Below are 57,671 nucleotides of genomic sequence, written 5' to 3' on the forward strand. Positions count from 1 at the left end.
TTCTTAACTAACTATATTTATACTTATTTTTCTCAACTGATAACAAAAATTTGATGTATAAATTTAAGTTATAGATTGCATCCCTATATAGGGTTCCAAGTTGACTTTTAAAATTATCCATTTCAAAACTTGGATACCTAAAATAGTGAGCCATGCTCCGAAACACTACATTTTGTATAAAAATACTTTAAAGCTATTGTATGTTACTTTATGCAAACACATTCATTGGATTCACAACAAGTACAAGTGAAAGAATAGGCATAATTTTTTTGATTTCATTTTATATCTCATCCATAATTATTATAGATATATTAACATAGTCTATTACAAGTTTAGTCATTTATATATGCTCTTAAATAAAGCTACTTAAAACATAACAAATGTATTAATATAGAATTTCAAACTCAATTTTTGGGTTGTTCACTTACCTAAGATATTTTTTAATGGTAAATAGAACTTTAAGTTAGTTATGATTTTTAGTTGTGACTTAGAAACTCTTATGAGTTTTTTTTAATTTTTAGGACCGAAACCCAAGGACGGGTTTCGCGACTGCCTAGCCATGGACGGCGATTCAGCAGTTCAGTCTTAAGAATCGGACTAAAATATATTAGAGTTTCTTTGGCATTCTCCTGAATAACGTTTTAAATTATTTCTTGGCATCAATCTCGCTATAAAATCTTAAAATAGTCAAAAGTAATTTTAGTATTTAAATATATTATAAGCTTTCAATTGCGTACATAAAGTTAACCCTATCTTTCATTAAAATATATATAAAGTTTTAAATTCTATGTATACTTCCACAACAAAAGGGACAGGCACGGGAAGTTCATTTACTTCGATTAAATATGTTGCTCTCCCAAATTATTGATTAATAAATTTATAAATCAAAGCCAGTCCCCTAAACTAGTATTCTAATTATCTTTACAATAAATTAACCTAATTTTATATACTATAGTTGTTTTTTATATAATTTTACATATAAAAAGACCGTATCAAATTTGATACGGTCTGTATTTTATCTTCTTTTATTATTCAACTGTTACTGATTTTGCTAAGTTTCTTGGCTTATCTACGTCACAGCCTTTTGCTATTGACATGTAGTAAGAGAATAATTGTAGTGGTATTACTGTTACTACTGGTGCTAGTAAGTCCATTACTCTTGGAACGTAGATTGCACTGTTAGCAGTTTTCTCTACTTCTTTGTGTCCTTCCTTAGCTATAGCGTAAACTTTTGCTCCTCTTGAAACAACTTCTTGAACGTTACTTACTGTTTTATCAAATAACTCTTCTTGTGTTCCTAAAGCTACTACAACTGTTCCTTCTTCTATTAATGCTATTGGACCATGTTTTAACTCTCCAGCAGCATATGCTTCTGAGTGAATATAAGATATTTCTTTTAATTTTAAAGAACCTTCTAGTGCTACAGCGTAGTCTAGTCCTCTTCCTAGGAAGAACATATCTTTTTCATTTACAGTTTCAGCAGTCATTTTTTCAATAGCCTCTTTACACTCAAATGCTTTTTCTACTTTTTCTGGTAGAGCTAACATCTCTTCTTTTATCTCTTCTAATTTTTCATTAGATACAGTTTCTTTATTTTGTGCAAAGAATAATGCGATTATATACATTGCTATTAATTGAGTTACATAAGCTTTAGTTGATGCAACTGCTATTTCTGGTCCTGCCCAAGTGTATAATACATCATCAGCTTCTCTTGATGCTGTACTTCCAACTACATTTGTTACAGCTATTACTCTTGCACCTTTTTCTTTTGCAAGTCTTAATGCTGACATTGTATCTGCAGTTTCTCCAGATTGGCTTATTATTATCATTAATGAATTTTCATCAATGATTGGATCTCTATATTTAAATTCTGAAGCTATATCAACTTCAACTGGTATTCTAGCTAATTTTTCTATAACGTATTTTCCAACTACTCCAGCATGATAAGCTGTTCCACAAGCTACGATATAAACTTTATTTAACTTCTTGATTTCTTCTTTAGTTATAGTTATATCATCTAATTTTATTGGCTGACCTTTAACTATTCTAGATGTCATAGTATCTTTTATAGCCTTTGGTTGCTCGTGAATTTCTTTTAACATGAAGTGCTCATATCCACCTTTTTCAGCTGCATCAGCATCCCAAGTTACTTTATAAACTTCTTTTTCTATTGCATTTTCATTAGAATCTACTATTTTAACGCCTTCTTTTGTTAAAATAACAAATTCTCTATCTTCTAATAGATATACATCTCTTGTTTGAGCAAGTACTGCTGGTATATCTGATGCTATAAAGCTTTCTTCTTTTCCAATACCTACTATAAGTGGGCTGTCTTTTCTTACTGCTACTAATTTGTCTGGTTCGTTTTTAGCTATAACTCCTATAGCATAACTTCCTTCCATTTTTTCAGTAGCTTTTATAACAGCTTTTAATAAATCTCCTTCATAGAAATAATCTACTAAGTTTGGTATTACCTCTGTATCAGTTTGAGATTTAAACTCATAACCTTCTGAAGTTAACCATTCTCTTAATTCTAGATAGTTTTCTATTATTCCATTATGAACAACACTTATAGTTTGTTCTTTATTAGAATGTGGATGTGAGTTAACATCTGATGGCTGTCCATGAGTAGCCCATCTAGTATGACCTATTCCTACCATTCCATGTATAGGAGACTCTTCTAATTTATTTTCAAGATTTTTTAATCTTCCTTTACATTTAGTAACTTCAATTTCTCCATTTTCGATTATTGCAACACCTGCTGAGTCATATCCTCTATACTCAAGCTTGCTTAATCCTTCAATTAGTAATGGTGCTGCTTCTCTGTTTCCAAAATAACCTACTATTCCGCACATATAAATCTTCCTCCGATATTTAAATATTTTTATTATAGGGCTTATTATAGGGTTTACAAAAAATACAAACCTACATTCCCTACATTTGAAAGGTTTTAACACCTGATTGATATTGTGACAAAAATCGCTTTTTGCTTTTATCAATCTTTAACGGTAGTGCGATACCGTGGGGCACCCGCCGAAGATTCGATACTCCCCATCCTCGTCAACTTGAAAATTTAAAAATTTCTCATAAATGAATGTTGCTATTTTAACTCTAATGTAAACACAGCCTAGCATATCCACCTATTAACAAAATTAATTTTTCCAAGTCCTGGCGCTTTTGAATTTATAGTTTAATATTAATTAAACCTCAATTTATTATATTCAACGGTATATCAATGGTCAATGGATTTTTTTTCCATGAAAATTTTCAAAAATGTTTTTTTAAATATTAGAATAATAATAATTTTAAAATATTTTTATTTATGATATACAATTTATTTTTATTCTTCTCTTTGTTCTATATTATTAAACATTTATTATGTATTATTATTCTTTTAACAGAATTAAGATTACATTATATGATTTTATAAATATATCACTGAAATTTTAAACTAAGTTTTAAAATAAAAGAAATTCCCTTTAAATATTTATAAAAAAACTACTTTTAAAACAAATTCACATCCATTTTAAAGGTAGTTTTATACTGTCTTTATATAATTTAGTTTGCTTTTTCTTCTATTAACTTAGCTAAAGCATGTGCCATTTCATCTAATTCTTGTTGGTTTTTACCTTCAAGCATTACTCTTACTAATGGTTCTGTTCCAGAAGGTCTTATTAATACTCTTCCTTCACCTTCTAGTTTTTTCTCCATTTTAGCTATTTCATTTTTTATTTCTTCATCTTCATTGTGGATATTTTTCTTATCATTTGGAATTCTAGCATTTACTAAAACTTGTGGAAGTTCTGTCATCACTGATGCAAGATTACTTAAAGTTTTTCCACTTTCTTTAACTGTAGCTGCTAATTGTATTCCTGAAACTAGACCATCTCCAGTTGTATTATAATCTAAGAATATAACATGACCAGATTGTTCTCCACCTATACTATATCCACCTTTTTTCATTTCTTCTAAAACATATCTATCTCCAACTTTAGTTTTGATAGTTTTTATATTTTCTTCTTTTAAGGCTATATCTAAGCCTAAGTTACTCATAACAGTTACAACAACTGTATCTTTATTTAGTTTTCCTTGTGATTTTAAGTGTTTAGCTGCTATAACCATCATGAAGTCACCATTTATCAATTTACCATTTTCATCTATAGCTAAGCATCTATCAGCATCCCCATCAAATGCTAATCCTAAATCACATTTATTTTCAACTACATGTTTCATTAATTGCTCTGGATGTGTTGAACCACAATCTTTATTAATATTACATCCATCAGGAGTATTATTAATAGCAAAAACCTCTGCTCCTAATTTTTTAAGAGCTAATTCTGAAGTTTTATAAGATGCACCATTAGCACAATCTATAGCAATTTTCATTCCTTTTAAATCGCCATTAACTGTAGATACTGCAAATTTAACATAATCATCTACTGCGCTATCTACAACTATTTTCTTTCCTACATTTTCACCAGTTACAACAGGTACTCCTGCAAATTTATCTTCTATTAATTTTTGTATTTCATCTTCTAATTCATCACTTAGTTTGAATCCTTCTTTGTTAAAGAATTTTATGCCATTGTATTCAACAGGATTATGAGATGCAGATATAACAACACCTGCGTCTGCACCATATTTTTTAGTTAAATATGCAATAGCAGGAGTAGGAATTACACCAACACATATAGCTTCTGCTCCTACTGAAAGTATTCCAGAAACTAATGCACTCTCTAACATATCTTTTGATATTCTAGTATCCATTCCAACTAATATTTTAGGTTTGTGCATTGTATCAGTTAAAACACACGCTCCAGCTTTTCCTAAATTATATGCAAGTTCAACTGTTAATTCACTATTAGCTATTCCTCTAACTCCATCAGTACCAAACATTCTACTCATTTGACAACCTCTTTCCTCTTATATAGTATAACAATACTAATTTAACCTAATATGCTAATATTTTAATGACAAATAAATTACATTCTCATAAATTCTATACATTATTCTTATTATTAGACACTTTTTATCAATTATTTATGTAAGAAATAAAAACAATGCATTAGATATGTTAATATACTTCACCCTTACCTTAAAATATATTATATAAAAAATGCCACATAAAAATATTAAATTTATTTTATCCCTAATGTTATAAAAAGCCACCTAAAGAGCATTCATTCTTTAAAGATGACTAAATAAACCTTATGCATATATTGTAAATTTCCTATTTAAAATATACATAAATACACAAACTACATTATAATATAAATTTTTTCTATACACAATAAGACATATTTAAATAAAACTGATGTGTACTACATCAGTTTTATTTAAAATTAATTATATTTTTATGTTGTTCACTACTTTTCCATTTTGAATAACTTTAAATTCTTCCTCATATTCAACCTTTTTAATATTGCACCCTTCACCTATAACCACAACTTTTCCTCTAACTAAATCAGCTTTAGTATTTTCCAAATATATTTTCTTACCTTCAATTTTCTTACATTCAATAGAAACTTCATTTTTCACTAACTTTTTAAGTAATCGTGAAAGTAGTTTAGAAGTATTTTCTGGCTTTTTTATATTTATTTTTTCACACTTAATATTGTTCATCTTCGATTTACTTCCTAGTGTTATACTCACATCTTGCGCATTTAACACTCCTTGGTGTACTATTCCTCCACTTAAAACAAATATATCTGTATTTATATCTTTTTTCACATGACTAGCACCTGCAATATAAACACACTCAGAATTTATGTTGCCTTCTATACTACCTACTCCAGGAAGATTGAAAATTTTACAGTTTAAATCCTTTTCTATAGAAACCTTTCCCCCTATAATTAAATCTTCTACATCTACATTCCCCTTAGTAGCTATAATACCTTGCAATTTTGCAGTTTTGCCTTTTATATTACCATCTATAGAAGCCTTTCCACTTATAACTATGTTTTTTCCTTCTATATTGCCCTTAGCATTGCAGCTACCTTTAGATAAAAAATTTTTGCATGAAATATCCCCTTCAAAACATGCATTTCCAGTTATTGTAACTTTATTAAAATTTCCGCCTTTAATATTAGTTGTGTTTTGTATTTTTAAATTTTCCAATTTTTTAAAATCTAGCGCCATAACATACCTACCCCTTAATCATTTGATTTTCTATAAAACTCCTTGTCTTATTATTGATAAATCATTATAAAATCATACAGAAACCACCTACTAAATCATCTTTAGCAATTAATTCTTTCTACTTTATTAACAACACTTTCTTCATCGCATTTATACTCATTCTTATATTCTATTAAATCTATTTTACAATTTTTACCTATTATTACATTTTCGCCTCTAACAACTTTGGCTTTTGTATTTTCTAGATAGATATAATCAGCTTCTATAGTTTCAACTTCTAATTCCATATCTAAATTCTTTGAAAAAATGCTAATAAAATCTCTTATTATAGATTTACCAAAACTTTTATTAACTTCTATTTTACTACAACCTATTTCCTTAACTCTACAAAAACCACCAAGTTTAATGAAAACCTCATCTGCATTTAACATTTGTCCTATTTCAAAGGATCCTGAAGCTTTAAAAATTTCACTTTCTACATTCTTTGAAACTTTAATCCCTCCATTTACTACCATTTCTTTACTAGTAACACTTTCATGAAAATTACATCCACCTGAAGCTCTCAAATTTTCAATTGATGCATCTTTTAAAATAGTACATCCCCCACTTATTTCAAAAATATTTGCCTTTATTTCACCTTCAATATTACAACTTCCACTAACAGCCCCTTCATTACAACTTAGATTACCAATAAATTTAGAACTGCCACTAGTCTTTAAAGTATCACACTTAGCATTGCCTTTTATTTTTCCACTACCACTCATTTTTAATTGTCCATTACTTTCAACAGAGCCATTAACCACAGTAGAACCACTGATTTTAAATTCATCACAATATATATCTCCATTTATCTTTCCTGAACCATTTGAAATAACTTTATTATACCTTCCTCCACTAGCAGTACAACTTCCAGATATAATTAAATCGCTTATTATATTTTTATTATCCACAATTTATTCCCACCTTTTCAACAAAGTTATCAACAGTTTTTGTTAATAACTTTTCTTCTATTTATCACTACCCTTATTATACACTAATTAGCGTAACATTGTTACGCTAATCTTCTTTTTTTATTGTTAAATAAATAACTATATCTATAAATAAGGATTTTTGCTTATTTCATTATAAAAAACTTAACTTTGGTTAAAAATTATAATAAATTCTACTATTTTTAGTTATAGCCATTTTCCTCTTTTAATAAAATATATAGATGGCTATACACAAAAGACATCTGAAATAGTTTATTTTCTCTAATAAATTATTTATAAATATATATATAAGGAGTTTTTATATGACTTTATTTGTTAAATATATCTTACCAATATTATTCTCTTTAACATGTTTTTTATTTATTGGTATAGCTATAAAAGTAATACTTAAGAAGTTTTTCTTTATTTGCCCTAATTGTGGTCACATCACTGCATACAATTTTAAATCCTTTACTCTATCAACAAAACGTTTTAAATATAAAATAATTTCTTGTCCTAAATGTAATTTTAAAGACTACGTGAAGGAAACCAACAATAAGGCTTCCTCTTTTTAACTACTTAAAACAAAAGACTATCTAAACATAGAATTTTAATTCTATGTTTAGATAGTCCCTTTTATTTATATACTTATTAACTTCAACTATTTCGCTTAATTATTTAACATAATTTGCGCCTAGTTCTAAGGCCTTTTTATTAACCTCAAAGAACTTCTCTTTTCCGTGAGATTTTAATGCAGCTAACAGTTCATCCATTGTAACTATTTTAGTTTTTGCAACTAATGCACCTAAAAGTATCATGTTTGCTATTTTACTACTTCCTAATTTAGTTGCTTCTGTTTGTGCTGGTATTCTTAATATTTCAATATCGCTTCTTTCTGGCTCTCTATCTACTAAATCACTATCTATTATTAATAGTCCACCTTTTACTAAATCATTCTCAAATTTGTCTAAAGAAGGTCTATTCATTACTACTACTGTAGACGGATTAGTAACTACTGGTGATCCTACTTCATCATCAGTAACTATTACTGAACAGTTTGCAGTTCCCCCTCTCATTTCTGGTCCATATGATGGCAACCATGAAACATTTTTATCTGCATCCATACCTGCATAAGCTAAAAACTTACCCATTGAAAGTATTCCTTGTCCACCAAAACCTGCAAAAATTATATCTTGTGATGCCATATTATTTCACCTCCTCTGTATTATCTTTTTTTACTCCTAAAGTATAGTGTGGCATCATATTGTTTCTTAACCACTCCATAGATTCATTAGGAGATAAACCCCAGTTAGTTGGGCAAATTGATAATACTTCTACTAGTGAAAATCCTTTTCCTGCTATAGCATTTTCAAATGCTTTTTTTATAGCTTTTTTAGCTTTATTAACATTTGGAACACTATCAACAGAAACTCTTTCTACATAACAAGCTCCATCTAAAGTTGCTATCATCTCTGATACTCTTATAGGATGTCCTTGAATGTTTACATCTCTTCCATAAGGAGATGTTTCTGTAACTTGTCCTGGTAATGTAGTTGGTGCCATTTGGCCACCAGTCATACCATATATACAGTTATTTACAAATATAGTTACTATATTTTCGCCTCTTGTTGCAGCATGAACTATCTCAGCTGTACCTATAGCTGCTAAGTCTCCATCACCTTGATATGTGAATACTACAGCATCTGGATTAGATCTTTTTATTCCTGTTGCTACAGCAGGTGCTCTACCGTGAGCTGCCTCAAACATATCACATGCAAAATAATCATAAGCTAAAACAGAACATCCAACAGGAGCAACTCCTATTGTTTTATCTATAACATTTAATTCATCTAAAACTTCTCCTACTAATCTATGAATAACTCCATGAGTACATCCTGGACAATAGTGAGTAGGAACATCTAATAATGCTTTTGTTGGTTCAAATACTATAGCCATTATTTAGCACCTCCTACTAGTTCTTTAACTTTTGAAAGTATTTCTTCTGGTGTTGGAACCATTCCACCACTTCTGCCAAAGAAATTTACTGGTTTCTTGCCTTCAACTGCTAATCTAACATCTTCAACCATTTGTCCACAACTTAACTCAACTGATAAATATCCATGTTTTGTTGAATTTACAGTTTTATCAAAGGCTTCTGTTGGGAATGGCCATAATGTTATAGGTCTAATTAAACCTAATTTTATACCTTCTTTTTCAGCCATTTTAACAACATTTTTACAAATTCTTGATGTTGTTCCATAAGCAACTAACACTAAATCATTTTCTCTATCACAGTTAAATAATTCATATTTAACTTCATTTTCTTTTATAGTTTTATATTTTTCTTGTAAATGCTTATTATGTTCTTCTAATACTTCTGCTTTTAAGTACAGAGAATTTATTACATTGTGTTTTTTTCTTCCATACAATCCATTAGCAGCCCAAGTTTTTTCAGGTAATTGTTTTTCTTCTCTTTCTTTAAATTGAACTGGCTCCATCATTTGACCAATCATTCCATCTCCCATTATCATTACAGGAGTTCTATACATTTCTGCAACATCAAATGCTTCTTGTACCATATCGACCATTTCTTGTATAGAAGCTGGTGCAAATACTGGCATGTTAAAATCTCCATGTCCGCCACCTTTGGTAGCTTGGAAATAATCTGATTGTGCTGGTTGTATACTACCAAGTCCAGGGCCTCCTCTTACTATGTTTATAATTACACATGGTAATTCAGCTCCTGCTATATATGAAATTCCTTCTGCTTTTAAGCTTATTCCTGGAGAACTTGAAGATGTCATACATCTAACTCCAGTTCCTGCTGCTCCATAAACCATGTTAACAGCTGCAATTTCACTCTCAGCTTGAAGGAATACTCTTCCTATTTTTGGCATCTTTCTTGAAAGATATGCTGATATTTCAGTTTGTGGTGTTATTGGGTATCCAAAGAAGCACTTACAACCTGCTTTTATAGCAGCTTCGCCAATAGCTTCATTACCCTTCATTAAAATTTTATCTGCCATGAAATAACCCTCCTTATTTTTCAACTGTAATTACAAGATCTGGACACATTTTTGCACATGATGCACACCCTATGCATTCAGCTTGTTTTTCTTCTATTACTGTTGCTGGATGATATCCTTTTACATTTAACCCTTGAGAAAAACTTATTATATTTTTAGGACATACCACGATGCAATTTCCACAACCTTTGCATCTTTCTTCTCTGAAGCTAACCTTTGCCATAACTTTCCCTCCTTATAATGTTGCAACTTCAATATAAAATATATATACAAAGATAATTTTATATATCTAAGCTACCCATATTTTTAAATCTTCAAATAACACTTAATTCCAAATCATGCTTGTACTTTTATTGTAACTCTATTTTGAATACGTTGTCAATTCAGTTTATTAATAATATTCTAACAATTCATTAAATTCTATTTTATAATTTTTTTGTATTTAGAACTTTCATTGTATTTTTATTGTAAACCACGTAAAAATACTATAGAACTTTTAGTTGACTAGGTCTATATTAACTTTATGCAAATCAGCTTTATATAATTACTTATATAAAAAATTAATCATATTTCCTATAATATTTAACTTATTATAGGAAATATGATTTTACTTTTCTGTTATTTTCTCCAAGGTGGTAGCATGTATATTTTTATAGGAAATACTTCAGCGCTAACGCTATCTTTCACTTCATCAACCATATCAGTTGTGCAAACTGTAAATTGATGAGGTATGTTAATTTCCTTTGATAAATTCGCAACATACTTATCACCTTTTAAAATATGCTCTTTAGTTGTTTCATAAGATAAGTTTGTATTAGACACTAAATGTGTAACTTGTAACCTTGATGCCTTTTGTATAGCATCTATATATTCTTTAACACCTTTATCATCACATGTAAGTGGTCTGTTATTATTTATGACAAAGTACATATCATACGGTTCTTCTTTAAAAAACTTATTATATTGGCCAAGTCCTACAGCTCCTGCATCATCTCCACCAACATCAAAAACAACCTCATAACTTTTATCATTAAAAACAGCCATAACTTCAGCTGGAACAACCATTAGCTCAGCATTCACATACTCAGGATTAGATGATATTACTCTTATGTTATAATTTTCTTCTAAATCCTTTTTTAAGTCTCTTACACAGAAATAAGGATTTACAATATCTAAATCAACTATAGCAACTTTTTCACCTTTTTTCGCCAAATCAATTGCATAATTTATTGCTATTTCAGTTTTTCCACTACCAAAATGACCTGTAAAAACCCTAATTCTACTCATATTATCACCTTTTCTCTTTAGATACTAACTATCTAAAAATTATTTAGCTTATTTATATTCCTTAGCTGTTTCTTCACCATTTAATACTCTTAATCCACCTTCTGCTAATGCTAATAATTCATCTTCTCCTGGGTAAACAACTACTTGAGAAATAAATTCTACTCTCTCTTTAATATAACTTACCATAGCTTTTGAATAAGCTATACCACCTGTAAGTATAATAGCATCAACTTTTCCTTTTAATACTGCAGCACATACGCCTATTTCTTTAGCTGTTTGATATCCCATAGCATCAAATATTAATTTAGATTTTTCATCTCCAGCAGCAGCATCATCATCTACTTTTTTAGCATCATTAGTATTTAAATATGCTACTATTCCACCTTTACCTGTTATTTTCTTATTTATTTCATCTTTAGTGTATTTACCACTAAAACACATGTTTACTAAATCTCCTATTGGCACTCCACCACTTCTTTCTGGTGAAAATGGTCCATCTCCATGTAATGCATTATTTACATCGATAACTCTTCCATGGTTGTGTGCTCCAACAGAAACTCCACCACCCATATGTGCAATTATTAAATTTAGATCTTCATAATTTTTGCCAGTTTCTTTAGCAAATCTTCTTGCTACTGCCTTTTGATTTAGTGCATGAAATATACTTTTTCTTTCTATTTCTGGAATTCCTGATATTCTTGCAACATCAGATAATTCATCAACAACAACTGGATCAATTATGAATGATCTTATGTTTAAGTCATTTGCAATTTCACGCGCAATAATTCCACCTAAGTTAGATGCGTGTTGTCCTTGAACTCCAACTTTTAAATCTTCTATCATGGAATCATTTATTTCATAAGTTCCACCTTCTATTGGTTTTAAAAGTCCACCTCTACCAACTACTGCGTTTAATTCTTTAATATCAAATTTTTTATCTTTTAATACATCTAGAATAACTTCTTTTCTAAAATTAAACTGATCATATATATTTTTATATTTTCCTATTTCCTCTGAAGTGTGTCTTAATGTCTCTACTAATACAGGTTTTGTATCTTCATAAACCCCTATTTTTGTTGAAGTTGAACCTGGATTAATTATAAGTAACTTAAATGCCATAACTTTTTTCCCTCCTAAAATTGTAACGTGATTAAACCCTATTTATTGTGAGCAACTAACGCTGCTAGTGCTATTGAATTCATTTTTGTCTCTGGTGAATCTGCTCTTGAAGTAACTATAACCGGTGCAGCTGCCCCTGCTAATAATCCTCCATTTTTAGATTCAGTTGTGTATGTTAAACATTTATACATTGCATTACCTGCTTCTATATTTGCCATTAAAAGTATATCTGCATGACCTGCAACTGGTCCTGAAACACCTTTATGTTTTGCTGCTTCTTCTGATAAAGCATTATCTAATGCTAATGGTCCATCAACTATACAACCTTTAATTTGTCCCCTATTGTTCATAGCTGTTAAAGCTGCTGCATCTAAAGTTGCTGGCATTGCCTCATTTACAACTTCTACTGCACATATTGGTGCTACTTTTGGTGTTTCTATACCAGTTGCTTTTGCAACCTTAACTGCATTATTTATAATGTCTACTTTTTCTTTTAGTTCAGGATACATATTAAATGCTGCATCTGTTAAGAATATCATCCTGTCATATCCAGGTATTTCAAAAACAGCTATATGAGACATTTGTTTTCCTGCTCTTAATCCCACTTCCTTGTTTAATACAGCTCTTAAAAATGATGCTGTATCAATTAATCCTTTCATCATCATGTCAGCTTTTCCACTTGAAACTAGTTCAACTGCTTTTAATGCTGCTTTTTTTGCATTTTTTTCATCTACTATTTCAAATTCATTCATATCCATTCCAATTTTTTCACCAATTGAAATTATTTTTTCTTTGTCTCCCACCAAAACTGCGTCTGCTATTTTATTATTTTTAGCATCCCTTATAGCCTCTAAAACTGGCTCATCTTGAGCCACAGCTACTGCTACCTTTTTCATCGGTTGTGCTTTAACTTTTTCAATAATTTGTTTAAATGAATTTGCCATTTATTTATCCTCCCCATGATTTTATATATATAAAGATAAATAAAACTATAAAAATTTTAAATTTGTGATTTATACTATTTTATTTATCAATATTACAAACTTATATTATTTTAAAGTCAAAATCTCTTGTTCATATATTTTGCTCTTTTCTTCACCATTTAAAATTCTTAATGCTCCTTGTGCAAGTGCAAGCATTTCATCTTCCCCTGGTACTAAAACTATGTCTGCTATAAATTCAACTTGTTCTTTAATCCAATCCATAAGTCTTTTATTATGAGCTAGTCCACCTGTAATTATTATATTATCCACTTTTCCTTTAATCACAGTTGACATTGCACCTATTTCCTTTGCTATTTGATATGCCATAGCTTTTAAAATAAGTTCCGCTTTTTTATCCCCTTTGTCTATCATTGAATCTACAATTCTTCCATCATTAGTTCCAAGATACGCAACAAGCCCACCTTGTCCACTTATTAATTTTGCTAATTCTTTATGAGTGTATTTACCACTAAAGGCCATTTCTACAGTGTCACGTACTGGTAATGATCCACTTCTTTCTGGTGAAAATGGACCTTCATGATTAGCATTATTACAATCAAGTAACTTTCCATCTTTAAATGGTGAAATAGATATTCCTCCACCTAAATGAGCAATAACAAAGTTTGACTTATAAAAATCTAAACCTTTATCGGCACAAACTCTTCTCGCAACTGCTTTCATGTTTAAAGCATGTACTAAAGAGCGTCTTGGTATTTCTGGCATGCCTGATATTCTAGCCTCATCACATATTTCATCTACTGCAACTGGATCTACTATATAAGCTTTTATATTTACTTTTTTTGCTATTTCATTTGATATTATTCCACCTAAATTAGATGCATGTTGTCCCTGTATTCCTATTTTTAAATCTTCAATCATTTTTGCCGAAACTTCATATGTTCCACCTGGCATTGATCTTAGAAGGCCACCCCTTCCAACAACAGCTGCTAATTCGTTTAACTTTACCCCTTTTTCATCTAACCATTGAAGTATAACCTTTACTCTCATGTCCTTTTGGGCATATATTGTTTCAAATTTGTTAATTTCCTTAATATCATGACTTAAACTCGTTGATACTATGCAATCATTTTCTTTAAATATAGCTAATTTTGTTGATGTAGAACCTGGATTGATAACTAAAACATAAGATTTTTTTGCCATAATTAATACCCCCAATTTATTTGAAATTTTTACATTAAATTAATTTAGTATGTTAATATTAAAACAAACTAATCTAAATATTAAAATTAATTTAACTATATAAAAATTTCTGAATCTTAATTGCATTTTTTTATTATATATTAAACTTTTATATTTATATATTTAAATTTTAATGCAATTTTATATATCTAAATCCAACTAGAATACGTATCTAGTTGGATTATAATACACTTTTTTACCTTGTTTAATTTTCCCCTAATAATATTTTAACAAATTAGTTACATAAATATCAATAAAAATAATCTAATAATTAGGTATATTATATTTTTTAATTACATTTTCTGCAACTTTTAGTCCATCTATTGCTGCAGATATAATTCCACCTGCATATCCTGCACCTTCTCCTGCAGGGTATAAACCTTTTGTTGATATACTAACATCTTCTTCATTTCTGCTTATTCTAACTGGTGATGAAGTTCTAGTTTCTACTCCAGTGAATATAGCTCCACCTTCTGCAAATCCACGTATTCTTCTATTAAATACTGGCATAGATTCTTTTATTGAATCTACAACATATTTAGGTATACAGTTTTTAAGTTCGCTAAATTCTACGCCTGGAGCATATGTTGGAGTTACTCCTTTTAATTTAGTGGATTTTCTATCATTTAAAAAATCTTCAACTAGCTGTACAGGTGCATTATAGTTTTTACCACCTACTTCATAAGCTAATCTTTCATATTTTCTTTGAAATTCTATTCCTGCAATAGGAGAATCACTTCCAAAATCATCTGGTCCAACAGAAACAACTATAGCTGAATTGGCATTCACATTATCTCTTTTATAGTTGCTCATACCATTTACCACAACTGTATTTTCTTCTGATGCTGCTGCAACTACATGACCACCTGGACACATACAAAAACTATATACTCCTCTACCTGTTGATTTAGCTGTATTTGTTAATTTATATTCTGCAGCTTTTAATCTTGGATGATCTTTGTATTTTCCATATTGATTTTCGTTTATTAAATCTTGAGGATGTTCAACTCTAAATCCTATTGAAAAAGGCTTAGACATCATAAAAATTCCTCTTTTAAATAACATTTCATATGTATCTCTTGCACTATGTCCTATTGCTAAAATTAATACTTCACAAGGTATCTTTTCACCATTCACAACTATTTCTTTAACATTGTTATCTTTAATAATAATATCCTCAAGTTTAGATTTAAACCTAACTTCTCCACCTAATTTTATTATTTCTTTACGTATTGTTTTTACTACATTTTTTAAAATATCTGTTCCTATATGAGGCTTTGCCATATATAAAATTTCCTCTGGAGCTCCAGCTTTAACAAGTTCCTCTAAAACATATGCACCCCTATAATCTTTTGTTCTAGTAGTTAATTTTCCATCCGAAAAAGTACCTGCGCCACCTTCTCCAAATTGAACATTAGACTGAACATTAATCTTTCCGTTTTTCCAAAAATTATTAACAGCTAATGTTCTAGCATCAACATCTTCTCCACGTTCTATTATAATTGGCTTGTATCCTTTTTGAGCCATAATAAGACCAGCAAAAAGTCCTGCTGGCCCCATACCTACAATAATTGGTCTAGTATTTAATTTTTCTGACCCAAATTCTATTTCAGCATTATATTTAACATTTTCTATTGTTACATCCTTATCATTAGCCTTTTTTGCTACTTTTTCTAAATTATCACAAGCAATCTCTACTGCATAATTAAATTTTATATTATCTTTTTTTCTAGCATCAATAGACTCTTTACATATTCTAAAATTCTTTATATCTTTTTCACTTAATTTTAGTTTTTGGGCTGCTTTTGTTCTTAACGTATTTATATCTTCCTCTATACTTAAAGATAAATTATTCACCTTTATCCACATTTTCTTTATCTTCCTCCGAATTTTTCTTTATAGTTACTTTTACACTTTCTAAACTTTGAGATACCTTTCTTAGATTATCAGGTATACCTACTATATTTATAGGCAAAGTGTGTTCTCCTTCTGCAAGTCCAGTTAAATCTATATTCGCACTTATTTTACTTGCATCTAAACTATTTATATCTGCTTCACTTCCAGATAAAACTATTTGCACTGTATCTTGTCCTAATGTTATTGTAGACTTTTCTGGTGGATTTGTATAATTTATAGGTACACTAACATTCTTTTGTAATGTTTTATTTACTACAACATTTATTTTAACATTTACTGTATCTGTTGATAGTTTTAAATTATCAGGAATTTGTAATTTTACTTGTAATGTTGTACTTTCAGATATTTGACTTAAATCTATTGGAGATGTATAAATCACCCCTACATCTGCAAGTTGATTACCATCTCCAGATATTTCAACATTTTTAGGTTCTACTTCTACACTTTGCAATGACCCATTATTTACAGCACCAGTAACCTTTGCTTCTACTGGTACTATCTTACCTTTACTTATGGGTATTTTTACATTTGCATTAGTCTCTGAAAGTGTAACTTCTTTTACCACATTTCCATTTGCATCCACAGCATATAATTCTGCTGACTTATTAACATCACTTTCTATTGATGCTGCATCTACATTAGCAACAACACCTGTAACTTTATCAACAAATTGTTTTGCACCATAAACATTAATAGTTTTAGGTTCTACGGTAGCTTCTCCAGCATGTATACCTGCTGGCAAATCACCTAATATATTAGGTGTTATCGGTAATTCTTTTTCTTCTAAGTTATCTATTTGAATCTTAATCCAAAGATTTTCGCTGTTTACAATACTTATATTGTTTGGAGCTTCTTTTATTTCAACTGGAATTGTATTTTCTCCAGCTTTCAAAGCATATTTACTCAAATCTGCAACTATTTTAAAGTCTTTTGTTTTATTTATTTGATATACAGATGTAGCTGCACCCTTTACAGTCAGACTTATATTAAATTCTTGATTTGGCAAAAGTACTAATTTATTTTCCTCTAGTACTTCTATATTAGTTATTTCTACTGGTACATATCTTATTACATGATTAGTTAATGGATTTTGTATATTTCTTATATATAACCATAGTACAAAGGAGGCAATTACACAACAAACTCTAATTAAAACGTCTTGTCTTTTCGCTTTATCCATCTTTTAACCCTCTCTTTAAATGTTTCCTTATTCTTATTCCTACTTTTCATAATTTTAACGAGAATAGTTTTTAACTTTTCTCCATCATAATGTCTAAGTAGCCTTCCATTAACCGCTAAAGAAATAACACCTGTTTCCTCTGATACTATTATAGTTAAACAATCTGTTAATTCTGTAACACCTATACCAGCCCTATGTCTAGTTCCTAATTGCTTGTTAAGTTTATCATTATTAGTAAGCGGTAAAAAGCATCCTGCTGCTTCTATTCTGTCATTTTTTATTACTGTGGCACCATCATGTAATGGTGTATTTACCACAAATATATTTTGTAGTAATGCAGAGGATACAACAGCATCTATTTTTGTCCCTGTTTTTATTATGTCTCCCAATCCTGTTTTTTGTTCAATTAAAATAAGTGCTCCGATTTTATCCTTTGCAAGAGCTTCAACAGCATCAACTATTTCATTTACAACATTATTCATAACTTCTTCGTCTTCATATATTATTTTATCCACAAAAGACGTTCTTCCTAAATGCTCTAATGCCTTTCTTACTTCTGGTTGGAATATAATAACAATAGTGATAACTCCTATTGTTATAGTGTTACTTAATATCCAACTTAACATAGTTAAATTGAAAAATTCACTAATAGGGATTAATAAAAATATTAGTAACACACCTTTTAAAAGTTGTTCTGCCCTAGTTTCCTTTATAAGAATATACCCTTTATAAAAAATTATGGATACAACTAGAACATCGATAGCCGAAGATATGCTAAATCCTTTTAGGCTATTCATAAATAAATTAAAACCCTCCATTGCTGCCTCACCTCTCTATTTTACCTTTATCTTTTATTAAAATTATATGAAATAATCTTGTATTACATAATCAAAAAACTAAATATTTATTTGACAAATAAATATTTATATATACATATAATTATACACTAATACCTTTATTTATAATACATTATCCAATTTATTTTTTATAAATTCTTATTATATCCCCCTATAATTTTTTTAAAAATCTATTAACACTTTAGTAACAAGGATGCCCCTTTATTTTTCTATAAAAAATACTACTTATAATAAATTTATTAACAAATTATAAATTTTATCACTGCTAAAATTTTATTATTATCTAATGAATATTTTACGTTGCAAATTAATATATGTTTATTAGCAATGAAATAACTTTTAAGTGCTTTATCTTTAAAATGCACCTAATTTAAAATTTTTAATACAATTTTCTTAAATAAATTTTTAATTTAATCTTATTTATAATAACAGGAGGATTTTTAAATGAACATAATTATATCAGACAAGAAAAATAAACTTCTTATTTATTTATTAATTATAGTGGGTTCAATATCTTTATTTTGTTTAAGCTTTAATATATTTAAAGAAAAGTCACTACCAACATCTTCTTCTTCACATTCCATATCCGCTATTCTTGAAGATGTACAAGCTATAAATAATAAGTGTAATTCCTTTTGTAAAAATGGTGACTTAGACTGTGAGCTAGCTCTAAAAAATATATCAAATATAAAAACAAATTTATCTAAACTAAAAAATAATTTATCATCTTCTGATGAAAAACAAAAATCTTTAATAAATGCACTAGATAATAATATACTTATTTATGACCAAATGTATTCTATGCTAAAAAATTCCAAAGCTAGTGATATTGAAGTATCTTCAAAAAATCTAAGAACGTATCATAGTACTGCTAATAATATATATTCCAACTTAGGCAATAATAATGTATTGAAAGATACTTTTTATGCAATAGAAAGCACTATAAATTACTGTTTTGAAAATAATGTTAAGGATAAAGAAAAAGATATAAAAAATGATCAAGCCGCTCTATTTGTTTCATCTTTAGATACAATAATATCTTCTTTTGAAAAATCTATGGAAGATTTAAATTCCCTTACTAAGGATGCTAGGAATAATAAAATAACCTATGAACTAGCTATATCTAAAGTTGATGATAAAATTAAATCTCTAGAAAGTTTTAATTCAGAGTTAAGAAAACTATCAATACCTAACAAAGGAACCATTTCTTATGAGAAACTAATCTCATCTTTAAATGAATATGATAATTATCTAGCAAGTTTTAAATATGCACTATCTATGGAGAAAATGTACTCAGATAATAAAGAATATTCTAATGATTTTTTTGATTCTCTTTACTCAACTTCAAAAGATTATTTAAATAGTTTTCAAACTTATTATGACAAATTTAAAAATTCCTATTTCCAGTATAAATCTGATGTTTTATAGGTGAAAATAATAATATTTAAAGATTTATGTATTATTTTTTATATTAAGGTAAAACTACTTTTATATTAAAGAGGTGATTATATAATGAAAAACTTAGTTTTAAAATTTTTAATTTTATCCTTTTTAACTAGTTTTGGATCTATTTCATTTGTTAATAATGATTTATACGAAGAAACCCTTATAAAATTTAATGGTAAATCAACAGAAGTTTTTACGACCACTAATGAATTTGACTATAATGAAATGTAATTAGTATATTGCTATTAAAATATAAAAAACCCAATTCGAAATTGGGTTTTTTTACTTTAGGCATAATCAAATAAATAATAGACCAGTATTCTTGCCTATTATTTAATTATGCCTTATATATGCTTTTCTATTATTGCTTTTAAATCATCTTTATCTTTATATCCTATAGATGTATCTACTACTTCACCATTTTTTATTATTTTTATAGTTGGTATGCTCATAACTTTAAATTGTCTTGCCAATGAAGAATTATCCTCTACATTTACCTTTGCAAATACAGCATCGGGCATCTCATGTGAAAGTTGTTCTATAACTGGAGCTAATCTTTGACATGGGCCACACCAAGTTGCCCAAAAATCAACCACTATTGGTTTTTCACTGTTCATTATTTCTGAACTAAAATTTTCTTCCTTTAATTCTATCATAAAAATACCTCCAACATTATATTGTAAAACTTAAGCATAGAACAAATTAAATATATCCATATAATAATTTGTATATAACTTAAGATTTTAACTTAACCTAAAATATAATTTTTTATTGTTATTTGTTGATTATTTCTTTTATTTTAGAATTGTTATATTGTGATTCTGAATAATTATAAGATATATCACTAGCATATTGTTTAGCCTTATCTAAATCTATATCTTTATTTAAAATAGCTAGTTTATAAATTACTCCTTCTATATAACTGCCCTCTTTGTATTTGTTATTATATTCTTCATACCATTTTAACGCATTAGCTATGTCACTTTGACTTTCATAACTTACAGCCATCATATAAATTATATGTTCATTCAAATATATTCCATCACTATATTTATACACTTTATTTAATGTATTGATACTACTTTTATAATCTTTTTTGCTCATATATTCTAATGCTTTTTTATAGTAACTTTCAACTGCTTCTGAATTAATTAGTTCCATTCCTTTTATGTATAATGTCTTATCATTAACATTAAGTTCATCTACCTTAAATTCATTTAAATCTTTTATAATTGCTTCATAATCTTTATTAGATAAGGCTGTATTAAACTCATTAAATGGAAACACTTTCTTCTCTTTAACTTTTTCTTTACTGTTGTCTTCTACTACTTTTTCATCTATTTTTTCATCTATTTTTTCATCTTTCTTATTTTCTACATCATTCTTTTCACTTTTAACATTCTCTTCAATTTTTTCCTTTTGATTTTTACTATCCGCTTCATCTTTTAATGCCATATTACTATTGCCCATAAATGCAAAGTAATATGTTCCACTTGTAATAAGTAAAAATATACCTACTGTAGCTAATATAGCTATTATCTTTTTCTGCTTTAATCTATCTTTGTGTTTTATTGCACCTATTTCTTGTAGTGAGTTAATTATCTCATAAGAAAATTTATTGTTATTGTCAAAATTTAATACCTGTTTAACATGATAATAAGCAGTATCATATTCACCTAATCTTACATAGCAAAGAGCTATATTATTATATAAGTTAATAAAGTTAAAATGTGAATCTTTTAATCCTTCAAATATATTCAGTGCATCTTTTACCTTAATTTCTTTTAAAAGTCGTTGTCCTTCCCTAAATTTTTGAAGTCTTTCTCTATCATTCCTACTATCGTTTAAATATTTTCTTGATATTTCATCACTATTTGCTTTTAAATTTATTTTCCATTGATTTCTTCCACTTTCCAAATCACCCTTTAAATAATATATAAGTCCTTTTAAATTCAATGAAGCGGAATTTCCTCTGTCTTCCTTTAAACTTTTATTACAGTAATCAATGGCCTTTGACAGATTCCCCATATCATAATTTTTTATAGCTTTCGCATAATATCTTTTGCTTTTTTCCATATAAATCACCACCCTAATTTCTCAATCCCCAATTTAAAATTTTATAGTTTCAACTTTCTCTAAATAATTTTTCATTTTTTCATCTAAATACTCTTTTATAGTAATATCTATATGATTTTCTTTAACTTTTACTTCTTCTATTTCTATAAGTGCATTATCTGCTTGATAAATAACTTCTTCATTAAAATTATCGGTATTTAACTTAATAACCTTTTTACCTAAAATCATATTATTTTTATCTATTCCAGTTGTTACCAATAAATCCTCATTATTATACCACTGAGCATTAATCATAACTTTACTATCCTCATTTTTTAATAAATCTAATTTATTTATATCATTTGAATTATAGTCCCTAATTAATAAAACGTATCTTTCTTGAAATTCTTCAATCAATGCAAACTCTTTAGTTTTTTCTTTATTATAAAACCATCTTATATCATCATCATATGTTTTTACTTTTATATTTTTGAAAAATTTATTTTTATTTTCAATTGAATAATTGCTTGGCTCAACTGATTTTGTTTTTAAATCTTTATCTTGAAAACTGTTAACATTAATATTTTTTAATGCAATAAATACAATAAATAAACATGCCGCTGACAAAGCTAACATCTTATTTTCATTTAAAAATACTTTCTTCTTTTTAGTATATTTATTTTTATCTATGGATTCCATTACATTGTTTTTAATTCTTTCTAAATTTATTTCATCTAAAGAACATATATTTTTAAATTCTTCCTCTAGTAATAGTTCTTCCTTATATATTTTTTTGCATTTTTCACAAGTTGAGATATGGTTTTTTACTATTATTTCTTCTTTTTCATCTAATAAACCATTTATATACAATGAAATTTTTTCTTTATCTAAATTACAATTCATATCTCTCAACTCCTTTTCCACTTTTATATTTTTTAAAATTTTCTCTTGCTTTATAAAATCTTTTTTTCACTGTAGATTCTGGCATGTCTATTTCTTTTCCAATTTCACTAAAAGTCTTTTTATATTTGTATTTTAAGTAAATAATTTGTCTATCCATATCTTTTAAATTATTTATATAATCTAGTAATATTTCTCTTGTTTCTTTATATTCTATAAATTCTTCTGGTGATATATTTACAGACTCTAACTCCTTTACAGAATCTATACTTTGTTCCTTTATTAATTTGTTTTTCCTAATATAGTCTATAGTTTTATTTTTAGCGATTTTAAGTATCCATGTAGAAAATTTGTATTTACTATCATATAAGTATAATTTATTATAAACTGTTATAAACACCTCTTGAGTTATATCCTCAGAAAGATGCTGCTCTTTTAACATACTATATATAAACTGAAAAACAATATTTCCATACTTATCAACAATAATCTCAAAATCTTTGGTATTACCATCAAGCACACTATTGACTAAGTTAATATCACTTAAAACATCAACTGTGGTCATAAACTTACCTCTTTCTATATAAATTTTCTATTAGACATATGAAAATAAATAAAAAGTCAAAGATTCAAAGCTATTTGCACTGAATATTGGCTTATTATATATTTGATTATGCCTTAATAAATCAACTTTTATATATTATCTACGGTTATAGGGTTCCAAATTAAATTTTAAACTTATTCATTTATCAAATGACAAAACTCAAATTAATATTTTATCAATAACTAACAGATTATTTTAGTTAAGAGTTAATAGTGAACAGTTAATAGTTGTGGTAATTACTACTCACTATGTTCCTAATAATACTAAACGTACTTTTTTAGTATCAGCTTTTATTGCTTTAGGCTTTATTGCTATTCTTTCGATTTTACTGAAAAAATAACTTACGGAAAATAAATTTCGGCGCTCCTGTCCTTCTTGTTACGGCTGTAAACTTTGTATATAACTTCAGTTAACTTTATATCCCAAATTCAAGGTTTGATTCTTCTAATTTTAAAAAACTGATTCTCAGTTTCATCCATTACTTTTAACTCTTAACTTTTAACTAACTATATTTCTTAACTGATAACAAAAATTTGATGTATAAATTTAAATTTGAGTTTGTTTCCCTATATAAATCTATCGACAACAAATTAGTTATAGACTAAAAATATAATTATTAAAAATTCTATATTTTTAGCCTATAACCTAAGTAAACTAATATATTATTTTAAAATTGAATTATTTTTGTACATCGTTTTTTCAACTAAATAAAAGAATAAAGTTATAGCTAAAAGATCTGCACATCCTCCAGGACTAACTCTATTTTTCAAAAATTCTTCTTCTAGTTCTTTTATTTTTTCTTTTCCTTCTTTTGTTTTCATTCCACCTAATTTTATAATTTCTTCTGCCTTTTTATGTGAAATTCCTAACATTTCTATAGAATGTCTATGTATTATATTACAGTCATCTAAATATATCATTATAGCAATAAGTACATGTACTAGTCTATCATTTAAAGTTAAATCTTTTTCTTTTTTTAAAATATCTAATGCATAATCAAAAACTAATGGTAGACCTTTTTCCACTTGCCCTCTTATACCTTCTATTCCATAATCCACATACAATTGTTCTCCATATGTAAGTTTTTTATTTTTATCTATATTCTTAAGTTCTCTTTCTACTATGCCTTCTGTCATATCTTTAATTATATTTTTTATATCAGAAAAGGAAATATTATCATGTAATGCCTTTGCTGTAGCACTTATAGATACACCTAATAAAAATATCATACCTTTATGAGTATTGATTCCATCAGTACTTTCAAACATTGCTCTTTCAGCATCTATTCCTACTTTTCTTATTGCTTTAAAAATTTCTTTTGGACTTTTTTCGCTAAATCCTTCATTAGCAAATAAAATCATATATTTATGTAATGCAGAACAACTTTGTATAAATGTGTAATAATCCATATCATTGTGAGAACCTGTTGAAATTGGTGAAACTAATCCTGGTGATGGATAACAACTAGCTTCACTTAACATAGCTTCATTTGCTAACGCGCCTAACTTAAAGGATATTTCTTTTATCTCATAATTCTTATTCATTTTACTTCTCCATATATCTTTTCACTGCTTTTATTATAAACTCTTCTACTTCTTCTACTGTGTGATTCTTACTTCTAATGCATTCATGTGCATAGTTTCCACATAAATAACATGTTCTTTTATCAAAACCTAAACTTTGTCTACTAATAGATGAAATACTACCTTCATATACATCCAAATCTAAAAATCTACCTAATAAATGGGTATTTTCTATTTCAATGGTTCTTCTTTTCGCTGTATTTCCATCTAATTTTAATATTAATACTATGTAAGGACCTTCAGCTGAACTTTTTTCTATAATATGTTCTATCCTATCATTAAAAACCTTTATAAGTTCCTCTCGCCCTTTTTCTATAATATAATCACTTATGTAATTTTCTTTATTATTCCCTGGATAATTAACTCTTGCTACTACAATAGTATTTTTATAATTTTCTATAAGAGCTTCAATAAGATTAACTCTTTCTTCTCTTGCATCTAAAATCGCATTAGCTTTTAAAATTTCTTCTTTATTCATATTATTTGGAGAATTTAACTTTAAATCTCTTCTCCATTTCTCAACTCCTCCCTAACTTTTCAAAGATATAACTTCTTATCCAAATCATATATTTAATTTTAAACATCAATATATCATGTTTCTTTACAATTATACAATAATAATTCCTATGATAAACTAATAATAATTTGAAATATTTTAAAATATAATAAAACAAGAAAGAAATTTATTAAACCTCTCTCTCGCTAAACCTATACATGATTCAAATCTAGAGTTTTATTCTATTACTTCTATAGTGTCTCCAGCTTTTACTTTTCCACCTTTTATTACTTTAGTGAAAATACCTTCTTTAGGCATTATACATTTTCCCACTGCTTGTTTAATAGCACATCCACTATGACACTCTTTTCCTATTTGAGTAACTTCTTGAATAGTTTCTCCAATTTTAAGCAAAGTTCCTACTGGAAGTGTATAAAGTACCATTCCCTCTGTTGTTATGTTTTCTGCAAACTTTCCTGGGATTAATCCTTCCACTCCTAAATTAGTCATTTTATCTATACTTTCTTGAGCTAATAAACTTACTTGTCTATGCCACTTTCCACCATGAGCATCCTCTTTCAGCCCAAAATCTTCTTCAAAAACTCCAACCTCTATAGGCTGCTTTATTATACCTTTTTTATCACTTATATTTATTGATATTACCTTTCCAGTAACATTATTTTTCATAATATTCCTCCTAAATATCTCTATATGTATATATTATTTTCTTTCGTAATTTCCACTCTTACCACCAGTTTTTTTTATAAGTTTTATCTCACCTATAATCATGTCTTTATCTACTGCTTTACACATATCGTATATAGTAAGTGCTGTAACAGATACTGCTGTTAGCGCTTCCATTTCAACTCCTGTTTTTCCATAAGTAGATACTGTAGCTTCTATTTCTATCTCTGTATCTAATACATTAAATTTTATATCTGCACCAGTTAAAAATATATTATGACACATAGGGATTAAATCCGATGTTTTTTTAGCGCCCATTATTCCACCTATTTGAGCAACAGATAAAACATCACCTTTTTTTATTAATCCATTTTTTATTATGTTTATTGTTTCTTTATTCATTTTTATAGAGCCCACAGCTGTAGCTATTCTTTTTGTGTCATCTTTTCCACCTACATTTACCATATGAGCTCTTCCATTTTCATTAAAATGCGTAAATTCCATTTTTATCCTCCTATAGCTACCATATTTCTATTTATGTACTCACCATCTTCTAAGTTATGTCTTTGTGGTTTTTTATTTATAGCATTAATAATTATTTGTTTTACATCTTCACCATTTCTTAAAGGGTTTTTTAAATCAATTTCCTCATCAGAATGAAGACAAAGTTTTAATTTACCATCACAGGTAAGTCTAATTCTATTACAATCTTTACAAAAACTACATGATATAGAACTTATAAGACCTACTTTACCTTTAGCATTAGGTAATTTGTAGTATTTCGCTGGTGATGATATATCTTCACTTTTATCTTCCTCTAACCCCTTAACTTTGTTTAATATTGTTTCATTAGATATAAATTTACCTAAAGACCAATTTTTGCACTGACCTATTGGCATAAGTTCAATAAATCTAACATGTACATCTTCATCAATAGTTAAATTTACAAAATCTTTAATTTCATCATCATTAAAGCCTTTCACTAAGACCACATTGAATTTTATAGGATAAATCCCCATTTGTTTTGCTTTCTCTATACCATTTAAAACTTTTTGTAGCTCTCCACCTCTTGTTATATACTTATATCTATCCTCATTAAAAGTATCTAAACTTATATTTAATCTATTTACGCCAAAAGCTTTTAACTCTTCTATGTAATCTTCTAATAATGTTCCATTTGTTGTTATAGAAAAATCTTTTATCTTTTCAATACTTCCTATATTTTTTATCAACTTTAGAACATTTTTTCTTACTAAAGGTTCCCCTCCAGTTATTCTTACTTTTGTTACCCCTAATTCAACAAATATCTTTGTTATTTCTTCTATTTCTTCTAGTGTTAATATTTCTTTATTATCTATTTTATTTATTCCTTGCTCCGGTATACAATACTTACATCTTAAATTACATAAATCCGTTACAGATATTCTTAAATAATTTATATTACGACCAAATGAATCAATCATCAAACTCTCCCTTCCTGAGTTTTTTTAAATTCTCAGTATAAGTTTCTAATTCTTTTTGTGTATTTAAGTTTATAAACATATTTAAACTATCATTATAATATTTTGCATCTTTTTCATCTATATAAACTGCATTAACATTATCAATAAGATAAGATATTGCTAACTTTTTTTCTAAAACTTGTTTTTCTATAACATCTATAACTTTTTTAGAATAAAATCCATTAAAAGGCTCGATTTTTCCATTCTTACTTTTAGTTATACATGCATCTAATTCTAACTTTTCTATTTTACTTTTCATAAATTTTATATAATCTAAATTTATGTTAGGCATATCACAGGCAATAAAATATGTATATTTGCTACTGCTATTTTTAAGCCCTACATGTATACCGCCTAAAGGCCCACAATCTTTTATTTCATCACTAATAATTTTATAATCTTTTTCAACATATTGTTCTGTCTTATTAGTAACAACTATAATTTCTTCAAATTCATTTTTTAACTTTTTAACTAATGAATCTATTAATCTATTATTATTTATTTCCAAAAACTGTTTGTCAAACCCCATTCTAGAGCTTTTTCCACCAGCAAGTATTATAGCTGTATTTGCTATATTTATGTAATTATTATCTTTATTTTTTAATTTTGAATTCATATCTTTCACCGCTTAACAATTATCTAGCACATTCACTTGCCTTACCAGTGAGAATTTCTAATCCATGATGTAATGATTTTATTATGTACTCTAATGATTCTCTAACTGCTTTAGGGCTTCCTGGAAGATTTATAATTAAAGTTTTATGTCTTATTCCACTAACTGCTCTAGATAACATTGCTCTTTTAGTAATAGTCATGCTATATGCTCTAATAGCCTCTGATATTCCAGGAGCAAGTCTATCTACAACCTCTAATGTTGCTTCTGGTGTAACATCTCTCTCACTAAATCCTGTACCACCGGTTGTAAGTATTAAATCCACATTAAGGTTATCACTACATTCTATAAGTTCATTTGAAATCATATTTTTATCATCTGGAAGTACTATGTATTTTTCTACAGTGTATCCTACACTTTCCACTATCTCTTTTATAACTTTTCCACTATCATCAATTCTTTTATTTTCATATCCTTTATCACTACAGGTTATAATGGCAACTTTAAACATATTTCTCCTCCTTTAAATTATACTTAAATACGAGTTTGTTTCCCTATAAATTATTCTTAGGAAAATTTAACACTAAAATTTATGACACTGCTAATTTTAATAACTAAAAATAGCAGTGTACATCTTTTTCAATATGTTTTCTTATTTAACTACATTCATAAGTTCAAGAGCAACTTGACTTCTTTTAGCTTCAACAGATTTTTCTATTTCTTTTGCTTCTATAATTCTTAATGCTTTTGTTGGGCATATTTCAACACAAGCAGGACCGCCTTCTCTTCCTATGCAAAGATCACACTTGTTAGCTATCATTTTTTCTTTAAATTCTACATTTTTATCGTCACTAACTTTTAATCCATTTTGTAAAACTTTTTCCCCTTTGTTATATTCTTCAACTATATCTATAGCTCCAAACGGACATGCTATAACACAAGTTTTACAACCTATACAAGTACTTTTATCTATAAATATAACACCATCTTTATTTGTTATTGACCCATTAGGACATACATTTGCACATGGTGCATCTTCACAGTGTCTGCATTGAATTGGCGCACTTACATTTGCAGTTTTTATAACAGTTAAACGAGGGTTAAAATCTACATCATTGCTTTCTTGAGTAAATATGTTTTCTTGTGAATGTGCAACTACGCAAGCAACCTCACAAGTTCTACATCCTATACATTTATTAGGATCTGCTACTACAAAAGTATTCATTATTTCTTCTCCCTTCTCATACCATATTTAGTGTGTAAAAGTTCATGTGATTTATGACCTAACGGCTTTTCTAAAAATTCATCATATATCTTTTTAATATCAGGATTTTCATGAGATTTTCTTATTTTCAATGCCGAATCATGATTATATAGTGATTCTTTTCTCTTTTTATATGCAACTTGTCTATATTCTTCTAAAAGTAGTTTAGGTTGTCCACCGCCGCTTACACATCCATCTGGACAAGTCATTACTTCTACGAAATGATAATCACATTTTCCTAGCTTAACATCTTCCATAACTTTAGAAACATGTTTAAGACCTGAAACTACAGCTACTTTTAATTCTAATCCATCAACATCAACTGTAGCTGTTCTTATTCCTTCTGATCCTCTTATAAAATTTAGCTCTAACTTTGGAATACTTTTTTTGCTTATAAGTTCATATCCAGTTCTTATAGCAGCTTCCATAACTCCACCAGTAGCTCCAAATATATTTCCAGCTCCACTATAAGTTCCTAAAGGAGTATCAAATGTATCTTCTTCTAAATTAGCAAAATCAATACCACTCTCTTTTATTAAATGAGCTAATTCTCTAGTAGTTATAACGCAGTCTACATCTCTATATCCACTACTGTTCATTTCTTCTCTATCACATTCGAACTGCTTACATGTACAAGGCATTACAGCTACACTATATATTTTACTTGGTTCTACTTTGTCAATTTTTGCACCATATGTTTTAAATAAAACTCCTGCCATTTGTTGTGGAGATTTACAACTTGATAAATGATTTAAAAGTTCTGGATATGTATCTTCTGCAAATTTTACCCATGCTGGACAGCAAGATGTGAACATTGGAAGATTCTTTCCTGTTGTAACTCTTTCTATTAGCTCGCTACCTTCCTCCATTATAGTTAAATCTGCAGCAAAATTAGTATCATATACTCTATCAAAATTTAATACTTTAAGTGCCTTAGCTAATTTACCTGGAGTTAATGCTCCAAACTCCATTCCAAATTCTTCTGCTAATGCTACTCTAACTGCTGGAGCACATTGAACAATTTTATAAAGATTTTTATCTTTTAATTTTTCTTTCACCTCAATAACTTGTCCTAAACTATATGCTGCAAAAATAGGTTCAGTAACTGTATCAAGCATTTTTCTTTCTTTTAGCTTTTCTTCTTTGCTTGCTATTTCTTCTTGAAACTCAGACGCATATACACTACAAGTCTGTATACACTGTCCACATAAAACACATTTATCTGTGTTTATGCTTTGTGGTTCTCCAGAAATTCCTTCTATAGCATTTACAGGACATACTTCAGCGCAACGTCTACATCCTGTGCAAAGCTCTTTATCTATGTTAATTAAGCTTATATTCATCAATCGATCCTCCACTCTTATAAATAAGAATAATTATATGAATTGGTTTTACATATAAAAAAATTTTATTTTTGATTATTTATAATTTTTGATAGGCTTTCCACTGCCTTTAAATTACGAACTTTTTTTGTTTCTTCTGGAGTTATAAGTGTTAGTGCATCTTTAGGACAAGCTTTTACACAAGCTGCCTCTCCATTTTCTTTACATAAATCACACTTATAAGCTATAATTTTACTTTTACTTTCTAATTCATTTTCTATATATTGTTTTAAGTTACTTTGTAAAACTTCTTCACCATTTTTATATTCTGGCATTAATTCTATAGCACCAAATGGACATGCTAAAATACAGCTTTTACAACCTATACAAGCTTTTTCATCTATAATTATTATTCCATCTTCTTGCTTTATCGCTGATGTTGGACAACTATTTGCACATGGTGCATCTTCACAATGTCTACATTGAATTGGCATTGTTACCTTTCCTACTTTTATATTATGTAGTCTTGGTGTAACTGGGGTTGTAATTGTTCCAACAACGCCACTAACATTATTTTTTTTGCTATGTGCTACAAAACATGCTACTTCACAAACTTTGCATCCTATGCATTTATTTGGATTAGCTACAACAAAAGAATTAAGTGCAGTTTTCATAAATCTTATCACCTTTCAAGTATATTTATTTCTATTTCACTATTAAATTACTTTCTATTACCCTTTGATCATTAGAATATATATTCATTTTATTTTTTCTAACAAAACCAACTAAAGTTATATTAAGTTTATTTGCAAGACTTACTGATAATGTAGTTGGTGCTGATTTTGATATGATAATTGGAATTTCCATCCTAGCTGCTTTTAATATCATTTCCAATGAAACCCTACCACTAAGTATCATTATCTTGTCCTTTAATGATATTTCATTTTTAAGTGCATAACCTATAGTCTTATCCATAGCATTATGTCTAGCTACATCCTCACATATAACTAATATTTTTTCTCTGTCACTTAGAGCTATACTATGTACTCCACCAGTATTTTTAAATGTTTCAGAATAATTTAGATTTTCCTTCATAAACTCAAAAATTTTATCCGTTTCTATAGTAAGTTCACTTTCTACTGGATTACAGCAAAGTGAATCTAAAAATTTTTCTATATTTTCTTCAACTAAAACATTATTATTTTGAAACCTTATTTTTTTGCTTTGAAAATTTTTAGTATTTATTTCTTTTAAATTTGTTTCTATATATGCAGTTCCTTTATTCCTGTCTAATTTTAAAGATGTAATATCTTTTATACTATCTATAAGGTTTTCTGTTCTTAAAAAACCTATAGCTAACTCTTCTAGATTTTCCGGACTACATAAAAGTGTTGCTATTTTTTTATTGTTTAAAAAAATAGTCATTGGATATTCACAAACTAATAGCTCTTCACAAGAAGTTTTTTCTCCATTATCTATTTTTAAAACCGTGTAATCTAAAGTTTTATTCATAATTACTCCACTATCTAAAATTTATTTTTCATTTAGTATTTTATCCTCAATAAACTTAACTACTTCCATTGGGTTATTAATATCTAAAACTGGTATATCCACCTCTAACTCTTCATCGCTAGCCAACGCTATAAACGTATCTTTTTTAAAGTTTAAATCATTATATAAAAAGTTGTTATCTACAACATTTCTGTGCACTTCAATTTTAGAATATTTATTATTTTTAAATCCTTCTACTATAACTAAGTCAACATCTTTAAAAAGAGGTAATATATCCTCAATAGTTCTCTCTTCTTTTAAAGTCTGTATCATTGCCAACTTAGTAGAAGATGAAATTATAACATTATCTGCTCCGGCCTGTGCAAATCTATAAGTATCCTTACCTTCTTTATCCATTTCGAACTTATGTGCATCATGTTTTAACACTCCAACTTTCCAATTTTTCTCTTTTAAAATTGGGATTAATTTTTCAATTAAAGTTGTTTTACCAGTTCCTGATTTTGTTGCAACTATAGAAATAATTTTAGGACATACTTTCTTATTTAAAGATAAATTTTCCATAAACCTTATCTCCTACATTTATCTCTCTTACATCTTCATTCATAATGATTATTCCATTAGCTTTACTCATAGTCATAAGATGATTTGAGCATTGATTTCCTAAATCATTAGCATAATATATTCCTTCTTTTTCAGTTATGTTTACATATATATATTTTCTTCTATTGTTTCTTGCTTTGAATTTACTTGCTGCTAATACAGAAATCATATCATCTTCAATTTTATTAAATCCACTTATATTTTTAATAGCTGGTTTTACAAACTCTTCAAAAGTTGTTATAAGAGATAATGGGTTTCCTGGTAATCCAAAAAAGAATTTATCTTTAACTGTTGCAAAAGTTACTGGTTTTCCTGGCTTGATTGCTACTGATGTAAAATTAATTTTTGCGTCTATTTCTTCTAAGACATCTTCAACAAAATCAAAATCTCCAGCTGAAACACCACCAGATGTAATTACTATATCTGCACTTTCTAAGCCTTCTGTTATTTTTTCTTTTAAAACCTCTTTTTTATCAGATGCTATACCTAAAGATATAAACTCTAAATCTAAATTTTTACATAAAGCCATAAGTGAATATTCATTAGAATTTCTTATCTTACCTTTTTCAAGAACTTCATCTATGTTTAGTAATTCATCACCAGTTGATATTATTGCTATTTTAGGAGTTTTATAAGTTAAAACTTTACTATAACCTAGAGATGCTAAAAAACCTATTTCAGTAGGTCTTATAACTTTCCCTTTTGGTATTGCTAAATCCCCAACATTTATTTCTTCACCCATTTTTATAATATTAGTATCTTTTTTAACAACATCAGATATTATTAATTTGTTTTCTTTACATTCTACTTTTTCAATTTGTATTACTGCATTAGCACTCTTAGGCACCGGTGCTCCTGTCATAATTTTTATAGCTTGACCTTGTTTTAATTCATCTTCGTAATACTCTCCAGCCCTTATTAATCCTACTATATCAAGCTCTGCATTGATTGCGCTTTCACATACTGTAGTATCTTCAAACTTTATAGCATAGCCGTCCATAGCAGATTTATCAAAAGGTGGTAGAATGTCTTTTGAGTAAATATCTTCTGCTAAAACCCTATTAAGTGATGATATAATATCTACTCTTTCTAAGCCTATAATCTTTGTTTCTTCTTTAATTATTTTCAATGCTTCTTCTATAGTAATCATATTTTTATCCTTTCAAAATGAAATATTATAACATTTTAATCTTAAGTCTTTTCCTGAGCTGATTTTTATTTATTTTATATTTCCACATAAAACAAAATTACAAAGTTAATTAATTAACAATTTCACCTATATATTCATAGGAGAAAAGCTCCTATTTAAACAAATATTTTTATCACTTGATGAAAATAAGTACAAATTAAGTTAGTTAATAGTTAAAAAGTAAGAGTTGGAGAAATTTATAATTTATAATTATGAATAAAACTTTACTCCCTGTTTTTTTGAATCAAACATTACTAGGAACAAGGTAAGGAGTAATAACTACAACCCTTAACTCTTAACTAAAATATTAACTTGAATTTTCTCACTTGATAAATAAATAACTTTCAAATTTAGTTTAGAACCTTATATTTACAACTTATATAAGCTTTTAACTAATAATGTAGTTTATGAGCTTTTAGAAACACCCATTTGTTTTTTTATGTTATCATATGTTTCTTTTACGTGGTTTTCAGCCCACTGTTGATCTTCTATTTTTTCTACTTTAATTGCACAATATTTAAATTCCGGTGTTTTTGTTATTGGATCAACAAAATCACTTGTTAACTCATTACAAGAACCTACCCACCATTGGTAAGTCATATATGTAGCACCCTTTTTTACTCTTTCTGTAACTAAAGCTCTAGTTAGTATGCTACCTCTTCTTGATGTTACTCTAACTAACTCTTCTGACTCTATATTAAGCTCTTTAGCATCTTCTGCACTTATTTGAATATATCCTGGCTCATCTGCTAACTCTTTTAAAGCTCTACAGTTACCTGTCATAGTTCTTACAGAGTAATGTCCAACTTCTCTTACTGTTGATAAGCTTAGTGGATATTCTTCATCTGGCATTTCACCTGGAGCTCTCCATTCAGCTGCAAATAAATTTCCTTTTTCATTTTCAGTTGAAAATTTATTTCCTTCATATAAATAAGGTGTTCCTGGATGGTCTTCAGTTGGGCATGGCCATTGAATTCCACCTAATTCTTCAAGACGTTTATAACTTGCTCCTGCAAAGCTTGGACAAAGACTTCTCATTTCATCCCAAATCTCTTCTGTGTTTTTATAGCTCATTGGGTATCCCATAGCTGTAGCTATTTCACAGATAATTTGCCAATCTGGTTTTGCTTCCCCTTTAGGTTCAACAGCTTTTCTAAATCTTTGGAATCCTCTATCAGCGCTAGAGTAAACCCCTTCATGTTCTCCCCAAGCAGTTGCTGGAAGAACAACATCTGCATGAAGCGCTGTTTTATTCATAAATATGTCTTGTACTATTACTAAATCTATGTTGTCTAAAGTTTCCCTTACCTCTGCTGCATTTGGGTCACTTTGAACTGGATCTTCTCCAAATATGTAATAAGCTTTTATTTTATCTTCATGAAGAACTAAGTGAGGTATTTCTGTTAACTTATGTCCTGGCTTATTTGAAAGCTTTACATTCCAAGCCTTTTCAAATTTTTCTCTTGCAGCATCATCTGTAACCTTTTGGTATCCTGGGAATACGTCTGGAAGAGTTCCCATATCACATGTACCTTGTACATTGTTTTGTCCACGAACTGGACCTATTCCAACACCAGGTCTTCCATAATTTCCTGTTAAAAGTGCAAGAGATGCTAATCCTTTAACTACATCTACAGCTTGTGAGAATTGACAAACACCCATTCCATAAAGAATCATAGCATTTTTAGCTTTTGCATATTCTCTCATAGCTTTTCTTATATCATCAGCTTTTACTCCTGTTATTTTTTCAGCATATTCTGGAGTATACTTTTCTACTTGTTTTTTATATTCTTCAAATCCATTAGTATATTTTTCTACATAATCTCTATCATAAAGATTTTCATTTATTAAGACATTACCAAATGCATTAACAAGTGCCATATTTGTACCACCTTTTAATGCTAACCATAAATCTGATATTCTTCCTGTTTCTGTAAGTCTAGGGTCCACCGATATTACTTTTGCCCCTTTTTCCTTTGCCTTAACAATTCTTCTCGCAACAATTGGATGTGAATCTGCTGCATTATAACCAAATACAAATAATAAATCCGTATCTTCTATTTCTGGTATTCCGTTAGACATTGCACCATTTCCTAATGAGTAAGCCAGACCGGCTACTGAAGGAGCATGTCACACTCTAGCACAGTGATCTACATTGTTTGTTCCAACTACTGCTCTCATAAATTTTTGCATTACATAGTTTGCTTCATTTCCTGGTCCTCTAGCTGAACCTGTTCCCATAATAGCATCTGGACCATATTTAGCTTTTATAGCTAATAATCTTTCTGCTACAAATCTTACAGCTTCATCCCATGAAACTTCTTCTAATTCACCGTTTTTTCTTATCATAGGTTTTTTTAGTCTTGGAGTTAAAAGTTGAGGATCATTTAAAAAATCCCATCCATAATATCCTTTAAGACATAAATTTTCTTCGTTTGTTCTACCGTTGGCTGCTTCTGCTCTCACTATTTGTCCATCTTTAACTACCAAATTTAGCTGGCAGCCTCCGCCACAATATGGACATACAGTTAGTATTTTCTTTTCCATAAAATTCTCCTTTTGTTGTGTTTTTTATATTCTTACTATAAAAAAGTAAAAAATATCTCATTATAATATCATTCTAGAGTATCATATTTGCACAGTCAAACTATAATATTAATGATAATTTGCCATTTTTAACTCACATTTTATATAAAACTCATAATTCAACATAATAATAGTTTTTTCGATAAATATATACACATTTTTACGATTCATAAATGATGTTTTATACTGAAAATTTTCACATTAATGCTCCATCTTTTATGTTGATTATTCTATCACCTAAAAGCTTAGCTTCATATGTATCATGGGTAACTAGTATTATGCTCACATCACATACTTTTTTAAATTCCAAAAACTCTTTATACACTAGCTCCTTAGTTTTACTATCTAATGCTGAAAATGGTTCATCCATAATCATAATATTAGGTTTTATTGCTAAAGCTCTTGCCAAAGCTACCCTTTGTTTTTCTCCTCCAGATATTTCTTTTGGATACCTATTTTTCAAATGATCTATTTTTAAAATTTCCATTACATATTCACCATGACTTTCATCAACTTGGCAGTTTTTATTGTTTTTCACACCAAACATAATGTTGTCTTTTACTGTCATATGAGGAAATAGACCATAATTTTGAAATACATATCCAACACCTCTATCCTTTATTGGCAAATTTATATTTTTTTCACTAGAATATACTACTTTATCGTTCAAAATTATTTCACCTTTATCCGGATTTGTTATTCCACTTATACAATCAAATATACTAGTCTTTCCCGAACCAGATGGACCTTGTATAACTAATATTTCTTTATCTAATTTTATTTTTATATTTAAATCAAAGTAGTTTAACTTCTTAAATATTTCAATACAATTCATTTCCATGCTCCTAAATTAAATTTTTTCATATTAATATTTTTTAGATTTACTCCATCTATTCAATCCGTAAACAATTATAAAGCTAAATACAATTACTATAGTCATTAAAATATTTGCAGTCTTATTATCTCCACCCTCTGCTGCAAAATATATAGCTAGAGGTATTGTTTGAGTCTTTCCTGGTATATTTCCAGCTACCATAAGAGTAGCCCCAAACTCACCTATGGACCTTGCAAAGGCTAACACTATACCACTTATTATTCCTTGAAATGCTAAAGGAAAGGATACTTTCCAAAATATAGTCCTCTCATCTGCTCCAAGAGTTCTTGCTACATTTTCATAAAGTATATCTATATTTAAAAATGCACTTTTGACACTTTGATACATTAATGGTAATGCTACAATAGTTGAAGCAATACACGCTGCTGTTATATTAAATATAAGCTTTTTATTAAAAAGTTCTAAAAATATTTTTCCAATTATTCCATTACTACCAATGATCATTAATAGACCATAACCAATAACAGAAGGTGGCAATACCATAGGTAGCATTATAATTGTTTCTAAAATATCTTTTCCTTTAAAATTGTATTTTGTAAATATTCTAGCTAAAAATATACCTAACATTAATGTAATCAAAGTAGATATGCTTGATACTTTAAGCGATATTATTATTGGCTCCAATATCATATCTACACCTACTTATTAATATTAAATCCATGCTTTTCAAATATATTCATACTTTCTTTTTCCTTTAAGTACTCCATAAATTTTTCAGCACTTTCTTTTTTCTCACTATTTGAAATAAGGGCACATGGATAAACTATAGGACTATGTGTACCTTCATCAAAAGTTTCAGCTATGTAAGAGTTTTTTAATTCCATTGCATCTGATTTATATACTATACCTGATGTTACTTCGTTATTATCAACATAATATGCTACTTGTTTTACATCTTTAGAATATATCAGTTTATTTTCAATTTGATTCCATAGATTTAATTTTGTAAGTGCTTCTTTTGCATATTGACCTGCTGGCACAGATTCAACAGTTCCTATTGACATATCTTTATTTTTTGAAATAACATCATTAACATTTTTTATTTCTTCTTTATTTGCATTAGAAACAATTAAAACTAATTCATTTTTTAATAAATCCAATCTACTATCATTAACTATTAAATTCTTATTTTCTAATTGATCCATTTGTTTTTTTCCTGCTGAAATAAATAAATCTACTGGAGCACCTTCTTCTATTTGTTTTTGAAGGGTTCCTGATCCGCCAAAGTTAAAAGTAACTTTTATTCCACTTTCCTTCTCAAAAATTGGCTCTATTTCTTCTAGACTTTCTTTTAAGCTTGCTGCAGCAGATACAGTTACTTCTTCTTCAGTATTTTTTGTATCTTGCTTACTGCATCCTACCAAGGTACCTACCACTGTAGATATTAGAATCATACTCATAATTTTTTTTAATTTTGTCACTTTAAATTCCTCATTCCCTAAAATATTTTTATATAAGATACTATAGAGTTCTAAACTCAATCCTAAATGGAGCTTGTTTCCCTATATCTTTGGACACGTAAAAAAATAATAGACTAAAATAAAAAGTAATCTTGTATCGCAAATAGGTTCTGCCATTAGTAATTTTTAGCAGAACCTATGGACCAAAAAAGAAACTGGTCTATTATTTAAAGCTAATATAATATTAAACAAACATGGATTTTTCTTTAGTGTGGTGTATTATTATTTTTTATTTTTTCTATAATTTCAATAGCATCATCACTATTTAAAAATTCAAAAGTTGTTTTTGGTACTATTTTTTCTATTTCATCCATTTTTCCTTCTCTTATAAGTTCTCTAACTCTAGATGCGCTTATAGGCACTTCATCCTCTGCTTTTCTTTTTACTTCTATAACTTCTGTTGAAAAAGTTGGTAATATTTCTTTTAATGTATCATTATATGATTTAGTTACCACACAATATGGTTCCTCACCTATATATCGTTTATTTATATTAAATTCTTTGCAGAAATATTTTCCAAATATCTTTGCATCTAAATTAGTATATGCTTTTAAAACCTCATCTTTTTTCCTTATAAAGTATGATGGGAACGTAGCAGATGATATTATATATTCTCCACCAGGAATTACCTTTACATTTTTTAAATGAGCGCATCCTTTTTTCACTAAATCATATCTAACTTTAAATGGGAATAAAGATTTATCTTCCTCTACAACAAATACAATAACTTCCTCATTTTCACTTGCAGCTTTCTCAACTAAATATAAGTGACCTAAAGTAAATGGATTACAGTTCATAACTAGTGCTGCTTTTTTTATATTATTTTTTAAATCGTATTTCTCACCAATTTTATTTAAACAAGAATTTATATTATAAACCCCATTTTCTAATAGCGCTACCTTTTCTACCTCTTCTATTAATTTATATCCAAGACCTGAAAAAATTGCTACATTACTTGGTTTAGTAAATATGAAACTATGATACTTACCTTCCTCAAATAATTTATCATTTACTGCATTTAATAAAGTTGCAGATACCCCTTCACCTCTTAAATCATCATCTACAGCAAAACATTTAAATATACTTCCACCTTTAGAACATGTAGCTTTTATCTCGCCATCTACCCTAATAACAACAGTGTAATCTACATCTTTATCTAGTTCTAAATCGAACTTATTTAAAAATGTTTCAACTTCTTCTCTATATATTTCTTTTTTTATGTTAACTTTTTCTAAGTTTAAATTATACACTTAACATCACCACCATAATTCTTTTGTTTTTAAATTGAACACAAGACAATTATACAATATTTGTTGATAATATTATAATTTTTTGATAAATTCTTATAAAAATTAATTAAGAAATCTCTAATAATTTATTTATTATGACAAAAGCTGCCCTGAAATTTAATCTTATTTCAAGACAGCCATATATTTCCAAAATCCTATTTTAAATAATAATTTATTGATTTTTAAGCTACTTTTTCTGAATTATTATTTTTGTTTTTTTTATTCATGTTAATCATTAATAAATATATAGGTACTCCTATAACTAATCCACCTAGACCCCATAATATTTTTTCCATTGATGATTGAACTAGTAACCATCCACTTACTACTACTGCTAAAATTGGAATTACTGGTCCTAATGGAATTCTAAATGAACTTTTTAAATCTGGTCTTTTCTTTCTTAAAACTAGCACTGATAAACAAGTTGGAACGTATTGTGCAAATCTTGATACAACACTTATCGCCGCTAATTTAGTAAAGCTTCCTGATAATGCAACTGGGATAGTTAATGCAACTGTAACTATTATTGCTATGTATGGTGTTCCTTTTTTATTATATTTATTTAAACACTTAGGTAATAATCCATCTTCTGCTAAAGCTACTGCTGTTCTTGGAGTAATAAATGATGCTGCTATATTAATTCCACCTATTGAAATTAATGTACCTGCTGTTACTAATATTCCACCCCATGAACCTAAAAATACTGCTGAAGCATCTGCCACTGGAGTTTTAGTTAATGCTAATTGTTCACCTAATATACCTATAGAAACTGTTTGAATTAATAGATATACTACTGATACTATAATCATTACTGTTATTATTGCTTTTGGTATATTTTTTTCTGGATTTTCCATATCTTCAGCTGCAACTGCTATAGATTCAAATCCAGTAAATGCATAAAATATTAAAAGTGCTGCTGCTCCAAATGAACCGCCTTGATATACTCCACTTGGAAATACTGGGGTAAAGTTAGATCCTTTTATAAAGAATATTCCTACTGCTATAAAAATAAATAAAGGTACTAATTTTCCTACAGTTATTATATTATTTAAAACTTTTGAAATGCTAACACCTAATATATTTATTATTCCAAGTCCGCCTAAAATTACTATAATTATTATATTTTTCATCATGCCTTCACCAGCTGCTGGCCATACTGCTGATAATGCTGTAACAAACCCAACTGCCATTGTTGCCCAAGCTATAATTCCTATAGCCCATTTCATAAATCCTACTTCAAATCCTACAAAACTTCCAAAGGCTTCCTTAGCATAAACATAGGGCCCCCCATTTTTGCTAAACATTCCACCAACCTCTGCAAAACATAGTGCTATACTAACTACTAATAGCATGTCAAATAATATTACACCTAAACTAGCTGGTCCTATAAGTTCCATTGCTTGATTAGGAAGCAAGAATATTCCTGATCCTATAATTGAGTTAATTCCAAGCAATACAATACTCCAAAAGCCTATCTTTTTTTTGTTGCTCATAGAAAAACTTCACCTCATCCTTTAATTATTCTTCCTTATTTACATTCTTTTATAAAATATTTGAATATGTTTAACATATTTTCATCTACACCAGCTAACATTTCTGGATGCCACTGAATTCCCATAACTAAAGGTTTTTCTATCCTTTCTATCGCCTCAACTACCCCATCTTTTGCTCTAGCTACTACCTTAAAACCTGGTGCAACCTTATTTACAGCTAAATGATGAAATGAATTACAACATGTAACATCACCTAAAATTTGATTTAATACTGAATTTTTTTCAATGGATATTGTATGAGTTTTTACATCTGATAATTCACCTTGATTATGTTTTATATAACATCCATCAATTAAGCTTAAATCTTGATATAAACTTCCACCATTAGCTACATTTATAACTTGATGTCCTCTGCATATTCCAAGTATAGGCATTTTTTTACCCATTGCCTTTTTTATTATTGAAAAATCAAACTTATCTCTATCTGGATAAATTCCACCTAATTTTTGATGTGGTTCTTCATTAAATAATAATGGATCAATATCATGTCCTCCTGATAAAATTAATCCATCTACCATGCTTATTTGAGCTTCTATAATTTCATCATCCATATTCATTGGTATGATAAGTGGTATTCCGCCTCCATTTATAACAGCTTTTACATAGTCATTATTTACATAAGATCTTTTATATCCTGGAAACATGCCTCCTTGGTCTATAATCATACTTCCTGAGATGCCTATAATTGGTCTTTTGTTCATTAAATTGTCCTCCTAAACTAAATTTTAAAAAATTCCCCTACAATAATTTATATGAGCAAAAATCATGCCAACTTTTAAATCTAGTTAAATAAATGCATTTATATATACATTTTTCATGTAATAATTAGAAAAGATTTATAATTTAAAATAATCCATAATAAAAATAGGTAAATAAATAGGTGAGTTTTTATTCTCAACTCACCTATTTACTTACCTATTTTTAATTGTTTTCAAAAATTCTTTACCTTTTTCTGTTATACTGCTACCTTTTCTGCCCTTTCCACTAACGACAAGATTAAATTTACTTAAATCCACTAAAATTTTCCTAATTTCATTCTCTGTCACTTCATATTTCTTTTTACTTAAAATTTTGACTAAATTATTTCTTCCAACATTTTCTTTTATACTATTAAAAAATTCTATTTCTTTTAATATTTCATATACAATCTTAAAACTATACTTATTTTCTAAAAAACTTTCTATTTCATCAAATTCATCTCTTTTTTGCTCCACATTAAAGTAATAAGGTAAATCATTTATTGTTATTCTATCATTGCACATAAGAGATAAATATGAGGCTAAATTTTGTAGTTCTCTTACATTTCCTGGCCATGTATGATTTAATAATTCCTTTTTCACTAGTGGATCTACATATTTTATATCCCTATTCATGAAATATATAAGTAAATCCAATATATCTTCTTTTCTTTCATTTAATGGCGGAATATTTAAAGGAAGAACATTTAATCTATAATATAAATCCCCTCTAAATTTCCCTTCATTTACTAATTTGAATAAATCCTGATTAGTTGCAGCAATAACCCTTATGTTTATATCTATAACTTTATTTGATCCAACCCTTACTAGCTGTCTTTCTTGCAACACTCTTAAAAGTTTAGTTTGCAGATATAACGGCATATCACCTATTTCATCTAAAAAAATAGTTCCATTATTAGCTTGCTCAAATAAACCTTTTTTCCCTTCCTTTAACGCTCCAGTAAAGGCTCCAGCCTCATACCCAAACAATTCACTTTCTAATAAATTTTCTGGCATAGCAGCACAATTTACTGCAATAAAAGGTTGTTTGTTTCTTAGAGAATTATTGTGTATTGATTGAGCAAAAAGTTCCTTCCCAGTTCCACTTTCCCCTAATATTAATACAGTTAAATCTGATAATGAAATTCTTAGGGCAAGTTCTATACATTCTTGCATTGGTTTAGAATTAGTTATTATATTATTAAAATTATATCTCGCTATATGTCCTTTTTCTCTTATTTTTTTACTTAAATTTTGTTCTAATTGGCGTATATATGTAATTTCTTGAATATGATAATATATTCCTGTTTCTAATCCAAAGCTTGTTATTTTGCACTTATTAACACTTAAAAATTTATTATTAAATTCTATTACCTCATCTTCTAAGCAATCTTCATTTAATAAACTAAGTATTTTTTCATCTAAAATATTGTTTATGTTTTTTCCTATTATATCTTTGTAAATTTCTAGCATTTTTTTTGCTTTTTCATTACAAATATTTATTCTTCCTTCTAGTGATGTAAATATTATTCCATTATTAGATAAATTTATAATAGTATCTAACTCCTCATTTTTTAAAAACAGTTCCTTATACTTATCTCTTATCCCTATATCAACATTTACTAACTTTTCTGAATATTTGATAAGGTTGCTATGTATTAATTTGTTATTCTCCTCTTCCACATCTAAAAAACTTATTATTTTTATAAAAGTGGACACATCTATCTTTCTATCACCTACATCAATTATTTCTCTTACATATGTAGGAACTGATTTACTTTCACCTGGTGTAATTGCAACTTTAAAGTTACTATAATCCCTATCATCATAATATGGAACTAAATTTATATGATTTATTCCTAACTCATAAAAAAAACTTACAATCTCATATGTTGTTTCTTTATTATCATTAACTACTAATACATCAGTACCTTTAGGTATGCTAAATATTTTCATCATAGCTTCTTCTTCTATTGTTCTTTTAATAACTATAACTTTAGCATCACCTTTTATATGTTTTTTTATTTCAAAAGCTCTTTCTTTTATCATTACTAGAACAATTTCATCTTCTATTTGAAGACTATCATTGATTGTATTTAAAAAATAATTATTTATTGATATTTTATTTCCTAACACTTCTTCTAAATTTTCTCGAAGAAAATTTGCTAGTCTAGCATTTGTATCTGTTATAACTGCAATAGATTTCACATTATCACTCCTTATCAACTAAATTATAAAACCACATTTTTACATACTTTTTATCATATGAATATATTGCCTAATTATACTTTTTTATCAAGCTCCAACTTAAATTTACACATCAAATTTTTGTTATAAGTTAAGAAAAATAAGTACAAATATAGTTAGTTAAGTATTAACTTTTAACTAAAATAATCTGTTAGTTATTGATAAAATATTAATTTGGAACCCTGTATCTTATTTAAATAAATTTATAATATTTTATTTGCATTTATTAACTGTAAAATTAAGATATCACATTATAACAGCTTTTTTTATATACTATATTGTAATCTAATTTTAAATATCAAAAACAATATCATTAAACTATTTTAATCCAAATTCCCATCTTAATTCATTAATTGAAAATGTTGGACAAGTTTTTTTTTGATGAATATAAATTTAAAATTTGTTTAATGTAAAATAAATATTTGAATTCTTCAATTCCTCAAGTAGAACTTTTTAATATATAAAAAGTTTAATATTTATTAATTTGAGTGGTGAATCTTATGAACCTTCCAACACAATCGCCTTCTTGGAATACACTTAGAGATAAAATCTATTATACTATAGGTAAAGATCCTTATGTCGAAGTAAGTAATCTTGTACCTCTTGAAGATGGCAATTACACCTTAAAAATAAAAGTATATCGTAGCATAAATAAAGCTAAAGCCTTAAGGGCTATACTTTCAAAAGAATATAAAGTAGAAGATGTAACCGTTAATGTAATCATATTAGATTCAGACAATAATGAAATTACCGTTGGACCTTTATCCAATTATACAATTGACGATATTGCATCAATATTTTGTATAGCTCTTCATTCTAACAGATTATTTAACGGTGTTATTATAACAGATGGATTATTGCTTGTAGAACAAGAGGATATGATTGGTCAAATTGTAGTAATAATAAATAAAAATGTAGTTCAATTTTACAATAGTAATTTATCAGATCTTTATGGAAATTACACTGAATTAGCTACAAAAATTTTTGAAGAACTTTTAATTAAAGAGTATACTTTAAATATCAAAGTATCCTTCTCAACTAGCGATGATTCTTGTGAACTACAAAATAATCTATATTGTTATTAATTATATAGGAACTAACGTTTAAATTGTTTACTAGCATAATAAATTTATAAATAATTTATTATGCTAGTTTTTTTATTATTTATGAAATTTACATCTATCTTTTAAGCATTGATCATTTATTTTGCTATAATTACATTTTAAATTTTCTTTCTTTTCAAGTTGCACATTTAATTTTTCTTTAGTAAAATCAACGGCAGTTTCTAAAGCTAAAAAAGTATCTCTCTTACAACATCTAGGTCCACCAAAAGATGCTATTTTTTCCAACGCTTTAGCTGTTATTAAGTTTGATAATCCCCATTTTTCCTCTGACAATGGACTTGCACCTAATATTAAACTTATGTAAATTCCAGTACCTACAGCAGCACCACAGGCACCATAAAATCCACAAAAGCCTCCTAAAACATTTTTAGCCCTTTTCCCACCTTCATTAAGTAACTTTTCTAAATTAGTCCTATCACCTATAGAATTTAAATAAGCTGTAACCAATACTGCTGGAACTAAATAATGATGCTCTGGTCCATGCATTTTAACTGATGGATGTTTCATTAAATCTAATGCCATTTCCATTGGATTAATACTATTACTTTTTAAGCAATATTCTTTTATTATTTCGAAAGCACCTAAACTATGGCAACTATCACAAACATAATGCCCTGATTTGCAACTTGCATTAGCGCTAAATTTTTTCTTGCAAAAGTAGCACTCCATTTCTTTACTTTCATCAAAGTATTCTAACTCTTCACCACATATTAAACAATTAAATTTATTTTCCATAACTTCACCTCATAATAGTAAAATATATCTATAGTATAACGCCATTTTTTTATAATTGTATATAGTTAAAGCATCTTTTAATTTTTTCTTATTAAAAGATGCTTTAGTTCTATTTTATCCGGCAATTTTATCCGTATTATTTTTCATTCTCAATTTTATACTTTCTAATATTAATTTCATATATCCGTGAGTTCTAGGTGCTAATTTTTTTAATTTTTCTTCATCTATATTATACAATGCAAAACATTGAGCCCAATATTCTTTTTCTGTTTGAGCATAAGCTAGCCCTTGCTTATTAAATAATTTAGCACGTTCATCTTTATATATTTTTTTAAATACATCACTTAAGGAAGGTTCAAGTCCCATGCCATAAAATTTCTCTATAGCATCTATAGCATGCCCAAGCTCATGAAGCAAAACATAATGATGTCCATAATATCTAGTTGAAACATACCCTTTTAAATACTGGGGTAAATTAATAAAAGCTCCCCCTATATCCATATTTCCTAAATCATAACCTATTTCATTTTTAACTATATTTCTTATAGATTTCTTTGTAATATACATTTTCACTTCATAATAATTGTAATATTGTAAAAGATATAGTGGAATTTTACTAAATTCTTCTTCATATTGCTTTAGCACACAACATGGAACATCATATTCCTTGTATAATATATTTTTTATATAAAACCATTTTAAATCTGCCTTTATCTTAAGTTTATTATTTTTTCCCACTGTTATATCTACATCACTACAAAATGGCAGCAACATAAGAAATAACTCCAGTGTCCCATCCTTTTTCATGAATATCACTCCTAGAATAAGGCATCCTTAATATTTTAAAAGAAGTAACTTTTATTCTTATAATATTTATAAATTTATTTTACTTCTATTTCAAATATAAATTTATAAGGTTCCAAGTTGACTCTTAAAATTATCTATTCCAAAACTTGGATACCTAAAATAGTGAGACATGCTCCGAATCACTTAGAATTCAACACTACATCTTGTGTAAAAATATTTTAAGGTTGTTGAATAAATTTAAATTGGAGCTTGTTTCCCTATATAATTACAAAATTGAAAAAATCAGATTTCAACTAATATATCTTAATTTGTTAAATTCAAAGTACTTTTATGCATTTACTTGCTAGTTTAAGTCTCTAATGTTTGCAATGTACTAGTATAATTTAAGAATCTATAAAATATTCAAGTGATAATTATATTTAATATAATTTAGTAAATTTGACGATATAATAGTTATTTTAAGATGCCTATTTGTAAAATCGTCAAATTATATCTACTTTTTATAATATTACAGAAGTTCAATAAATGTACTTATATAAATCAATATTTTATAATTCTACTTCTAAAATAGTTAAAACTCTTCTTTAAACCTAAAAATTATATATAGTTCCTTAATATTTTGTAAAATTTTAGTTGTATTACGCTAAAAATATAATAATATAACTTCTATTTTTATTTAATTTTTTATTATATTACATATTTTTTCTTTATAATTTAAAAACTTTTTTACTATTTATCTATGAGGAAAACTATTATTAATTTTAAAATAAATAATTTATATATAAACCTAATTTTCACACAAGAAAAAGGAGCTGTCGCTCCTTTAACTTTTATCAGTTAGCTTTGCAACAAACCCCTTCTTAACTTTATTATCATACTAACTGCCATGTTTCATCGCTGCCTGGTACTGAATTAGTCCACCATTTAGCTCTATATTTACTACCTTGGTATACAACTATATCCCCTTCTACATAAATGCCTCCAGGTACATAATCTACACTACCATCCGGATTCTTTTCAACTATTTTTTCCCATGCCATATTATTTTCTGGTACACCACCTTGAGTCCACCATTTAGCCTTATATTTTTCGCCTTTATATATTACTGTATCGCCTTCTACATATATTTTTTTAGGGTCAAAAGTATCCTCTGGTATTTCAGGTTTTTCTGCAACAGTTATTATACATTCTTTTTTGGCATTTAGCCCTTCACTATCTTCCACTGTATATACTAATTTATACGTTCCTATTGTATTAGTATCAACAGTGCCTGTAACTTTAACTTTGCTAGTTAAATCTCCATCTTCTTTATCATTAGCTTTAACACCATTCATTGGATCAAATGTTTCTCCAACAAATATTTTTTTATTTTCTACACCAGTTATAGTTGGTGCAGTATTTGTTGGTGGATCTACCTCACCATCATCTTCGCTTCCAAATTTTTTAAATATATTAGTAAATTCATATTGACTTTTTACTCCTGAATTGGATTCTAACATAGCATCTCTATTCATAGACCAAAATGATGTCATTGCAATTTTGTTTTTTATTGCATGATCAACTATTAACTTAGACCACTCTGTAGTAAATATAGGATGAGCACTTCCCTCAAATCCAATAGATGGAGTTGCACCAATTTTTCCATATGCTTGCTCATCTGTTAGCTCTACTTTTGCAAATCTTTTATAATAATTTTTCAATTGATTTTTAGTGCTATCTATAGCTCTTACAGAACCTGTTCCATAGTTTTCACCTGGTAATAAAGTTCCACTACCATAGCACATAGTCATAATATTTACAACTTTAATATCTACTCCTTCAGTAAGATATGCTTCAACTACATCTAATTGTGTTTGAGTTAAACCGCTTGGTAATACTGGAAGAGTTAAAACAATATCAGTTCCTAACTCATCTTGAACCTTTTTAATTGCTTTAGCATTAGCAATATTTTTAGCTTTATCTTGAGCACCGCCTTCAATGTCTAAGTCTAGCCTTGTTAGTCCATATCCTTGTATTACTTCTTTATAAGTGTTAACTAAAACATCTACATCCTGTGTTACTTCCCAAAATGTGATACCATTTAATCCACCTAATGAGATTGTAACGTCTCCACCTAAATCACGTAATTCTTTTATTGATTTTTTAATTCCTTGATATTGGGTATCATCCTTATGCTCTTCGTTTAAAACAGAGTATCCTCCCCAACCCCATTGAACTTTTCCATCTTTTATAGTATTAGTTGTGGATTGTATAAAACCTAAGTTAAAGTATTTAACACCACTATCATTAGAAATTTTAACTAAATTTGCAGCTCCATTGTTGGTATAACCTGGTTTTGTAACCCATGCAACCATATCTATAAATGGACAATTCACTTGTTTTGGCCACTCTATACCTTGACCAACACTGAAATCATACTTTGGTACAGTTGTATTATCTTCTTTTACAATTATCTTTCTTTCCGCTGTTGTAGTTTCATTTTTACTATCAGCTACACTGTATATTAGTTTATATTCTCCTACTTTTGTTGTGTCTACATTTCCTGTAACCTTAATCTTCTTAGTTAAGTCTCCGTCCTCTTTATCCTTAGCAGTTACACCGTACATTGGATTAAAGCTATCACCAACTTTGATTTCTTTATCTACCACTCCATTTAATACTGGTTTAGAATTTGTTTCTGGTGGTGTGACACTTTCCCCATATATAGTTTGTCTTCCAAGTTCAGCACCCTTTGATGTCATTCTTTGAGACAATCCTATACTTTTTATTCCTTTGGCATCTGTTGGTGCTACATTAGCTTTTAATTTAAACGTATAACTCCTACCCTGATCTATTGTTTTGCCATCATATACAGCTTCAAGATCAACAATAGTGTATCCGTTTTCTTGTGTTACTGTACCAGCCAAGTAATCACCTGCTGTTAATTTCTCATCACTTTCTATATATAGTTTAGGAAATTTAATTGTTTCTGCTGCTTTTTCAACAGATCTCATAACATCTCCGGACTCATTTGTTGCTTCATTATTTTTTATTGTTATTTCATAACCGCCACTAGATCCCCATGACTCTTTATAAGGCTTTATAGTTGCTGTTACATCTAAGTCCCCATACTTTATTTGATGACTCGGCAGTGCTTCGTTTCCAAATAAACCATTTTTAATAGTCTTTGTTAGTTCGTCACGTTTAGTTCCATTATTTGTTGGTGCATCTTCAGATGCCATCCATGATATAACACCACCTAAATTGTTATTGTTTACATAAGATGTCTTTTCTCCAATTGACTTTTGGTTTTCATAAGTGAAGAATACCCCTGTAGTTTCATCATAAAGATATGGTGCTTTAGCTACATCATCCCAATATTCTTTTATATTTGGATATTTAGCCTTTATCTCATTTAAGTTACGATAGGACCATACGCCTCCACGTCTTCCACCTTCACCTGATTTTAATGGTGCTTCATTTACTGCTCCACGACTTGGACTTTGATCTGCATCTTTTGATATTAGTTCAGCTTTTCCAAATAATCCTGGTGTTTTACTATCAGAACCCTTTGATACTTTTTCCCATCCACGACTATAAAATGCAGCTCCTATAACTATCTTGTCTTCCTTAGCACCCTGACTTATTAGATATTTAACGCTATCATTAACACTTAATCCTTGACTTGCCAATGGATCTTTTGGATTTGAATATAATCCTGTTTGGTGACCACTGGTATCATCCCATGCACCCCTCATATCATAGGTCATTATATTAGCAAAATCTACTACTTCAAATAATTTTTTTATATCAATTCCCTTATCAAGAGTTGATTTTGGAGCAGGAATTGCTACTGATAATTCATATTCTTTTCCTAATTCTTTTTCTTTTTTATCTAATGCATTTCTTAAGTCTTGTAATAGCAGTATATAATTTTCTTTATCTTTAGGTGTTGCATTAGGTGTACCTTCATCATTTTTATTGTCTACTAAATCTGGTTGACGTACTGAGCCTGGATATTCCCAATCCACATCTACAAAGTCCATATTAGTATATTCTATAAATTTCATAATATTTTCTACGAGTTTAGCTCTTTTTTGTGAATCATCACAAACCTTTGAAAAATCTCCTGATTTTGACCATCCACCTAAAGAAACTCCAATTTTCAAATTAGGATTTTGTGCTCTTAAATCTTGAAATGCTGATAAAACTCCTGCATTTGCAGCTCCCCATTGAACCCCTGGTTGACCAACTGGTGCTCCTACTGCTGCATCTTTATCTGTAAAAACTAAATTTCCTTCTCCATCAAAATCTAAAAAAGCAAAATTTAAATGTGTTAATTGATCAGCTGGTATATCTTTAGGATAAAAATTCCCTTGTCCTCCCCAAATAGACCAATCTCCATAATACATTACATTTCTTTTTCCTTCTTGAGCATTTTCACTTACAACACTTTTATTCATTTCTACTGCTTTTGCTTCTATTGTACCTATTCCCGGAAGAAGCATTCCAAGCGAAAGTGATACTATCGCTGTTGCCGATATAATTCTTTTAGCTACTATTTTTCTTGTTTTTTTACTAACCATACAATAAATCTCTCCCATTAAATTAATAGTCTTATTAATAATTTATAAAAATAATAGTAGGACTTATACTTGCAAGTATTTTTAGTCTACATACTTATAATAGTAAGCTTATCTAATAATAGTGTCGTATTTTTTCAAAAAATATTTAGACTAAATAATACATATTAATAAAATTCTTACTTTTTCTATTAATTTCTACCTTATAATAAAAATATATACTTTATTTTGATACTAAAAAAAGCTTCAAAATAGAATTACTCTATTTTGAAGCTTTTTTATATTACATTGGTTTTCTTATTACATCTATTACAGATCCGTCTCTGTATTCTACTACAGCAACTACGTCATCAGATAATTCAACTGCTTTTGGAGCACCTGTCATCTTTTCAGCTGTAGCTTTTAATTCATCTATTGTCATTATTGGTAAATTTGTTTCTTTTAATTTTTCTATTAAGTCTTTTCTCTTAGGATTAACTGCAATTCCTCTTTCAGTTACGATAACATCTATGCTATCTCCTGGAGTTGTTATTGTTGTTAACTTATCTTTTACAATTGGAAGTCTAGCTTTTGTAAGTTGTGTAACTATTATAGTTAACTTAGCTCCAGCAGCTGTATCACTGTGTCCACCAGAACCTCCCATTATAGTTCCATCAGAAGCTGTTGTAACGTTAACATTAAAGTTTGTATCTATTTCAGTTGCTCCTAATATAACTATATCTAAGTTATTTACTACAGCACCTTTATTGTCTGGGTTACCATACATAGATGCTGACATTCTCATATGTTTATGAGATGTTGAATAAGACTCAACAGCTTTTAAGTCAAAGCATTGAACATCAAATAAGTTTTTGAATAATCCTTCTTTGTACATATCAACTATGTATCCAGTTATTCCACCTGATGCAAAACTTCCTTTTATTTCTTCTTTGTTCATATATTCTCTAAGCTCTGCAGCTACTGCTAAAGATGTTCCACCAGCACCAGTTTGGAAGCTCATTCCATCTTTTACAAGACCTGATGCTATCATAGTATCTAAAGCCATTTTAGCTATTTTTAATCCTACTGGATCTTTAGTTATTTGAGTTGTTCCAGAAACTATTCCTTTTGGATCTCCTATAGAATCAACTTTTACAATATAATCAACATATATTTGACTGATTTCTATTGGACAGTTTGGATAAGCTACTAAGTTATCAGTTATAGCAACAACTTTTTCTGCACCTTCTGCATCACTTACTGCATATCCTAAAGCTCCACAAGCTGATTTTCCGTATAAACCATTGATGTTTCCATACATATCACAAGCTGGTGCTGCTATAAATGCTACATCTATGTGTAAATCTCCACTTTCTATAGCTCTAGCTCTTCCACCATGAGTGTGCATTACTGCTGGGTATTTTAATCTACCTTCAGATATTGCTTTTGCAACTGGACCTGAAATGTAGTTTGCACAAATTCTAGTTACTACACCACTTTCTATGTAGTCTACAAGTGGTGCATGTACTGGGAATATTGAACTTGCTGCGATTCTTATATCTTTTATTCCTCTTTTTGCGGTAGCTTCTACAACCATGTTTAAAACATAGTCACCATTTCTTAAATGATGGTGGAATGATATTGTCATTCCATCTTTTAGATTAACTTTATCTAAAGCATCTTCTATATTATTTAATAATTTTTCATCCATTGGAGTTACTGATTTTACATTAACAGCAGCCTTTTGTTTTTCTCCTGCTTTTGCAAAAACTCCTTCAAATGGCATAACTTCACCATATCCATCTATAAAGCTAGGAAGTTCACGTCCTAATACGTTTTTCATAATATCACCTCAATAAATTACCTTTACTTCTAAGTCATCTATAAATTAACTAATATAACGACTAATTATTTTTCAAAATCTATTTATTCTTAAAGTAATCCTAATATTTTAGCTAATTCAACTGTTGTTTTTGCTCTATTTATGATTGGAGCATCTACCATTTTTCCGTCTAATGAGAAAACTCCTTTTCCTTCTTTTTGAGCTTCTTCCATAGCTTCTAAAACTCTTACTGCATGTTTTATTTCTTCTTTAGTTGGAGCATATACTGAATGTATTCCATCTATTTGTCTTGGGTTTATAGATGCTTTACCAGTCATTCCTAGTGATTTAGCTTTTGCAGTATCTACTAGTAATCCTTCTAAATCATTTGTATCAGTAAATGGAGTATCTATTGCATCAACTTTAGCAGCTTTACAAGCTATTGCAACTCTATTTCTTGCATAGAATACTTCTTCACCTACTTTAGTTCTTTTTATTCCCATGTCTGAAGTATAATCTTCTCCACCTAAAAGAACTCCTACAACTCTTTTTGATGACTTAATTATTGAATAAATGTTTTCAACACCATAAGCACTTTCTGCTATTGGGAATAGTTTTATTGATCCTATCTCAAAACCTTCTTCTTCTTCAATTTTACTAAGTCTTTTATCTATTTCTATTAACTCTTCTTCTGTAGCTTTAGGAACCATTATTGTATCTGGTTTCACTCTAGCTATAACATCTATATCTTCATCAGCAAATTCAGTTGTAAGTGGGTTAATTCTAACAACCACTTCAACACTACTGTAATCTACATTTTTTATTGCTTCTCTTACAAGTACTCTTGCACTATCTTTTTCTGTAAGAGAAACTGCATCTTCTAAATCTAGTATTATTGAGTCTGCTCCTAAAATTCCTGCATTTTGAAGCATTCCTGGATTATTACCAGGCATAAAAAGCATAGTTCTTCTTAATTTTTTCATTTTATTCACCTCTACTACTGAGCTCTTTTTACAGCTGTTTCTACTCTAGCTTTTATAGTGTAATCTAGTGCCCCTTTATCTTGTGCCTTTACTATAGCACTTTCCACTTTTAGCTCTTTTAAAGTTTCTAAAATAACTTTTCTTATTTCTTCACCAAATTGCTTCATTACTATACTCTCAAGGTCTAATTCTATGCCTTTTTCTTCGCTCGGCATAATCATTATATAAATATCATTAGATTCTAAAGTACCTGCTTTCGCAACTTTTTTTATATCCATAGTATTCACCTCTAATTTTTCACGGTTATTTTAATAGTTAAACTACTAAAACGCTATCTATTTTACTGAATTTAAATATGCTTCTTTTCCCATCTCATAAAGGTTATTTCCTTCACAGTCTATAACAACTACTAATGGTAAATCTTTAACTTCTAATCTTCTTACAGCTTCTGCACCTAGGTCTTCATAAGTTACAATCTCTGCAGTCTCTACGCATTTAGCCATTAGTGCTGCTGCGCCACCTATTGCTGCAAAATAAACAGCTTTGTTTTTCTTCATTGATTCAATAACTTCTTTTGAACGTAAGCCTTTACCAACCATTCCTTTTAATCCTTGATCTAAAAGTTGTGGTGTATAAGCATCCATTCTATAGCTAGTTGTTGGGCCTGCTGATCCTATTGCCATTCCTGGTTTCGCTGGTGTTGGTCCAACATAATATATCAAACTATCTTTTACATCTATAGGTAATTTCTCACCTTTTTCTAATAAATCAACAAATCTTTTATGGGCTGCATCTCTAGATGTATATATTACTCCTGAAAGTAATACGCTATCTCCAGCTTTTAAATCTTTTACTTTTTCTTCAGTTAATGGCATAGTTATTCTTTTTTCCATTACTAAATACCCCCTATTAAAGCTCTACTTCAGCATGTCTTGTAGCATGACAGTTTATGTTTACTGCAACTGGTAATCCTGCAATATGAGTTGCATATGTTTCTATATTTACAGCAAGAGCAGTTGTTTTTCCACCAAATCCTTGTGGTCCTATTCCTAAACTGTTTATAGCTTCTAGTAATTCATTTTCAAGCTCTTCATAGAAAGGATTTGAATTTCTCTTATCAAATGGTCTTATTAAAGCTTTTTTAGCTAAGTTTGCAGATCTATCAAAAGTTCCTCCAATTCCAACACCTACAACTATTGGTGGGCATGGGTTTGGGCCTGCTTCCTTAACTACTTTTAATATAAACTCTTTAACACCTTCTAGTCCATCAGATGGTTTTAGCATTTTTATTTGGCTCATGTTTTCTGAACCAAATCCTTTTGGTGCTACTGTGATTTTTAATTTATCTCCTGGAACTACATTATAATAAATTATTGCTGGTGTATTATCTTTAGTATTAACTCTATCTAATGGGTCTTTAACAACAGATTTTCTTAAATATCCGTCTGTATATCCTTTTCTAACACCTTCGTTTATAGCATCTTCTAAGCTTCCACCAACTATGTGAACCTCTTGTCCAAGCTCAACAAATACGCATGCCATTCCAGTATCTTGACACATTGGCATGTTTTCATTTTTAGCTATATCAGCATTAGTTATTATCTTATTTAATATACCTTTTGCTATATCCCAATTTTCATTATCTCTAGAGTTAATTAATGCATTTTTAACATCTTCACCTAAGTAATAATTAGCATTTATACATAACTCTCTTACTTCTTTACTTATTTGTTCAACATTAATTTCTTTCATTGCAACTCCTCCAAAATTGGCAGTCTATTTTTTATTATTATAAAGACTTTCTACTATGTAAAACTTTATCTTATACAATTAAATTTTTATCTTAATTTAAGCCTATAATATAAAGTTTATGTTATTCATAGTGTAAAAGGCAGTTTTTTATAAACCGCCTTTTATCTAATATATATTTATTATTTGTTTCTTCTGTTAACTAATGCAACTACTCTGTTCATTTCGTTGTTAACTATCATGTATCCTTCATCAACACCCATACCTGGTTTTGCAAGACATTGGTCTGCTCCACAAGCTATTGCGATGTTAGTGCAGATTTCTGCAGATCTATTTGTTTCGTTACAAGTTCCTCCACAGTAAGCTCCTACACCTTTTTTCTTACAGTATAATATAGAATCTATGATATTGTTAACTCCGCCAAGGTCTGGAGTTTTGATTTGTAGCATATGTCCTGCATTGTTATCAGCGAAGAATTTAACATCATCGTATGTGTTACACCATTCGTCTGCAACAAGCTCAACATTCATTCCTCTGTTGTTTATTTCAGTTGTTAAGTCTCTTAAAGCTTCCATTTGTCTTTCTCTATGCTCAACATCCATAGGTCCTTCAATTCTTAATTTGAAAGGTTTAGCAGCTTCTTCTAATGTTTGGATATAATCAGCCATTGCTTTTGTATCGTAATCGAAAGCTACTCC

The 57,671-nt window shown here is 28.6% G+C and carries 52 protein-coding genes (1 of these 52 running past the window's edge); 3 read left to right on the forward strand and 49 right to left on the reverse strand.

Going from position 1 to position 57,671, the window contains the following annotated elements; all coding sequences use genetic code 11:
* Nucleotides 1-1,028: 1,028 nt before the first annotated feature.
* From glmS to cdaA, 15 genes are all read right to left on the reverse strand, one after another.
* The gene (glmS, locus tag AZI32_RS07970) at nt 1,029-2,855 is read right to left on the reverse strand and encodes a glutamine--fructose-6-phosphate transaminase (isomerizing) (RefSeq protein WP_061995339.1); all 1,827 of its coding nucleotides are present in this window, start codon (nt 2,853-2,855) and stop codon (nt 1,029-1,031) included.
* A 703-nt stretch (nt 2,856-3,558) separates the two neighbouring features.
* Complete coding sequence (gene glmM, locus AZI32_RS07975; RefSeq protein WP_061995340.1) at nt 3,559-4,905, reverse strand: phosphoglucosamine mutase; 1,347 nt, start codon at nt 4,903-4,905, stop codon at nt 3,559-3,561.
* A gap of 441 nt (nt 4,906-5,346) precedes the next feature.
* Nucleotides 5,347-6,138: a polymer-forming cytoskeletal protein gene (locus AZI32_RS07980; protein ID WP_061995341.1), complete on the reverse strand. Its 792-nt coding sequence runs from the start codon at nt 6,136-6,138 to the stop codon at nt 5,347-5,349.
* A gap of 101 nt (nt 6,139-6,239) precedes the next feature.
* Nucleotides 6,240-7,088, reverse strand: coding sequence for a polymer-forming cytoskeletal protein (locus AZI32_RS07985; RefSeq protein WP_061995342.1), 849 nt, complete (start codon nt 7,086-7,088; stop codon nt 6,240-6,242).
* Between the two features lie 692 nt (nt 7,089-7,780).
* The gene (locus AZI32_RS07990; RefSeq protein WP_061995343.1) at nt 7,781-8,311 is read right to left on the reverse strand and encodes a 2-oxoacid:acceptor oxidoreductase family protein; all 531 of its coding nucleotides are present in this window, start codon (nt 8,309-8,311) and stop codon (nt 7,781-7,783) included.
* A 1-nt stretch (nt 8,312) separates the two neighbouring features.
* Nucleotides 8,313-9,062: a thiamine pyrophosphate-dependent enzyme gene (locus tag AZI32_RS07995; RefSeq protein WP_010295049.1), complete on the reverse strand. Its 750-nt coding sequence runs from the start codon at nt 9,060-9,062 to the stop codon at nt 8,313-8,315.
* The gene (locus tag AZI32_RS08000; RefSeq protein WP_061995344.1) at nt 9,062-10,132 is read right to left on the reverse strand and encodes a 3-methyl-2-oxobutanoate dehydrogenase subunit VorB; all 1,071 of its coding nucleotides are present in this window, start codon (nt 10,130-10,132) and stop codon (nt 9,062-9,064) included. The genes AZI32_RS07995 and AZI32_RS08000 overlap by 1 nt, the downstream gene beginning before the upstream one ends.
* 13 nt (nt 10,133-10,145) lie before the next feature.
* Complete coding sequence (locus tag AZI32_RS08005) at nt 10,146-10,355, reverse strand: 4Fe-4S binding protein (RefSeq protein WP_010295052.1); 210 nt, start codon at nt 10,353-10,355, stop codon at nt 10,146-10,148.
* Between the two features lie 395 nt (nt 10,356-10,750).
* Nucleotides 10,751-11,419: an ATP-binding protein gene (locus tag AZI32_RS08010; protein ID WP_061995345.1), complete on the reverse strand. Its 669-nt coding sequence runs from the start codon at nt 11,417-11,419 to the stop codon at nt 10,751-10,753.
* A 48-nt stretch (nt 11,420-11,467) separates the two neighbouring features.
* Nucleotides 11,468-12,538 (reverse strand): butyrate kinase, encoded by a 1,071-nt coding sequence (gene buk, locus AZI32_RS08015; protein WP_061995346.1) that lies wholly within the window; start codon nt 12,536-12,538, stop codon nt 11,468-11,470.
* A gap of 38 nt (nt 12,539-12,576) precedes the next feature.
* Nucleotides 12,577-13,482 carry a phosphate butyryltransferase gene (gene ptb / locus AZI32_RS08020; RefSeq protein ID WP_061995347.1) on the reverse strand — a complete coding sequence of 302 codons (906 nt, stop codon included), beginning with the start codon at nt 13,480-13,482 and terminating at the stop codon, nt 12,577-12,579.
* 105 nt (nt 13,483-13,587) lie between these two features.
* On the reverse strand, nt 13,588-14,682 hold the full coding sequence (gene buk / locus AZI32_RS08025) for a butyrate kinase (protein ID WP_010295065.1): 1,095 nt from the start codon (nt 14,680-14,682) through the stop codon (nt 13,588-13,590).
* A 303-nt stretch (nt 14,683-14,985) separates the two neighbouring features.
* Entirely contained in the window at nt 14,986-16,590 is a 1,605-nt protein-coding gene (locus AZI32_RS08030) for an FAD-dependent protein (RefSeq protein WP_061995348.1), read from the reverse strand.
* The gene (locus AZI32_RS08035) at nt 16,571-17,818 is read right to left on the reverse strand and encodes a CdaR family protein (RefSeq protein WP_061995349.1); all 1,248 of its coding nucleotides are present in this window, start codon (nt 17,816-17,818) and stop codon (nt 16,571-16,573) included. Before AZI32_RS08035 ends, AZI32_RS08030 begins: the two co-directional genes overlap by 20 nt.
* Nucleotides 17,788-18,636 (reverse strand): diadenylate cyclase CdaA, encoded by an 849-nt coding sequence (cdaA, locus tag AZI32_RS08040; RefSeq protein ID WP_061995350.1) that lies wholly within the window; start codon nt 18,634-18,636, stop codon nt 17,788-17,790. The genes AZI32_RS08035 and cdaA overlap by 31 nt, the downstream gene beginning before the upstream one ends.
* A gap of 483 nt (nt 18,637-19,119) precedes the next feature.
* On the opposite strand from cdaA, the gene AZI32_RS08045 reads away from it, so the two are divergent.
* Both AZI32_RS08045 and AZI32_RS18385 read left to right on the forward strand, forming a co-directional pair.
* Entirely contained in the window at nt 19,120-20,103 is a 984-nt protein-coding gene (locus tag AZI32_RS08045) for a hypothetical protein (RefSeq protein WP_061995351.1), read from the forward strand.
* A gap of 84 nt (nt 20,104-20,187) precedes the next feature.
* On the forward strand, nt 20,188-20,352 hold the full coding sequence (locus AZI32_RS18385) for a hypothetical protein (RefSeq protein WP_157450868.1): 165 nt from the start codon (nt 20,188-20,190) through the stop codon (nt 20,350-20,352).
* A gap of 113 nt (nt 20,353-20,465) precedes the next feature.
* Here AZI32_RS18385 and trxA read toward each other — a convergent pair whose 3' ends face one another.
* The 25 genes from trxA to AZI32_RS08175 form a co-directional block, all read right to left on the reverse strand.
* Complete coding sequence (trxA, locus tag AZI32_RS08050; RefSeq protein ID WP_061995352.1) at nt 20,466-20,777, reverse strand: thioredoxin; 312 nt, start codon at nt 20,775-20,777, stop codon at nt 20,466-20,468.
* Nucleotides 20,778-20,895: 118 nt separating this feature from the next.
* Complete coding sequence (locus tag AZI32_RS08055) at nt 20,896-22,197, reverse strand: hypothetical protein (protein ID WP_061995353.1); 1,302 nt, start codon at nt 22,195-22,197, stop codon at nt 20,896-20,898.
* Nucleotides 22,198-22,230: 33 nt separating this feature from the next.
* Nucleotides 22,231-23,079 carry a zf-HC2 domain-containing protein gene (locus tag AZI32_RS08060; RefSeq protein ID WP_061995354.1) on the reverse strand — a complete coding sequence of 283 codons (849 nt, stop codon included), beginning with the start codon at nt 23,077-23,079 and terminating at the stop codon, nt 22,231-22,233.
* Nucleotides 23,069-23,641 (reverse strand): sigma-70 family RNA polymerase sigma factor, encoded by a 573-nt coding sequence (locus tag AZI32_RS08065; protein ID WP_061995355.1) that lies wholly within the window; start codon nt 23,639-23,641, stop codon nt 23,069-23,071. Before AZI32_RS08065 ends, AZI32_RS08060 begins: the two co-directional genes overlap by 11 nt.
* 701 nt (nt 23,642-24,342) lie before the next feature.
* The gene (gene citG / locus AZI32_RS08070; protein WP_061995356.1) at nt 24,343-25,224 is read right to left on the reverse strand and encodes a triphosphoribosyl-dephospho-CoA synthase CitG; all 882 of its coding nucleotides are present in this window, start codon (nt 25,222-25,224) and stop codon (nt 24,343-24,345) included.
* A gap of 1 nt (nt 25,225) precedes the next feature.
* On the reverse strand, nt 25,226-25,741 hold the full coding sequence (gene citX, locus AZI32_RS08075) for a citrate lyase holo-[acyl-carrier protein] synthase (RefSeq protein ID WP_061995357.1): 516 nt from the start codon (nt 25,739-25,741) through the stop codon (nt 25,226-25,228).
* A gap of 255 nt (nt 25,742-25,996) precedes the next feature.
* Nucleotides 25,997-26,446 (reverse strand): MOSC domain-containing protein, encoded by a 450-nt coding sequence (locus AZI32_RS08080; RefSeq protein ID WP_061995358.1) that lies wholly within the window; start codon nt 26,444-26,446, stop codon nt 25,997-25,999.
* Between the two features lie 33 nt (nt 26,447-26,479).
* On the reverse strand, nt 26,480-26,953 hold the full coding sequence (moaC, locus tag AZI32_RS08085; RefSeq protein ID WP_275934978.1) for a cyclic pyranopterin monophosphate synthase MoaC: 474 nt from the start codon (nt 26,951-26,953) through the stop codon (nt 26,480-26,482).
* Entirely contained in the window at nt 26,950-27,906 is a 957-nt protein-coding gene (gene moaA, locus AZI32_RS08090; RefSeq protein ID WP_061995359.1) for a GTP 3',8-cyclase MoaA, read from the reverse strand. Before moaA ends, moaC begins: the two co-directional genes overlap by 4 nt.
* Nucleotides 27,899-28,561, reverse strand: coding sequence for a molybdenum cofactor guanylyltransferase (locus AZI32_RS08095; RefSeq protein ID WP_061995360.1), 663 nt, complete (start codon nt 28,559-28,561; stop codon nt 27,899-27,901). Before AZI32_RS08095 ends, moaA begins: the two co-directional genes overlap by 8 nt.
* A 19-nt stretch (nt 28,562-28,580) precedes the next feature.
* Nucleotides 28,581-29,069, reverse strand: coding sequence for a MogA/MoaB family molybdenum cofactor biosynthesis protein (locus tag AZI32_RS08100; RefSeq protein ID WP_010295097.1), 489 nt, complete (start codon nt 29,067-29,069; stop codon nt 28,581-28,583).
* 141 nt (nt 29,070-29,210) lie between these two features.
* Nucleotides 29,211-29,783 carry a 4Fe-4S dicluster domain-containing protein gene (locus AZI32_RS08105; protein WP_061995361.1) on the reverse strand — a complete coding sequence of 191 codons (573 nt, stop codon included), beginning with the start codon at nt 29,781-29,783 and terminating at the stop codon, nt 29,211-29,213.
* Nucleotides 29,783-31,165, reverse strand: coding sequence for a [FeFe] hydrogenase, group A (locus AZI32_RS08110; protein ID WP_061995362.1), 1,383 nt, complete (start codon nt 31,163-31,165; stop codon nt 29,783-29,785). Before AZI32_RS08110 ends, AZI32_RS08105 begins: the two co-directional genes overlap by 1 nt.
* Nucleotides 31,166-31,230: 65 nt before the next feature.
* The gene (locus AZI32_RS08115; protein ID WP_061995363.1) at nt 31,231-31,818 is read right to left on the reverse strand and encodes a 4Fe-4S dicluster domain-containing protein; all 588 of its coding nucleotides are present in this window, start codon (nt 31,816-31,818) and stop codon (nt 31,231-31,233) included.
* A gap of 31 nt (nt 31,819-31,849) precedes the next feature.
* On the reverse strand, nt 31,850-32,656 hold the full coding sequence (gene fdhD, locus AZI32_RS08120; RefSeq protein ID WP_061995364.1) for a formate dehydrogenase accessory sulfurtransferase FdhD: 807 nt from the start codon (nt 32,654-32,656) through the stop codon (nt 31,850-31,852).
* A gap of 21 nt (nt 32,657-32,677) precedes the next feature.
* Entirely contained in the window at nt 32,678-33,217 is a 540-nt protein-coding gene (mobB, locus tag AZI32_RS08125; RefSeq protein ID WP_061995365.1) for a molybdopterin-guanine dinucleotide biosynthesis protein B, read from the reverse strand.
* Nucleotides 33,195-34,406, reverse strand: coding sequence for a gephyrin-like molybdotransferase Glp (gene glp / locus AZI32_RS08130; protein WP_061995366.1), 1,212 nt, complete (start codon nt 34,404-34,406; stop codon nt 33,195-33,197). The genes mobB and glp overlap by 23 nt, the downstream gene beginning before the upstream one ends.
* Nucleotides 34,407-34,850: 444 nt before the next feature.
* A complete protein-coding gene (gene fdhF / locus AZI32_RS08135) occupies nt 34,851-36,992 on the reverse strand; it encodes a formate dehydrogenase subunit alpha (RefSeq protein WP_082761184.1) in 2,142 nt (713 codons plus the stop codon).
* 235 nt (nt 36,993-37,227) lie between these two features.
* Nucleotides 37,228-37,866 carry an ATP-binding cassette domain-containing protein gene (locus AZI32_RS08145; protein ID WP_061995368.1) on the reverse strand — a complete coding sequence of 213 codons (639 nt, stop codon included), beginning with the start codon at nt 37,864-37,866 and terminating at the stop codon, nt 37,228-37,230.
* A gap of 30 nt (nt 37,867-37,896) precedes the next feature.
* Nucleotides 37,897-38,556: a molybdate ABC transporter permease subunit gene (modB, locus tag AZI32_RS08150; RefSeq protein WP_061995369.1), complete on the reverse strand. Its 660-nt coding sequence runs from the start codon at nt 38,554-38,556 to the stop codon at nt 37,897-37,899.
* A gap of 8 nt (nt 38,557-38,564) precedes the next feature.
* Nucleotides 38,565-39,347: a molybdate ABC transporter substrate-binding protein gene (gene modA / locus AZI32_RS08155; RefSeq protein ID WP_157450869.1), complete on the reverse strand. Its 783-nt coding sequence runs from the start codon at nt 39,345-39,347 to the stop codon at nt 38,565-38,567.
* 245 nt (nt 39,348-39,592) lie between these two features.
* Complete coding sequence (gene citC / locus AZI32_RS08160; RefSeq protein ID WP_061995370.1) at nt 39,593-40,636, reverse strand: [citrate (pro-3S)-lyase] ligase; 1,044 nt, start codon at nt 40,634-40,636, stop codon at nt 39,593-39,595.
* 221 nt (nt 40,637-40,857) lie between these two features.
* Nucleotides 40,858-42,168, reverse strand: coding sequence for an APC family permease (locus AZI32_RS08165; RefSeq protein ID WP_061995371.1), 1,311 nt, complete (start codon nt 42,166-42,168; stop codon nt 40,858-40,860).
* A 35-nt stretch (nt 42,169-42,203) separates the two neighbouring features.
* On the reverse strand, nt 42,204-42,929 hold the full coding sequence (locus tag AZI32_RS08170; RefSeq protein ID WP_061995372.1) for a gamma-glutamyl-gamma-aminobutyrate hydrolase family protein: 726 nt from the start codon (nt 42,927-42,929) through the stop codon (nt 42,204-42,206).
* A 210-nt stretch (nt 42,930-43,139) separates the two neighbouring features.
* Complete coding sequence (locus AZI32_RS08175) at nt 43,140-45,173, reverse strand: sigma 54-interacting transcriptional regulator (protein WP_061995373.1); 2,034 nt, start codon at nt 45,171-45,173, stop codon at nt 43,140-43,142.
* 539 nt (nt 45,174-45,712) lie between these two features.
* On the opposite strand from AZI32_RS08175, the gene AZI32_RS08180 reads away from it, so the two are divergent.
* On the forward strand, nt 45,713-46,297 hold the full coding sequence (locus AZI32_RS08180; RefSeq protein WP_061995374.1) for a hypothetical protein: 585 nt from the start codon (nt 45,713-45,715) through the stop codon (nt 46,295-46,297).
* 75 nt (nt 46,298-46,372) lie between these two features.
* On the opposite strand, the gene AZI32_RS08185 is transcribed toward AZI32_RS08180, so the two are convergent.
* The 9 genes from AZI32_RS08185 to AZI32_RS08225 all read right to left on the reverse strand — a co-directional run.
* Entirely contained in the window at nt 46,373-47,071 is a 699-nt protein-coding gene (locus tag AZI32_RS08185; RefSeq protein WP_061995375.1) for a DUF5714 domain-containing protein, read from the reverse strand.
* Between the two features lie 114 nt (nt 47,072-47,185).
* Nucleotides 47,186-47,878: a hypothetical protein gene (locus AZI32_RS08190; protein ID WP_061995376.1), complete on the reverse strand. Its 693-nt coding sequence runs from the start codon at nt 47,876-47,878 to the stop codon at nt 47,186-47,188.
* 872 nt (nt 47,879-48,750) lie between these two features.
* Nucleotides 48,751-52,443, reverse strand: coding sequence for a glycosyl hydrolase family 18 protein (locus AZI32_RS19035; protein WP_082761185.1), 3,693 nt, complete (start codon nt 52,441-52,443; stop codon nt 48,751-48,753).
* A 280-nt stretch (nt 52,444-52,723) separates the two neighbouring features.
* Nucleotides 52,724-54,262: a citrate lyase subunit alpha gene (gene citF, locus AZI32_RS08200; RefSeq protein ID WP_061995377.1), complete on the reverse strand. Its 1,539-nt coding sequence runs from the start codon at nt 54,260-54,262 to the stop codon at nt 52,724-52,726.
* Between the two features lie 89 nt (nt 54,263-54,351).
* Nucleotides 54,352-55,224 (reverse strand): aldolase/citrate lyase family protein, encoded by an 873-nt coding sequence (locus AZI32_RS08205; RefSeq protein ID WP_061995378.1) that lies wholly within the window; start codon nt 55,222-55,224, stop codon nt 54,352-54,354.
* A gap of 14 nt (nt 55,225-55,238) precedes the next feature.
* Nucleotides 55,239-55,502: a citrate lyase acyl carrier protein gene (gene citD, locus AZI32_RS08210; protein ID WP_010295146.1), complete on the reverse strand. Its 264-nt coding sequence runs from the start codon at nt 55,500-55,502 to the stop codon at nt 55,239-55,241.
* A gap of 57 nt (nt 55,503-55,559) precedes the next feature.
* Complete coding sequence (locus tag AZI32_RS08215; RefSeq protein ID WP_010295148.1) at nt 55,560-56,117, reverse strand: Fe-S-containing hydro-lyase; 558 nt, start codon at nt 56,115-56,117, stop codon at nt 55,560-55,562.
* 16 nt (nt 56,118-56,133) lie between these two features.
* On the reverse strand, nt 56,134-56,976 hold the full coding sequence (locus tag AZI32_RS08220; RefSeq protein WP_061995379.1) for a fumarate hydratase: 843 nt from the start codon (nt 56,974-56,976) through the stop codon (nt 56,134-56,136).
* Between the two features lie 179 nt (nt 56,977-57,155).
* Nucleotides 57,156-57,671, reverse strand: partial view of a methylaspartate ammonia-lyase gene (locus AZI32_RS08225; RefSeq protein ID WP_010295153.1) — the final stretch only. It continues 729 nt past the right edge of the window; 516 of the gene's 1,245 nt are visible here — the last part of the coding sequence; its start codon lies off the right edge, out of view; the stop codon is at nt 57,156-57,158.

Origin of the sequence: Clostridium sp. ATCC 25772 (assembly GCF_001573875.1) — a bacterium.
Lineage (GTDB): Bacteria > Bacillota > Clostridia > Clostridiales > Clostridiaceae > Clostridium_J > Clostridium_J senegalense.

What these genes read in the sequence shown, in the direction of transcription:
- glmS (WP_061995339.1), bottom strand. Translation starts at nt 2,855, where the DNA reads ATGTGCGGAATAGTAGGTTATTTTGGAAACAGAGAAGCAGCACCATTA.
- glmM (WP_061995340.1), bottom strand. Translation starts at nt 4,905, where the DNA reads ATGAGTAGAATGTTTGGTACTGATGGAGTTAGAGGAATAGCTAATAGT.
- AZI32_RS07980 (WP_061995341.1), bottom strand. Translation starts at nt 6,138, where the DNA reads ATGGCGCTAGATTTTAAAAAATTGGAAAATTTAAAAATACAAAACACA.
- AZI32_RS07990 (WP_061995343.1), bottom strand. Translation starts at nt 8,311, where the DNA reads ATGGCATCACAAGATATAATTTTTGCAGGTTTTGGTGGACAAGGAATA.
- AZI32_RS07995 (WP_010295049.1), bottom strand. Translation starts at nt 9,062, where the DNA reads ATGGCTATAGTATTTGAACCAACAAAAGCATTATTAGATGTTCCTACT.
- AZI32_RS08000 (WP_061995344.1), bottom strand. Translation starts at nt 10,132, where the DNA reads ATGGCAGATAAAATTTTAATGAAGGGTAATGAAGCTATTGGCGAAGCT.
- AZI32_RS08005 (WP_010295052.1), bottom strand. Translation starts at nt 10,355, where the DNA reads ATGGCAAAGGTTAGCTTCAGAGAAGAAAGATGCAAAGGTTGTGGAAAT.
- AZI32_RS08010 (WP_061995345.1), bottom strand. Translation starts at nt 11,419, where the DNA reads ATGAGTAGAATTAGGGTTTTTACAGGTCATTTTGGTAGTGGAAAAACT.
- buk (WP_061995346.1), bottom strand. Translation starts at nt 12,538, where the DNA reads ATGGCATTTAAGTTACTTATAATTAATCCAGGTTCAACTTCAACAAAA.
- ptb (WP_061995347.1), bottom strand. Translation starts at nt 13,482, where the DNA reads ATGGCAAATTCATTTAAACAAATTATTGAAAAAGTTAAAGCACAACCG.
- buk (WP_010295065.1), bottom strand. Translation starts at nt 14,682, where the DNA reads ATGGCAAAAAAATCTTATGTTTTAGTTATCAATCCAGGTTCTACATCA.
- AZI32_RS08030 (WP_061995348.1), bottom strand. Translation starts at nt 16,590, where the DNA reads ATGTGGATAAAGGTGAATAATTTATCTTTAAGTATAGAGGAAGATATA.
- AZI32_RS08035 (WP_061995349.1), bottom strand. Translation starts at nt 17,818, where the DNA reads ATGGATAAAGCGAAAAGACAAGACGTTTTAATTAGAGTTTGTTGTGTA.
- cdaA (WP_061995350.1), bottom strand. Translation starts at nt 18,636, where the DNA reads ATGGAGGGTTTTAATTTATTTATGAATAGCCTAAAAGGATTTAGCATA.
- AZI32_RS08045 (WP_061995351.1), top strand. Translation starts at nt 19,120, where the DNA reads ATGAACATAATTATATCAGACAAGAAAAATAAACTTCTTATTTATTTA.
- AZI32_RS18385 (WP_157450868.1), top strand. Translation starts at nt 20,188, where the DNA reads ATGAAAAACTTAGTTTTAAAATTTTTAATTTTATCCTTTTTAACTAGT.
- trxA (WP_061995352.1), bottom strand. Translation starts at nt 20,777, where the DNA reads ATGATAGAATTAAAGGAAGAAAATTTTAGTTCAGAAATAATGAACAGT.
- AZI32_RS08055 (WP_061995353.1), bottom strand. Translation starts at nt 22,197, where the DNA reads ATGGAAAAAAGCAAAAGATATTATGCGAAAGCTATAAAAAATTATGAT.
- AZI32_RS08060 (WP_061995354.1), bottom strand. Translation starts at nt 23,079, where the DNA reads ATGAATTGTAATTTAGATAAAGAAAAAATTTCATTGTATATAAATGGT.
- AZI32_RS08065 (WP_061995355.1), bottom strand. Translation starts at nt 23,641, where the DNA reads ATGACCACAGTTGATGTTTTAAGTGATATTAACTTAGTCAATAGTGTG.
- citG (WP_061995356.1), bottom strand. Translation starts at nt 25,224, where the DNA reads ATGAATAAGAATTATGAGATAAAAGAAATATCCTTTAAGTTAGGCGCG.
- citX (WP_061995357.1), bottom strand. Translation starts at nt 25,741, where the DNA reads ATGAATAAAGAAGAAATTTTAAAAGCTAATGCGATTTTAGATGCAAGA.
- AZI32_RS08080 (WP_061995358.1), bottom strand. Translation starts at nt 26,446, where the DNA reads ATGAAAAATAATGTTACTGGAAAGGTAATATCAATAAATATAAGTGAT.
- moaA (WP_061995359.1), bottom strand. Translation starts at nt 27,906, where the DNA reads ATGATTGATTCATTTGGTCGTAATATAAATTATTTAAGAATATCTGTA.
- AZI32_RS08095 (WP_061995360.1), bottom strand. Translation starts at nt 28,561, where the DNA reads ATGAATTCAAAATTAAAAAATAAAGATAATAATTACATAAATATAGCA.
- AZI32_RS08100 (WP_010295097.1), bottom strand. Translation starts at nt 29,069, where the DNA reads ATGTTTAAAGTTGCCATTATAACCTGTAGTGATAAAGGATATGAAAAT.
- AZI32_RS08105 (WP_061995361.1), bottom strand. Translation starts at nt 29,783, where the DNA reads ATGAATACTTTTGTAGTAGCAGATCCTAATAAATGTATAGGATGTAGA.
- AZI32_RS08110 (WP_061995362.1), bottom strand. Translation starts at nt 31,165, where the DNA reads ATGAATATAAGCTTAATTAACATAGATAAAGAGCTTTGCACAGGATGT.
- AZI32_RS08115 (WP_061995363.1), bottom strand. Translation starts at nt 31,818, where the DNA reads ATGAAAACTGCACTTAATTCTTTTGTTGTAGCTAATCCAAATAAATGC.
- fdhD (WP_061995364.1), bottom strand. Translation starts at nt 32,656, where the DNA reads ATGAATAAAACTTTAGATTACACGGTTTTAAAAATAGATAATGGAGAA.
- mobB (WP_061995365.1), bottom strand. Translation starts at nt 33,217, where the DNA reads ATGGAAAATTTATCTTTAAATAAGAAAGTATGTCCTAAAATTATTTCT.
- glp (WP_061995366.1), bottom strand. Translation starts at nt 34,406, where the DNA reads ATGATTACTATAGAAGAAGCATTGAAAATAATTAAAGAAGAAACAAAG.
- AZI32_RS08145 (WP_061995368.1), bottom strand. Translation starts at nt 37,866, where the DNA reads ATGAATTGTATTGAAATATTTAAGAAGTTAAACTACTTTGATTTAAAT.
- modB (WP_061995369.1), bottom strand. Translation starts at nt 38,556, where the DNA reads ATGATATTGGAGCCAATAATAATATCGCTTAAAGTATCAAGCATATCT.
- AZI32_RS08165 (WP_061995371.1), bottom strand. Translation starts at nt 42,168, where the DNA reads ATGAGCAACAAAAAAAAGATAGGCTTTTGGAGTATTGTATTGCTTGGA.
- AZI32_RS08170 (WP_061995372.1), bottom strand. Translation starts at nt 42,929, where the DNA reads ATGAACAAAAGACCAATTATAGGCATCTCAGGAAGTATGATTATAGAC.
- AZI32_RS08180 (WP_061995374.1), top strand. Translation starts at nt 45,713, where the DNA reads ATGAACCTTCCAACACAATCGCCTTCTTGGAATACACTTAGAGATAAA.
- AZI32_RS08185 (WP_061995375.1), bottom strand. Translation starts at nt 47,071, where the DNA reads ATGGAAAATAAATTTAATTGTTTAATATGTGGTGAAGAGTTAGAATAC.
- AZI32_RS08190 (WP_061995376.1), bottom strand. Translation starts at nt 47,878, where the DNA reads ATGAAAAAGGATGGGACACTGGAGTTATTTCTTATGTTGCTGCCATTT.
- AZI32_RS19035 (WP_082761185.1), bottom strand. Translation starts at nt 52,443, where the DNA reads ATGGTTAGTAAAAAAACAAGAAAAATAGTAGCTAAAAGAATTATATCG.
- citF (WP_061995377.1), bottom strand. Translation starts at nt 54,262, where the DNA reads ATGAAAAACGTATTAGGACGTGAACTTCCTAGCTTTATAGATGGATAT.
- AZI32_RS08205 (WP_061995378.1), bottom strand. Translation starts at nt 55,224, where the DNA reads ATGAAAAAATTAAGAAGAACTATGCTTTTTATGCCTGGTAATAATCCA.
- citD (WP_010295146.1), bottom strand. Translation starts at nt 55,502, where the DNA reads ATGGATATAAAAAAAGTTGCGAAAGCAGGTACTTTAGAATCTAATGAT.
- AZI32_RS08215 (WP_010295148.1), bottom strand. Translation starts at nt 56,117, where the DNA reads ATGGAAAAAAGAATAACTATGCCATTAACTGAAGAAAAAGTAAAAGAT.
- AZI32_RS08220 (WP_061995379.1), bottom strand. Translation starts at nt 56,976, where the DNA reads ATGAAAGAAATTAATGTTGAACAAATAAGTAAAGAAGTAAGAGAGTTA.